Annotated in this window: 53 protein-coding genes and 2 tRNA genes (1 of these 55 only partly in view); 26 read left to right on the plus strand and 29 right to left on the minus strand. The window is 56.5% G+C overall.

Annotation, left to right across the window (positions count from 1 at the left end):
• The first annotated feature begins 119 nt into the window (after positions 1-119).
• Both ydiJ and FCN80_RS13230 read left to right on the plus strand, forming a co-directional pair.
• Positions 120-3185 carry a D-2-hydroxyglutarate dehydrogenase YdiJ gene (ydiJ, locus tag FCN80_RS13225; protein ID WP_136990633.1) on the plus strand — a complete coding sequence of 1022 codons (3066 nt, stop codon included), beginning with the start codon at positions 120-122 and terminating at the stop codon, positions 3183-3185.
• Positions 3182-3604 (plus strand): hotdog fold thioesterase, encoded by a 423-nt coding sequence (locus tag FCN80_RS13230; protein WP_136990634.1) that lies wholly within the window; start codon positions 3182-3184, stop codon positions 3602-3604. Before ydiJ ends, FCN80_RS13230 begins: the two co-directional genes overlap by 4 nt.
• A 125-nt stretch (positions 3605-3729) precedes the next feature.
• Here the strand turns inward: FCN80_RS13230 and FCN80_RS13235 are convergent, their stop codons facing one another.
• Positions 3730-4923, minus strand: a complete 1194-nt coding sequence (locus FCN80_RS13235; RefSeq protein WP_136990635.1) for an MFS transporter — start codon at positions 4921-4923, stop codon at positions 3730-3732.
• Between the two features lie 649 nt (positions 4924-5572).
• On the opposite strand from FCN80_RS13235, the gene sufA reads away from it, so the two are divergent.
• The 7 genes from sufA (at position 5573) to FCN80_RS13270 (ending at position 12351) form a co-directional block, all read left to right on the plus strand.
• On the plus strand, positions 5573-5944 hold the full coding sequence (gene sufA / locus FCN80_RS13240; protein ID WP_136990636.1) for a Fe-S cluster assembly scaffold SufA: 372 nt from the start codon (positions 5573-5575) through the stop codon (positions 5942-5944).
• Between the two features lie 13 nt (positions 5945-5957).
• Positions 5958-7466, plus strand: coding sequence for a Fe-S cluster assembly protein SufB (gene sufB / locus FCN80_RS13245; protein WP_136990637.1), 1509 nt, complete (start codon positions 5958-5960; stop codon positions 7464-7466).
• Between the two features lie 59 nt (positions 7467-7525).
• Entirely contained in the window at positions 7526-8272 is a 747-nt protein-coding gene (sufC, locus tag FCN80_RS13250; RefSeq protein ID WP_136990638.1) for a Fe-S cluster assembly ATPase SufC, read from the plus strand.
• Positions 8247-9545, plus strand: coding sequence for a Fe-S cluster assembly protein SufD (gene sufD, locus FCN80_RS13255; protein ID WP_136990639.1), 1299 nt, complete (start codon positions 8247-8249; stop codon positions 9543-9545). The genes sufC and sufD overlap by 26 nt, the downstream gene beginning before the upstream one ends.
• Positions 9529-10752 (plus strand): cysteine desulfurase SufS, encoded by a 1224-nt coding sequence (gene sufS, locus FCN80_RS13260; RefSeq protein WP_136990640.1) that lies wholly within the window; start codon positions 9529-9531, stop codon positions 10750-10752. Before sufD ends, sufS begins: the two co-directional genes overlap by 17 nt.
• Positions 10753-10779: 27 nt before the next feature.
• Entirely contained in the window at positions 10780-11193 is a 414-nt protein-coding gene (gene sufE, locus FCN80_RS13265; protein ID WP_136990641.1) for a cysteine desulfuration protein SufE, read from the plus strand.
• Positions 11194-11400: 207 nt separating this feature from the next.
• Positions 11401-12351 (plus strand): L,D-transpeptidase family protein, encoded by a 951-nt coding sequence (locus tag FCN80_RS13270; protein ID WP_136990642.1) that lies wholly within the window; start codon positions 11401-11403, stop codon positions 12349-12351.
• A gap of 165 nt (positions 12352-12516) precedes the next feature.
• On the opposite strand, the gene FCN80_RS13275 is transcribed toward FCN80_RS13270, so the two are convergent.
• From FCN80_RS13275 to FCN80_RS13295, 5 genes are all read right to left on the minus strand, one after another.
• Positions 12517-12753, minus strand: a complete 237-nt coding sequence (locus FCN80_RS13275) for a major outer membrane lipoprotein (RefSeq protein WP_136990643.1) — start codon at positions 12751-12753, stop codon at positions 12517-12519.
• A gap of 442 nt (positions 12754-13195) precedes the next feature.
• Entirely contained in the window at positions 13196-14608 is a 1413-nt protein-coding gene (gene pykF, locus FCN80_RS13280; RefSeq protein ID WP_136990644.1) for a pyruvate kinase PykF, read from the minus strand.
• A 570-nt stretch (positions 14609-15178) separates the two neighbouring features.
• Positions 15179-15255, minus strand: a tRNA-Val gene (locus FCN80_RS13285).
• An 8-nt stretch (positions 15256-15263) separates the two neighbouring features.
• Positions 15264-15340: transfer RNA gene (locus FCN80_RS13290), tRNA-Val, on the minus strand.
• A gap of 207 nt (positions 15341-15547) precedes the next feature.
• Positions 15548-16921 (minus strand): MATE family efflux transporter, encoded by a 1374-nt coding sequence (locus FCN80_RS13295; RefSeq protein WP_136990645.1) that lies wholly within the window; start codon positions 16919-16921, stop codon positions 15548-15550.
• Positions 16922-17024: 103 nt separating this feature from the next.
• Here FCN80_RS13295 and FCN80_RS13300 point away from each other — a divergent pair, with 103 nt between their 5' ends.
• Positions 17025-17786, plus strand: coding sequence for a riboflavin synthase subunit alpha (locus FCN80_RS13300; RefSeq protein ID WP_230492656.1), 762 nt, complete (start codon positions 17025-17027; stop codon positions 17784-17786).
• Between the two features lie 102 nt (positions 17787-17888).
• Here FCN80_RS13300 and cfa read toward each other — a convergent pair whose 3' ends face one another.
• Positions 17889-19040, minus strand: coding sequence for a cyclopropane fatty acyl phospholipid synthase (gene cfa / locus FCN80_RS13305; RefSeq protein ID WP_136990646.1), 1152 nt, complete (start codon positions 19038-19040; stop codon positions 17889-17891).
• A gap of 422 nt (positions 19041-19462) precedes the next feature.
• A complete protein-coding gene (gene purR, locus FCN80_RS13310) occupies positions 19463-20476 on the minus strand; it encodes an HTH-type transcriptional repressor PurR (protein ID WP_136990647.1) in 1014 nt (337 codons plus the stop codon).
• Positions 20477-20707: 231 nt separating this feature from the next.
• On the opposite strand from purR, the gene cydH reads away from it, so the two are divergent.
• Positions 20708-20797: a cytochrome bd-I oxidase subunit CydH gene (cydH, locus tag FCN80_RS27430; protein ID WP_136990648.1), complete on the plus strand. Its 90-nt coding sequence runs from the start codon at positions 20708-20710 to the stop codon at positions 20795-20797.
• 101 nt (positions 20798-20898) lie between these two features.
• On the opposite strand, the gene FCN80_RS13320 is transcribed toward cydH, so the two are convergent.
• Positions 20899-21846, minus strand: a complete 948-nt coding sequence (locus FCN80_RS13320) for a C40 family peptidase (RefSeq protein WP_136990649.1) — start codon at positions 21844-21846, stop codon at positions 20899-20901.
• A gap of 436 nt (positions 21847-22282) precedes the next feature.
• Here FCN80_RS13320 and FCN80_RS13325 point away from each other — a divergent pair, with 436 nt between their 5' ends.
• Complete coding sequence (locus FCN80_RS13325) at positions 22283-22630, plus strand: Grx4 family monothiol glutaredoxin (protein WP_136990650.1); 348 nt, start codon at positions 22283-22285, stop codon at positions 22628-22630.
• Positions 22631-22691: 61 nt separating this feature from the next.
• Here FCN80_RS13325 and rnt read toward each other — a convergent pair whose 3' ends face one another.
• Positions 22692-23342 (minus strand): ribonuclease T, encoded by a 651-nt coding sequence (rnt, locus tag FCN80_RS13330; RefSeq protein WP_136990651.1) that lies wholly within the window; start codon positions 23340-23342, stop codon positions 22692-22694.
• A 124-nt stretch (positions 23343-23466) separates the two neighbouring features.
• Positions 23467-23874: a lactoylglutathione lyase gene (gloA, locus tag FCN80_RS13335; RefSeq protein ID WP_136990652.1), complete on the minus strand. Its 408-nt coding sequence runs from the start codon at positions 23872-23874 to the stop codon at positions 23467-23469.
• Positions 23875-24070: 196 nt separating this feature from the next.
• On the opposite strand from gloA, the gene FCN80_RS13340 reads away from it, so the two are divergent.
• Positions 24071-24316, plus strand: a complete 246-nt coding sequence (locus tag FCN80_RS13340) for a DUF1289 domain-containing protein (RefSeq protein WP_136990653.1) — start codon at positions 24071-24073, stop codon at positions 24314-24316.
• Between the two features lie 899 nt (positions 24317-25215).
• The gene (gene slyA / locus FCN80_RS13345) at positions 25216-25650 is read left to right on the plus strand and encodes a transcriptional regulator SlyA (RefSeq protein WP_136990654.1); all 435 of its coding nucleotides are present in this window, start codon (positions 25216-25218) and stop codon (positions 25648-25650) included.
• A gap of 338 nt (positions 25651-25988) precedes the next feature.
• On the opposite strand, the gene FCN80_RS13350 is transcribed toward slyA, so the two are convergent.
• The gene (locus FCN80_RS13350; protein ID WP_136990655.1) at positions 25989-26456 is read right to left on the minus strand and encodes an outer membrane lipoprotein; all 468 of its coding nucleotides are present in this window, start codon (positions 26454-26456) and stop codon (positions 25989-25991) included.
• A 322-nt stretch (positions 26457-26778) separates the two neighbouring features.
• Here FCN80_RS13350 and anmK point away from each other — a divergent pair, with 322 nt between their 5' ends.
• The 5 genes from anmK (at position 26779) to pdxY (ending at position 31289) form a co-directional block, all read left to right on the plus strand.
• Entirely contained in the window at positions 26779-27900 is a 1122-nt protein-coding gene (gene anmK, locus FCN80_RS13355) for an anhydro-N-acetylmuramic acid kinase (RefSeq protein WP_136990656.1), read from the plus strand.
• A 70-nt stretch (positions 27901-27970) separates the two neighbouring features.
• The gene (locus tag FCN80_RS13360) at positions 27971-28312 is read left to right on the plus strand and encodes an MliC family protein (RefSeq protein ID WP_230492657.1); all 342 of its coding nucleotides are present in this window, start codon (positions 27971-27973) and stop codon (positions 28310-28312) included.
• Positions 28313-28370: 58 nt separating this feature from the next.
• Positions 28371-29021: a pyridoxamine 5'-phosphate oxidase gene (pdxH, locus tag FCN80_RS13365; RefSeq protein ID WP_136990657.1), complete on the plus strand. Its 651-nt coding sequence runs from the start codon at positions 28371-28373 to the stop codon at positions 29019-29021.
• Between the two features lie 54 nt (positions 29022-29075).
• Positions 29076-30350 (plus strand): tyrosine--tRNA ligase, encoded by a 1275-nt coding sequence (gene tyrS, locus FCN80_RS13370; RefSeq protein ID WP_136990658.1) that lies wholly within the window; start codon positions 29076-29078, stop codon positions 30348-30350.
• A 75-nt stretch (positions 30351-30425) separates the two neighbouring features.
• Positions 30426-31289, plus strand: a complete 864-nt coding sequence (gene pdxY / locus FCN80_RS13375; RefSeq protein WP_136990659.1) for a pyridoxal kinase PdxY — start codon at positions 30426-30428, stop codon at positions 31287-31289.
• 77 nt (positions 31290-31366) lie between these two features.
• On the opposite strand, the gene gstA is transcribed toward pdxY, so the two are convergent.
• The 12 genes from gstA to FCN80_RS13435 all read right to left on the minus strand — a co-directional run bounded on the left by gstA (position 31367) and on the right by FCN80_RS13435 (position 42357).
• Positions 31367-31990: a glutathione transferase GstA gene (gstA, locus tag FCN80_RS13380; protein ID WP_136990660.1), complete on the minus strand. Its 624-nt coding sequence runs from the start codon at positions 31988-31990 to the stop codon at positions 31367-31369.
• 163 nt (positions 31991-32153) lie between these two features.
• Positions 32154-32786 (minus strand): endonuclease III, encoded by a 633-nt coding sequence (gene nth / locus FCN80_RS13385; protein WP_136990661.1) that lies wholly within the window; start codon positions 32784-32786, stop codon positions 32154-32156.
• Positions 32783-33484, minus strand: coding sequence for an electron transport complex subunit E (locus tag FCN80_RS13390; RefSeq protein WP_136990662.1), 702 nt, complete (start codon positions 33482-33484; stop codon positions 32783-32785). The genes nth and FCN80_RS13390 overlap by 4 nt, the downstream gene beginning before the upstream one ends.
• On the minus strand, positions 33477-34130 hold the full coding sequence (gene rsxG, locus FCN80_RS13395) for an electron transport complex subunit RsxG (protein WP_230492658.1): 654 nt from the start codon (positions 34128-34130) through the stop codon (positions 33477-33479). Before rsxG ends, FCN80_RS13390 begins: the two co-directional genes overlap by 8 nt.
• The gene (gene rsxD, locus FCN80_RS13400) at positions 34123-35175 is read right to left on the minus strand and encodes an electron transport complex subunit RsxD (RefSeq protein ID WP_136990663.1); all 1053 of its coding nucleotides are present in this window, start codon (positions 35173-35175) and stop codon (positions 34123-34125) included. The genes rsxG and rsxD overlap by 8 nt, the downstream gene beginning before the upstream one ends.
• Positions 35176-36930, minus strand: coding sequence for an electron transport complex subunit RsxC (gene rsxC / locus FCN80_RS13405; RefSeq protein WP_136990664.1), 1755 nt, complete (start codon positions 36928-36930; stop codon positions 35176-35178).
• A complete protein-coding gene (gene rsxB / locus FCN80_RS13410; RefSeq protein ID WP_136990665.1) occupies positions 36923-37498 on the minus strand; it encodes an electron transport complex subunit RsxB in 576 nt (191 codons plus the stop codon). Before rsxB ends, rsxC begins: the two co-directional genes overlap by 8 nt.
• A gap of 109 nt (positions 37499-37607) precedes the next feature.
• Entirely contained in the window at positions 37608-38189 is a 582-nt protein-coding gene (gene rsxA, locus FCN80_RS13415) for an electron transport complex subunit RsxA (RefSeq protein WP_136990666.1), read from the minus strand.
• A gap of 110 nt (positions 38190-38299) precedes the next feature.
• Positions 38300-38758 (minus strand): DUF2569 domain-containing protein, encoded by a 459-nt coding sequence (locus tag FCN80_RS13420; RefSeq protein WP_230492659.1) that lies wholly within the window; start codon positions 38756-38758, stop codon positions 38300-38302.
• Entirely contained in the window at positions 38740-38955 is a 216-nt protein-coding gene (ydgT, locus tag FCN80_RS13425; protein ID WP_136990667.1) for a transcription modulator YdgT, read from the minus strand. Before ydgT ends, FCN80_RS13420 begins: the two co-directional genes overlap by 19 nt.
• A gap of 141 nt (positions 38956-39096) precedes the next feature.
• Complete coding sequence (gene araA, locus FCN80_RS13430; protein ID WP_136990668.1) at positions 39097-40602, minus strand: L-arabinose isomerase; 1506 nt, start codon at positions 40600-40602, stop codon at positions 39097-39099.
• Between the two features lie 72 nt (positions 40603-40674).
• Positions 40675-42357, minus strand: a complete 1683-nt coding sequence (locus tag FCN80_RS13435) for a ribulokinase (protein WP_136990669.1) — start codon at positions 42355-42357, stop codon at positions 40675-40677.
• A gap of 372 nt (positions 42358-42729) precedes the next feature.
• Here FCN80_RS13435 and FCN80_RS13440 point away from each other — a divergent pair, with 372 nt between their 5' ends.
• The 6 genes from FCN80_RS13440 (at position 42730) to FCN80_RS13465 (ending at position 49662) form a co-directional block, all read left to right on the plus strand.
• Positions 42730-43713 carry an arabinose ABC transporter substrate-binding protein gene (locus FCN80_RS13440; RefSeq protein ID WP_136990670.1) on the plus strand — a complete coding sequence of 328 codons (984 nt, stop codon included), beginning with the start codon at positions 42730-42732 and terminating at the stop codon, positions 43711-43713.
• A gap of 158 nt (positions 43714-43871) precedes the next feature.
• A complete protein-coding gene (araG, locus tag FCN80_RS13445; RefSeq protein ID WP_136990671.1) occupies positions 43872-45401 on the plus strand; it encodes an L-arabinose ABC transporter ATP-binding protein AraG in 1530 nt (509 codons plus the stop codon).
• Between the two features lie 17 nt (positions 45402-45418).
• Positions 45419-46402 (plus strand): L-arabinose ABC transporter permease AraH, encoded by a 984-nt coding sequence (gene araH, locus FCN80_RS13450; protein ID WP_136990672.1) that lies wholly within the window; start codon positions 45419-45421, stop codon positions 46400-46402.
• Between the two features lie 99 nt (positions 46403-46501).
• On the plus strand, positions 46502-47437 hold the full coding sequence (gene araC, locus FCN80_RS13455; RefSeq protein WP_136990673.1) for an arabinose operon transcriptional regulator AraC: 936 nt from the start codon (positions 46502-46504) through the stop codon (positions 47435-47437).
• A gap of 90 nt (positions 47438-47527) precedes the next feature.
• Complete coding sequence (locus FCN80_RS13460) at positions 47528-48574, plus strand: oxidoreductase (RefSeq protein ID WP_136990674.1); 1047 nt, start codon at positions 47528-47530, stop codon at positions 48572-48574.
• A gap of 68 nt (positions 48575-48642) precedes the next feature.
• Complete coding sequence (locus FCN80_RS13465; RefSeq protein ID WP_136990675.1) at positions 48643-49662, plus strand: bile acid:sodium symporter family protein; 1020 nt, start codon at positions 48643-48645, stop codon at positions 49660-49662.
• A gap of 89 nt (positions 49663-49751) precedes the next feature.
• On the opposite strand, the gene add is transcribed toward FCN80_RS13465, so the two are convergent.
• From add to manA, 3 genes are all read right to left on the minus strand, one after another.
• A complete protein-coding gene (add, locus tag FCN80_RS13470) occupies positions 49752-50756 on the minus strand; it encodes an adenosine deaminase (protein WP_136990676.1) in 1005 nt (334 codons plus the stop codon).
• Between the two features lie 84 nt (positions 50757-50840).
• Complete coding sequence (locus FCN80_RS13475; protein WP_136990677.1) at positions 50841-52346, minus strand: YdgA family protein; 1506 nt, start codon at positions 52344-52346, stop codon at positions 50841-50843.
• Between the two features lie 167 nt (positions 52347-52513).
• Positions 52514-53689, minus strand: a complete 1176-nt coding sequence (gene manA, locus FCN80_RS13480) for a mannose-6-phosphate isomerase (protein ID WP_136990678.1) — start codon at positions 53687-53689, stop codon at positions 52514-52516.
• Between the two features lie 154 nt (positions 53690-53843).
• Here manA and fumC point away from each other — a divergent pair, with 154 nt between their 5' ends.
• Entirely contained in the window at positions 53844-55244 is a 1401-nt protein-coding gene (fumC, locus tag FCN80_RS13485; RefSeq protein WP_136990679.1) for a class II fumarate hydratase, read from the plus strand.
• A gap of 68 nt (positions 55245-55312) precedes the next feature.
• Here the strand turns inward: fumC and tus are convergent, their stop codons facing one another.
• Both tus and FCN80_RS13495 read right to left on the minus strand, forming a co-directional pair.
• Positions 55313-56242: a DNA replication terminus site-binding protein gene (gene tus, locus FCN80_RS13490; RefSeq protein ID WP_136990680.1), complete on the minus strand. Its 930-nt coding sequence runs from the start codon at positions 56240-56242 to the stop codon at positions 55313-55315.
• A gap of 253 nt (positions 56243-56495) precedes the next feature.
• A protein-coding gene (locus FCN80_RS13495; protein ID WP_230492661.1) for an MFS transporter crosses the window boundary here: on the minus strand, positions 56496-57671 show its 3' portion. The gene runs 96 nt beyond the window's last position; 1176 of the gene's 1272 nt are visible here — the last part of the coding sequence; its start codon lies off the right edge, out of view; the stop codon is at positions 56496-56498.

Raw genomic sequence — 57671 nt, forward strand, 5'->3', positions numbered from 1 at the left:
AATTTGAGTTGCTTCGTGGCGGCAAAAAGCCAACCCAAGCGAGCGCATTGCGCGAACACGGCACTGGGGGCAACCTGAAGTATACGAGTATCACCATTGAAAAAGCAGGCTTGTCGTCAATGATCCCACAGATTGCAAAGGCACCGGGACTTGCCCAACCGGTTATTGATTTTATTCATGAACTGACATTCAACGGCTTTACCGGCGACAGCGCCACGACTTATGCGGACAGGCTGACCATGGCCACCGACAACAGCGTCTATCAATTATTACCCGACGCAGTGTTGTTCCCCCGCTCCACCGAAGACGTCAGGCTGATAGCCGGGCTGGCGGCGAATCCCCGCTTCGCCGGGCTGACATTCACTCCGCGCGGCGGCGGCACTGGCACCAATGGTCAATCTCTCAATACCGGTATTGTGGTGGATATGTCCCGGCATATGAACCGGATTTTGGACGTGAATATCGAGCAGGGCTGGGTCAGCGTGGAGGCCGGCGTCATCAAGGACCAGCTTAATCTTTTTCTTAAGCCGCTCGGCTACTTCTTCGCTCCCGAACTCTCCACCAGTAACCGCGCAACCCTTGGCGGCATGGTCAACACCGACGCATCCGGCCAGGGATCGCTGGTCTATGGCAAAACATCCGATCATGTGCTGGCGCTACGCGCGGTACTCATGGGCGGCGAATTGCTGGAGACGCGGGCCATGCCGACGGCCGAGGCGGAGCGTCTGAGCCGCGCGGAAGACGCCGCCGGCGCTATCTATCGCACGGTGCTGGAGCGCTGCCGACTGCAACGCGACCTTATTTTGCAAAAATTTCCGTCGCTGAACCGTTTTCTGACCGGTTACGATCTCCGGCATGTGTTTAGCGACGATATGCAGACCTTCGATCTGGGCCGCATCCTTACCGGTTCGGAGGGCACGCTGGCCTTTATCACGGAAATCCGGCTGGATATTACGCCGTTGCCCAAGGTGCGGCGGCTGGTCAATATCAAATACGATTCGTTCGACTCCGCGCTGCGCAACGCGCCCTTTATGCTGGAGGCGCATGCGTTGTCGGTGGAAACCGTCGATTCCAAGGTATTGAACCTGGCAAGGGAAGATATTATTTGGCATTCAGTGAAGGACCAAATTCGGGATGTGCCCGGTCACGATGTGCAGGGACTGAATATCGTCGAATTCGCCGGCGACGACCCGTCGCTTATCGAGACGCGTCTGGCGAAACTATGCCAACGGCTGGATGCGCTGATGGAGGCACGGCAGGACGGGGTTATCGGTTATCAGATCTGCGATCTGTTATCGGATATCGAACGCATTTATGCGATGCGTAAAAAAGCGGTCGGCCTGCTTGGCAACAGTAAAGGCGCCGCCAAGCCGATTCCCTTCGCCGAGGACACCTGCGTCCCGCCCGCGCATCTGGCCGACTATATCGCCGAGTTCCGCCAACTGCTCGATAGTCATCAACTGCAATACGGTATGTTCGGCCATGTGGACGCCGGCGTGCTTCACGTGCGTCCGGCGCTGGATATGTGTGATCCGGCGCAGGAAATACTCATGAAGCGGCTTTCCGATCACATTGTCGCGCTGACCGCCAAGTATGGCGGCCTGTTGTGGGGGGAACACGGCAAAGGGTTCCGGGCCGAATACAGCCCGGCGTTTTTCGGCGACACCCTTTACGAGGAGTTGCGGCGGATTAAAGCGGCGTTCGACCCTGATAATCGGCTCAATCCCGGCAAAATCTGCGCTCCGCTGGACAGTGGGGATGCCATGAAAACCGTGGACGGCGTGAAACGGGGCGCCTTTGACCGGCAAATTCCCGTGACGGTCCGCAATTCGTTTCGCGGCGCGCTGGAATGTAACGGCAACGGCCTGTGTTTTAATTTCGACACGCGAAGCCCTATGTGCCCGTCAATGAAAATCACCGGCAACCGGATTCACTCGCCAAAAGGCCGGGCCACATTGGTGCGCGAATGGCTACGGTTATTGGCCCAGCAGGGCGTCGACCCCTTGGCGTTGGAAAAAAATCTGCCAAGCGGCATCGCCAGCCTGAGCGAATTGATGGCCAGAATTCGTAATACGCGCCGCGCCGCGCGCGGGGAATATGATTTTTCCCATGAGGTCAAAGCGGCCATGTCCGGCTGTCTGGCCTGCAAAGCCTGTTCAACGCAATGTCCGATAAAAATCGACGTGCCGGGATTCCGTTCGCGGTTTCTCGCGCTTTACCACAGCCGCTATCTGCGCCCGATGCGGGATCATCTGGTGGCCGGCGTGGAAAGCTATGCGCCTTTGATGGCGCGAGCGCCAACGGTGTTCAATTTTTTTCTCAAACAGCCCTGGCTTAATACGGTGGGCCGTAAATATATTGGCATGGTGGATCTGCCGTTGCTTTCCGCGCCATCGCTGCGCAGCCAATTGGCTGGGCATCGCTGTGTCGAGACCAGTCTTGAACGACTGGAAGCCATGCCCGATGCGCAACGTCGCAACCATGTGCTGGTGGTGCAGGATCCGTTTACCAGCTATTACGATGCCGGCGTGGTGGCGGATTTTGTCCGACTGGTGGAAAAACTGGGCTATCAGCCGGTTTTATTGCCCTTTTCACCCAATGGCAAAGCGCAGCATATCAAAGGCTTTATGCAGCGTTTCGCCAAAACCGCCGCTAAAACCGCTGATTTCCTCAACCGGACCGCCCGTCTCGGACTGCCGATGGTCGGCGTCGATCCGGCGCTGGTGCTATGTTACCGGGACGAGTATCGTGAAGTGCTGGGGGCGCGACGCGGCGATTTTCAGGTCATGCTGGTGCATGAATGGCTGGCCGGTTTGCCGGACGCCGCTGAGAAAACCCCGCCGGCGTCGGCAACGGGGGATAATACCTGGTATTTGTTCGGCCATTGCACCGAATCGACCGAATTGCCCGCCAGCGGCCAGCAATGGTCGGCGATTTTCGCCCGCTACGGCGCCAAGCTTGAGACCGTCAGCGTCGGTTGCTGCGGTATGGCCGGGACTTATGGCCATGAAAGCGCCAACCTGGAAAATTCCCTCGGTATTTATGCCTTATCGTGGCAAAAACCGCTGCAACAGTTGCCGCGGGAACGCTGCCTGACCACCGGCTACTCATGCCGAAGCCAAGTCAAGCGAATCGAGGGCGAAACCCTCCGCCACCCCTTGCAGGCGCTATTGGAGATGTTATGAGCATTTGGAAACGTTCCATGACATTGGCGGAACTCAACCGTACCAGCAAGGATACCCTGGCCGACCATCTGGGCATCGTCTATACCCGCCTTAGCGAAGACGAACTGGAGGGAACCCTGCCGGTGGACGGACGCACCCGTCAACCCTTTGGTCTGCTGCATGGCGGCGCGTCCGCGGTGCTGGCGGAATCGCTGGGATCGCTGGCGGGCTACCTCTGTACCGAAGGGGATGCCCATATTGTGGGACTGGAGATTAATGCCAGCCATATCCGGGCGGTGAGGGAGGGCAGGGTTCGCGGCGTCTGCCGGGCGGTGCACGTGGGGCGCACCCATCAGGTCTGGGATATCCGGCTGTATGACGATCAAGACAGGCTCAGTTGCCTCGCCCGGCTGACCACCGCCGTGCTGCAACCGCGTTGACGCCCCCCGCCGCAAAGCGCGGGGCTGGGCAGTATTCCGGAACCGGGCTGTATAACGGCGTTAGGCGTGTTTCCCTCCCGGGGCAAACGGTCAAATTTCCTTGCGGCCGTGCGGGACTGGGGTCGCTAACCGGCGGCGCGTAATTTCAGCCGGAGGGTAAGCAGTGCGGACAGCGCGGCCATGAGCGCCGCACATAAATAGATATATGACATGCCCAGATGGGACATGATAAAACCGGCGGCCGGGCCGGCCAGGCTCAGGCCGAGATCGAGAAAGGCGGAATAGGTGCCGAGCGCGGTGCCTTGGTTCTGAGGCGGCACCTGTCTGACCGCCTCGACGCCGAGCGCAGGGAATACCAGCGAAAACCCCGCTCCGGTCAACAGCGCTCCCATGTCCGCCACCAGCGCCGAGGGGGCCTGCCAAATCAGCAATAACCCCAGCATTTCGCCCACAAACGATACCAGCGAGACGTTCAGGCCGCCATGGCGGTTGATGGTATCCCCTGACGCCAGACGGACGCCGACAAAGGCGCAACTCATTAGCGTCAGTGAAAACGCGGCGCCCTGCCACTGACGCTCGGCGAAATAGAGCGTGATGAAACTGACTATCACCCCGAAGCCGACGGTGCCTAACCCCAGTCCCAGGCCGTATTGCCATACTCTGCCCACCACCTGATAAAAAGCCAGGCGCTTACCGGCCGCGACGGTGACCGCCGGCTTGCGTAAAGCGACCAGCCAGGCGGCCAGGGCCGCTGCCGCGATAAAGACGCCTACCGCGCCTAAGCCGCCGACGTCATTTAAAAACACGCCCAGCGGGGCGCCGATGCCGATGGCGCCATAAGTGGCCACGCCGTTCCAGGAGATCACCCGGGCGGTATGCAATTGGCCCACGCGGCCAATTCCCCACAATGTGGCGCCGGTACTGGCGAAACTTTCACCCACGCCCAGCACCAGTCGCCCGGCGAACAGCACGAAAAGGCCGGTCCAGGGCGCGGCGGACAGTCCACCGGCGACAACATACAGCAGACCGCTCAGGCCGCAACACAGTAATCCGAGCAGGACCACCCGTTTCGGGCCCCACATATCGGCAAACCGTCCGGCATGGGGGCGGCTCAACAGGGTGGCGATATATTGTATGCTGATGGCAAGGCCGGCTATCACGGTATTGAACCCGAGCTGATTATGGGTAAAGCCGGGAATCACCGCCAAGGGCAAGCCGATGGACAGATAACAGATAAAAGTAAAAAAAACGATGGGTATGATGCGCCGGTTCAGCTGCCGCGGGGGCAGGGCCGGTAATGGCGAGGCTTGAGAAGGCATAAACGTAAAACACCTGGAAAATCCCGATTTCGAACGTTTAGGATAACCCGGATTCATGCACCGCGCTGGAAAAAAATGCGGTGGGACCGTAATTTGCGCCAGTAGCCCCTGGTTGAGGGGCAGAGTCCGTCATGGAAAATAATTTTGTATTATAATTAGTAGGCAAGGCGTCAAAAAGCGGCAATGTAGCGTTTAACGCGTAACGACGGAACGGGCGACGGGGAAGATGCGGTTTTATTGTGTAAATACTTATGGTAATCATTCTCAATCAAGTAATTTAATTCACTGGGGTCAGCGGTTTACCCGAAGCGCAGTAGACAAATAGCGGCGGTACATAAGGGTTAATGTTTGCCTGTTATAAAAATAGTTATTTTCGATGGATATTTTCCCGCTGGCGGCCCCGGAATTCTGATAATTATTTTGTGGTTTTTATTTTAATTAAACTACTTTAAAATCAATACAGTAAATATTGAAAAAATAGGTCCTGTGCCGGAGCTTAAGGCAAATACGCCGCGCATCCGCCATCCTGTCCGGCGTTTCGCGACGGTTACCGCTATTTCCCTGTAAAGGGCAAGGTTGCAGTGATATTCCATATCACTAACATAGAGTTCAGGTTATCTCGACTTGTTATCTTGAGAGGTAAAATTTTATGCAAACGGACACCGTGGAGACATTTTCCCTGGAAGACAATGTCTGGCAGGGATTGACCCTCAGCGAGGCGGCCGCCAGGCAGATTCGCCGCCTGACGGAGCAAAATGACGGCATGATGGGCCTGCGGCTCGGCGTTAAGCAATCGGGCTGCGCCGGTTTTGGCTATGTGGTGGAAATGGCGAGGGAACAAGATCGCGGCGATTTGGTCTTTCAGCGCGACGGCGCCAGATTGTATGTCCCGTTACAGGCGATGCCGTTTATCGACGGCACGGAAGTGGATTTCATTCAAGAAGGCCTGAATCACGTCTTCAAATTCAACAACCCCAAAGCTCAGCATGCCTGCGGATGCGGCGAGAGCTTTGGCCTTTGAGCGATGAACCATTATGGCACGAAGCAATATTGAGACTCTAGAGCCTATCAATGCGGCGCCCCAGCCCTGGGTCAGGGATGAGCGCTATAAAGAAGGCTTCTTTACCCAACTGGTTACCGACGAGCTGGCCCATGGCATCAGCGAAGACGTGGTGCGGGCGATTTCGGCAAAACGCAATGAACCGGAATGGATGCTGGAGTTTCGCCTGGATGCCTTCCGCGCCTGGCAAAATATGGAAGAGCCGCATTGGCTAAAAGCGCATTACGATAAACTGGATTACAACGCCTACAGTTACTATTCCGCGCCCTCTTGCGGCAGTTGCGACGATCAGTGCGGATCGCAGCCCGGGGCGGTGCAGCAGCCTGGCGCCCAAGCGTCCGAGGGATATCTGACCACCGAGGTGGAGGCCGCTTTCAATCAACTGGGCGTGCCGGTGCGCGAGGGTAGCGAGGTGGCGGTGGACGCCATTTTCGATTCGGTGTCGGTGTCCACCACCTATCGCGACAAATTGGCCAAAGAAGGCATCATCTTCTGCTCGTTCGGCGAGGCCGTGCAGCGGCATCCCGAACTGGTGCGCAAGTATCTGGGCAGCGTGGTGCCGCCGAATGATAATTTTTTTGCGGCGCTGAATTCCGCAGTCGCCTCGGACGGGACGTTTGTGTATATCCCGAAAGGGGTGCGCTGCCCGATGGAGCTGTCGACCTATTTCCGCATCAATGCGGCAAAGACCGGCCAGTTCGAGCGTACCATCCTTGTCGCCGATGAAGACAGCTACGTCAGTTATATAGAGGGTTGCTCGGCGCCCGTGCGCGACAGCTATCAACTGCACGCCGCGGTGGTGGAGGTCATCATCCACAAAAACGCCGAAGTCAAATATTCCACCGTGCAAAACTGGTTCCCCGGTAACGAAACCGAGGGCGGCATTCTTAATTTCGTCACCAAACGGGCCTTGTGCGAAGGTGAAAACGCCAAGATGTCCTGGACACAGTCGGAAACCGGTTCGGCCATTACCTGGAAATACCCCAGCTGTATTTTGCGCGGCGACAATTCGGTGGGCGAGTTTTTCTCGGTGGCGCTGACCAACGGTAAACAACAGGCGGACACCGGCACCAAGATGATCCACATTGGTAAAAACACCCGGTCAACCATCATCTCCAAAGGGATTTCCGCAGGCAAAAGCGAGAATACCTATCGGGGGCAGGTAAAAATCATGCCGACCGCGACCAATGCCCGCAACTACACCCAGTGCGATTCAATGCTGATCGGCAGCGAATGCGGCGCGCATACCTTCCCGTATGTAGAGGTCCGCAACAGCACCGCCCAGCTCGAACATGAGGCCACCACATCGCGCATCGGCGAGGATCAACTGTTTTACTGCCGCCAGCGGGGAATTAGCGAAGACGATGCCATCTCCATGATCGTCAATGGTTTCTGTAAAGACGTGTTCTCGGAATTACCGCTGGAGTTCGCGGTTGAAGCGCAAAAACTTCTGGCCATCAGTCTCGAACATAGCGTGGGTTAAGCCGCCAGCCATTGCCTGGCCGCTTTGCGGGGGGCTCGGACGGGGTTAAAGGAAAAATAATGTTAACAGTAAGCAATTTAAGCGTCAGTGTGGAAGACAAAGCCATTCTCAAGGGATTGAGCCTGGAGATCAAACCCGGCGAGGTGCATGCCATTATGGGGCCCAACGGCTCAGGCAAAAGCACCTTTTCGGCCACTTTGGCCGGACGGGAGGATTATCAGGTCACTGGCGGGGAAATCCTGTTCAAGGGCAAGGACTTATTGGCCCTCGACCCGGAAGCGCGGGCCGGGGAGGGCGTGTTCATGGCCTTTCAATACCCGGTGGAAATTCCCGGCGTCAGTAATCAATTCTTTTTGCAAACCGCGGTGAATGCGGTACGTAAATACCGCGGCCAGGAGCCGCTGGACCGTTTTGATTTCGCCGATTTCATCGATGAGAAAATCGAGCTGTTGAAAATGCCCGCCGACCTGCTGACCCGCTCGGTGAACGTCGGATTCTCCGGCGGTGAAAAAAAACGTAACGATATTCTGCAAATGGCGGCGCTGGAGCCCGATTTGTGCATTCTTGATGAAACCGACTCCGGCCTGGATATCGATGCCCTGAAAATCGTGGCGCACGGCGTCAACACCCTGCGTAATCCGCAGCGCTCGTTTATTATCGTAACCCACTACCAGCGGATCCTGGATTACATCAAGCCGGATCACGTCCATGTGCTCTATCAGGGACGTATTGTCAAAACCGGCGATTTCGCTTTGGTTAAACAGCTGGAGGACCAAGGCTATGGCTGGCTTACCGAACAAGAATAATGCCCGGGCGCTGCAGCAGTGGCATCATTTATTCGAAAGCCGGAACATCAGCCGCTCGGCGCAGGCCCATGTCCATTGGCAAAATGTGCAACGGTTGGGATTGCCGACCCGTCGACATGAGCATTGGCGTTATACCCCTCTCGAGGGGCTGTTGTCCCATGATTTTTCCCTGGCGGACGCTCCCGACCTGAGCCCCATGGAGTGCGACCGGCTCAGCCTGCCTCTGGATGCGGTGCGACTGGTGTTTGTGGATGGGCGCTTCAATGAGCGGCTCAGCTCGGTTGAACAGGGCGCCTGGCAGGTCGAGGTGGAGCGGGGCGCCGATCGCTCAGTGTTGCCTGAGGCCATCCAACCGGACATCTTTTTGCACCTGACCGAAAGCCTGAGTCTGGAAACCGCATTGATTCGGCTGCCGGCCGGTAAAACAGCGGAAAAACCGCTTTATCTGCTGCATATCAGCAGCGGCAGCCAAAGCAACGACGAGCTCAACACCGTACCATACCGGCATCATCTGTCAGTGGAAAACGGCGCCAGCGGCGAGGTCATCGAACATTTCGCCAGCCTGGACGGCCGCGGGCATTTCACCGGCGCGCGGCTAACCATGGCGGTGGGAGACAACGCCCGTCTCGCCCACATCAAGCTGGCGTTCGAGAATCGGGCGAGTTATCACTTCGCCCATAATGATATCGCCATCGGGCGCGATGCCTATGTGCGCAGCAATAGCTTCCTGCTGGGTGACGGGCTGACCCGTCACCAGACCAGCGCCCAATTGAATGGCGAAGGGGCTGATCTGGCCATCAACAGCTTGTTGTTGCCGGCGGGTAACAACGTCACCGATACCCGTACCTATCTTGAGCACAACAAAGGCTATTGCCTAAGCCGCCAGTTGCATAAAATCATCGCCCGCGATCGCGGCAAGGGCGTGTTCAATGGGCTTATCAAGGTGGCCAAGCATGCCATCAAAACCGATGGACAAATGACCAACAACAATCTGTTGCTCGACAGGCTATCGGAGGTGGACACCAAACCCCAGCTGGAAATCTACGCCGATGATGTAAAGTGCAGTCATGGCGCCACGGTGGGACGAATCGACGAGGAACAGATGTTCTATTTGCGCTCCCGCGGCATCCCGCGCGACGACGCGCAGCGGATGATCATCCACGCCTTTGCGGCGGAAATCACCGAGGCGGTGGACAATCAAGGGGTGCGGGACTTCATCCTGGCGCATATTGCCGAGGCTTTCCGGGGAGGAATGCATGTCATATCCCATTGAACGAATCCGCGCGGATTTTCCCCTTCTCGCGCAAGAGGTCAACGGGCAGCCGCTCGTCTACCTGGACAGCGCCGCCAGCGCCCAAAAACCCCATGTCGTCATTGACGCCGAGGGGGATTTTTATCGCCATGGCTATGCGGCGGTACATCGGGGTATACATACCCTCAGCGCCGACGCCACCGCCAGAATGGAAGGGGTTCGCGCCCAGGCGGCGAAATTCATTCACGCCGCCTCCGAGGAGGAAATCATCTTCGTCAAAGGCACCACCGAAGGCATCAATCTGGTGGCCAACAGCTATGGACGGCATTTCCTGCGCCCGGGCGATAATCTGATCCTCACCGAAATGGAGCATCATTCCAATATTGTCCCCTGGCAAATTATCGCCGAGGAAAAACGGCTGGAAATCCGATTTTTGCCGTTGCTGCCTGACGGTACGCTGGATGAGGAAAAACTGCCGTCCCTGATAGACGGGCGGACCCGGCTGCTGGCCATCACCCAGGTATCCAATGTGCTGGGCACCGTCAATCCCCTGGAACGGCTGATTGCCCGCGCCCGCGCCGAGACCGATTTGGTGGTGTTGGTGGACGGCGCCCAGGGCATAATGCACCAGGGTGTCGACGTTCAGGCGTTGAATTGCGACTTTTACACCTTTTCCGGCCATAAGATTTACGGGCCGTCCGGCATCGGTATCCTGTATGGCAAAAAAGCCTTGCTGGATCGCATGCCGCCTTGGGAAGGCGGCGGTTCCATGATCCGTGAAGTCAGCTTGCGCGAGGGGACGACGTTTCTGGACGCGCCATGGCGTTTCGAGGCCGGCTCGCCCAATACTGCCGGGATGATGGGGCTTGGGGCGGCGTTGAGCTATGTCGACGAACTGGGCCTTGAGAACATCCATCACTACGAACAGCAACTGATGCATTATGCTCTGGATGTCTTGCGCCAGGTGCCGGACATCATCGTCTATGGACCCGAGGAACGGGCGGGCGGCATTGCGTTCAATCTGGGACGCCACCATGCCTATGATGTGGGCAGTTTTTTGGACCAGTACGGCATCGCCATCCGCACCGGGCATCACTGCGCGATGCCGTTGATGGCTTACTACCAGGTACCCAGCATGTGCCGCGCGTCGCTGGCGCTGTATACCACCCGGGATGATATCGACCGGCTGGCCTCGGGATTGGCTCGTATCCGGCGGCTGCTGGGATAAACCGCGTCCGGGGAGGACAAGAATTTTATGGCGAATTTGCCCGACAAAGAAAAACTGTTGCGTAACTTTTCCCGTTGCAGCAACTGGGAAGAAAAATACCTATATATTATCGAGCTGGGCGGCAAACTCGAGCCGATGCCGCCGGGTACCCGGATTGCCGGCAATCTTATCCCCGGCTGCCAAAGTCAGGTATGGATCGCCATGGCCAAGGATCCGACGGGAACCGTGCATTTCCATGGCGACAGCGATTCGGCCATCGTCAAGGGGCTAATCGCCACCGTGTTTGTGCTTTATCAGGGCATGACGCCGCAGGATATCGTCGGACTGGATGTGCGGCCGTTTTTCAGCCAGTTGGCGCTGAGCCAGCATTTGACGCCGTCCCGTTCTCAGGGACTGGAGGCCATGGTGCGCGGCATCAGAAACAAGGCCGCCGCGCTGTAATCCCCGCGCCCGCGCCGGCTTAAGCACCCGGACGGGTTTCAACGGCCGCATCGCGGCCGTTCCCGCTCTTGGCGTGATCGCCCCTGCACGCGACCGGGTATCGGCAAATTCCGATTGCCGTCCACCATGGGTGTTTGCTATTGATGAACCCAACGCCGCCGCAACGCGACGGCGGATCATCTTGACGACCCAGAGTGGGGATAGCATATGCAAGGCACATTTCGGACAATCGGCCTGGTACTGGCCGCCTGCGTTCTGGCGGGTTTCAGCCGACTCGCCGCCGCGACCGTTTACCCCCTGCCGCCGCCCGACAGCCGACTTATCGGAGAAAACGTCACCACAACGGTGGATAGCGCGGGCGGTTCCCTAGAGTCCATTGCCGCCCGCTATCAAATCGGCCTGCTGGCCATGTTGGAGGCCAATCCCGGCACCGATCCCTGGTTACCGAAAGCCGGCCGCGAATTGACCATTCCGACGCAAATGCTTCTGCCGGACGCGCCACGCAAAGGCATCGTGATTAACCTGGCCGAATTGCGGTTGTATTACTACCCGCCGGGGGAGGAGAGCGTGATAGTCTATCCCATCGGCATCGGTCAGTTAGGCCGGAACACGCCGGTCATGGTGACGCAAATCATTCAGAAAATCACCCATCCCACCTGGACGCCCACGCCCAATATCCGCCGGCATTATCGTGAAGAACAGGGGATTATCCTGCCGGCGGTCGTGCCGGCGGGGCCGGATAATCCCATGGGCTTGTTCGCCTTGAGGCTGGCGGCCGGCAACGGCGCTTATCTCATTCACGGCACCAACGCCAATTTCGGCATTGGCATGCGGGTCAGTTCCGGCTGTATCCGGTTGCGTCCCGACGATATCCAGACGTTATTCGAACACGTGCCGGCAGGCACGCGGGTGCAGGTGGTCAACGAACCGGTAAAAGTGGCGCAGGAGCCGGATGGCAAACGCTATATTGAAGTGCATCAACCGCTGTCCCGCACGGCCAAAGACGATCCGCAAACCCTACCCATTCCCTTGACGGCGAAGATCAAAAAATTTCTCGCTGATCATGGTACGGACCGGCAGATGGCCATTGAGGCCATTGCCCGCCGTTCCGGCATGCCGGTATTGGTTTCCCTGGGTGAACCGGCCGACAGGTTTTAAAACCCCGCCAGGACGCTCGGTAAAGGCCGTCATGACATTCCGGGCGCGGGAAGAGGAATTCACACTACGGGACAGGGGAAAAGCGCTGTGGGGTGGGGGAGGCCCATTGGCGCCAGGCAAAAAAAATGGCGCACAACGTGCGCCATTTTCTAAACAAGGTGACTCTTACTTGCGATAAGAGTGAGCTTGGTTGTCTAAACGTTGGTTAGCACGGGCAGCGTCATCTTTGGCAGCCTGTACGTCAGAACGGATAGCGTTCACATCATTGCTCAGCTGGTCAACTTTGGTGTTCAGGGTCTGAACATCGGAGGACAGTTGATCGATTTTAGCGTTGCTCGAACAGCCAGCAAGCAGAGTGGAACCCAAAATTACCGCGCCCAGTACCAGTTTAGTACGATTCATTATTAATACCCTCTAGATTGAGTTAATCTCCATGTAGCATTACAAGTATTACACAAAGTATTTTCGAATGAGAATAAATTTTAGCGATAAAACGATTAATTTCGATCGACCGCTCAAAGAAACATCTTGTTTTACAGGGAGGTTAAAAAAAACCACTGAAACAACCGCGTTCCATAAGATAACTCTGATTAAAAGGCAGGGTCCTGTCCGGCTTATTTTGTCTCGGCCGGGTTGATTTTATTGTCGCGACTTATCTCTTTGCCAACAATTAACGGCGAAAGACGGCTACGGACCGGTGCGGGGATAAGCGCGGTCGGCGGTGGCGCCGGCACGAGACGCGAAACGGCCTGACGAAACGAGGTTATGGAACGGGATGGCGATACAGTATGGCGGTGGCTTGGCGGGCAAAAAAAACGCCCCGGCGATGCGGGGCGGGCTGTCTTTAGAGCTGGTGTACCGATGCGGTATTGGTGGTGCCGCTTGGCACCAGCGCGCCGGATACCATCACGATGATATCGCCTTTTTGCGCCAGGCCGCTTTCCAGCGCCAGGGTTTTGCCTATCCGGTAAAAATCATCGGTGGAGGCAATCTTATCCACCAACTGGGTGGTGACCCCTTTGCTTAGCAGCAACTGACGGGCGGTGATGGGATTGGTGGTCAGCGCCAGGATTTCCGCCTTGGGGAAATACTTACGTACCGCTTTGGCCGATTTGCCGCCCTCCGTCGCCACCACAATCAGCGGCGCTTCCAGTTTTTCAGCGGTTTCCACCGCGCCACGGCACACCGCTTCGGTAATGCGCAGCTTACGGCTATCATTCACGCTGTCAATCCGGCTGCCCATTACCCGATCAGTGCGTTCGCAGATGGTTGCCATGATGCTGACGGCTTCCAACGGATACTTGCCTTTGGCGCTTTCGCCGGACAACATTACCGCATCGGTGCCGTCAATAATGGCGTTGGCCACATCGCCGGCTTCCGCCCGGGTCGGGCGCGGGTTCTTGATCATGGAATCCAGCATCTGGGTGGCGGTAATCACGACTTTGCGGGCGCGGTTACATTTTTCAATCATCATCTTCTGGGCGAAGATCACTTCTTCCACCGGGATCTCCACGCCCAAATCGCCGCGCGCCACCATGATGCCATCGGAGGCATCCAGAATTTCATCAAAATTGTTCAGGCCTTCCTGATTTTCAATCTTGGAGATGATCTGAATATGTTCGCCGCCGTGTTGCTTTAGATGCTCGCGAATTTCCAGGACATCGGAGCGCTTGCGAATGAAAGACGCGGCGATGAAATCCACGCCTTGTTCGCAACCAAAGATCAGGTCGCGTTTATCCTTCTCGGCCAGCGCCGGCAGGGCGATGGACACGCCGGGCAGGTTTACGCCTTTGTTTTCGCCAAGATCGCCGTTGTTGAGCACCCGGCAGGTCACGGTCGTCTCGGTTTTCTCGGTGACCACCATGCCAATCAGGCCATCATCCACCAGGATGGTGTTGCCGACCGACAGATCATTGGCGAAGCCGGCATAGGTGACGGCGACGCGTTCTTTATTACCCACTACGCTCTGATCAGTGGTGAAGGTAAAGGTTTGACCGGCGGTCAAGGAAGCGTCGTTGCCGTTTTCCAGCTTCATGGTACGGATTTCGGGTCCTTTGGTATCCAGCAGGATAGCGGCTTTCTGGCCGGTGGCCTCCAGGATGGCGCGCAGGTTTTTGATCCGGTTGCCGTGTTCCTCATAATCGCCGTGAGAGAAGTTAAGGCGCATGACATTCATGCCTGCATCAAGCAGCTTGGCCAGCATCTCTTTAGGTTCGGATTTCGGGCCTATTGTACAAACGATTTTCGTCTTTTTCATAACTTTGGTATCTGCAAGTTGTGTTGGATGAGGATCTGGTGTGTCGCCGGGTTGTGCCGGCGAACGAAATTCGTGGCTCGCGGAGCCGGTTCCCTATGTTCAAGGATAGGTGACAAAAGTGAGAAAAGGATGAAAAAAACATAAACCTTTCACCTGATGAAACGGAAAGGGGCCGATGTTTAATTTTGTTGTCGTTAACCTTCGGCTGTTCAGATGAAACCATTCAAATGAAATAACGTTTTGTATTATAGTTATTGAAGCGGCGGACACAAGAAAAAAACAGCGCAAATAATGCTTTAGCCATGAAAAATATCTATTTGTGTACAATTGGCAAATTTTTGGTGTCATCTGTTGCGCGCTTGCACAAAGTCATTAACGTCGCTACGCGCTGTATGTCGCGTGGCCCCTTGGCTGGACGCGTTTGTTTGCCGCCGTGAGGCAACACAACCTGTCGCGGCGAATGGCCCACGGATTAATGCGATTTGACAGAATAGTCTATCGCAGGTCGGGGAAGAAATTTCATTAATTTTTCTTGACGGAAAAAAGGGGGAGGCAAGACAATAAAACAGGTGGTGCGTCCGAATGGACTCGAACCATCGACCCCCACCATGTCAAGGTGGTGCTCTAACCAACTGAGCTACGGACGCACAAGAGATGGTGCGTTCTAATGGACTCGAACCATCGACCCCCACCATGTCAAGGTGGTGCTCTAACCAACTGAGCTAAGAACGCTTACCGAAAAACGCCGCCAGCGCGGCAGCGGGACGAATATTAGCGGGCAACCTCAGCGCTTGCAAGGGGAAAAACCGTTTTTTCCCCTTGCAAGCCGTTAATTGATGACGTAATGCGCAGCCTGTCGAATTTTTATTCCGGCACCGCTGGGTTCCTTGCTGTCGGCATCCCGGGGAATCAATGTGGGTACCCCTTGCCAAGGGGGCATCAGCGCGCCGCGCGATGAAGAATTATCATCGGCGGTTGTCGCTGCAATCGCACGATGCGCACGGTCATCATGACGGCGGCCGACGTCAGACCGATGATAAAACCGAACCAAAACCCGCTGGGGCCCATGGCGGGCCGTAGAACATCCGTCAGCGCCAGCAGATAGCCAAAGGGCAACCCCAGTAGCCAGTAGGCGGTGAATGTGATGAAAAAAATGGCGCGGGTATCTTTGTAACCCCGCAAAATACCGTTGCCTATAACCTGGATGGCGTCGGATATTTGATAAAGCGCCGCCAGCGCCATGAGATGCGAGGCCATCACCACCACGGCGAGATCGCTGTTATACAGGGTGGCGATGCGGACGCGGAAGGTAAAGGTGGCTATCGCGGTCAGGCAGGCCAATGTCACGCCCAGCCCCAAACTGGACCAGGCGGACACCCGGGCATCATCCACCCGGTTTTCACCCAGGCTGAACCCGATGCGGATGGTGGCCGCCACGCCGATGGAAAGCGGCAGCACAAACATCAGCGCGCTGAAGTTCAGCGCGATCTGGTGCCCGGCCACCGCCACCGTCCCCAGCGGCGAAACCAGCAGCGCGACCACGGCGAATAGGGTCACCTCGAAAAACAGCGCCAGCGCCACCGGCAGTCCCAGACGCCATAACCGGCCCAGCGTGGGCCAGTCGGGTCTAATGAGGCCAAACGGCAGACGCACATCATCGAAAACGTCGGCATGGCGGATATACGTCCACATTGCGGCGAACATCAACCAGTATACCGAGGCGGTGGCGATGCCGCAGCCGACGCCGCCCAGCGCCGGCATGCTGAATTTGCCATAGATAAACACATAGTTGATGGGAATGTTGGCCAGCAGGCCGAGGAAGCCTATGACCATGCCCGGCTTGGTTTTGGACAATCCCTCGCATTGGCAGCGCAGTGCCTGAAAAAACAGATAACCCGGCGCGCCCAGCATCAGAAAGCGCAGATAGGCGACGGCTTTTTGCGCTAATACCGGATCGATATTCCGCATATGGCCGATAATTAACGGACAGTGATACAACAGCGTCATAATCAGCGCCGCGATGACCGACGCCAGCCACAATGCCTGCCGCACGTGAAAACCGACCCGATTGCGCCGGCCTGAGCCGTTCAGTTGGGCGACAACCGGCGTCAGAGCCAGGATCAGTCCGTGGCCGAACAGAATGGCCGGCAGCCAGATGGAGGTGCCGATGGCGACCGCGGCCATGTCGGTGGCGCTCACCGAACCAGACATGACGGTATCGATTACGCCCATGGCCGTTTGGGCAACCTGGGCCAGAATGACCGGTATGGCCAACGACAGTAATAACCGCGCTTCCTTGAGATACTTCTGCAAACAGTGCACCTTCGAAATGGGGTGGAACGGGAATCGGCCGTTAACCAGATGATTAGCGGTGGATAATGTGGCGATAGTGTAATGGTTTAAGCACGTTATACCAATGCCGTCGCTCGGCTTTTCGGGGCAAGCCGGCGGCATTGGCATCGCCGGTGTTTTGGGGCAAACTGTCAGGCATCATTTTCCACTGCCGAAAAACGAGGTCGTCGACATGTTCACCGGTATTGTGCAAGGTACCGCTGCGATAGTGGCCATTGAGGAAAAGAGCCATTTTCGCACGCATTTTGTCAAAATTCTGCCCCATCTGCTGGCGGGGCTGGAGCCCGGCGCGTCAGTCGCCCATAACGGATGCTGCCTCACCGTCAGCGCCGTGCAGGGCGATGTGGCGAGTTTCGATTTGATGAAAGAAACGCTGCGTATTACCAACCTGGGCGCATTACAGGTCGGCGACGAGGTCAATCTTGAGCGGGCCGCCACGTTCAACAGCGAAATAGGCGGGCATCCGATGTCCGGCCATATTCTGTGCCGGGCCGCCATCGCCAAAATCGTCGCCTCGGAAAACAACCGCCAAATCTGGTTCAAAATGCCGGACAAAGCGCTGATGAAATATATCCTCTATAAAGGCTTTATCGGCATTGACGGCATTAGCCTGACGGTGGGCGAGGTGGTTGGACAAAAATTCTGCGTACATCTGATTCCCGAGACCCTGGCGCGCACCACCCTGGGCAAAAAGCGGCTGGGGCAAGAGGTGAACATCGAAATCGATGCGCAAACCCAGGCGGTGGTGGACACGGTGGAGCGGGTCCTGGCCGCGCGGGAAACGGCGCAGTTGACCCAGGACGTTCAAGGGGTTGAGGCGCAGTAACGGGACCGGCCGCCCCGCAGGCGAAGTTCCAGCCGCAATTTAAGGCGAAGGGAACCGCGCGTCACCGAGGCGGCGTGCAGATGAATTTGGCGGGGGCTTCCGTCAACGGGGCACCCGCATCCCGCCATCTACGCCTTGCGGGCTGAGCAACACTTGCCACAACTGGATATTGCGGGCGCGAAAAGCGCCGGCGCAGGCATTCAGATAGTAGCAGAACATACGGTAAAACCGTTCGGAGTATTTACCCGACAGCGCCGGCCAAGCGGCCAGAAAGCGTTCGTACCAGGCCATCAAGGTCTTGTCGTAATCCGTCCCGAAATTATGCCAGTCTTCCATGACGAAATGGGGCTCGCTGGCCTTGGCGATGTGCTGCACCGAGGGCAGACAGCCGTTGGGGAAAATATACTTGTTAATCCAGGGATCGACATTCATATCGGTATGGTTGGAGCCGATGGTGTGCAGAAGGAACAGACCATCGCGTTTCACGTTGCGGCCGATAACGTCAAAGTAGGTGGCGTAATTTTTGGGGCCGACATGCTCGAACATGCCTACCGATACCACCCGATCGAATTGCTCGTGCAAATCCCGGTAGTCTTGCAGGGATATCGTGACATCCAGCCCGTCGCAGCGCTGTTGCGCCAGTTTCTGCTGTTCAGCGGAAATGGTGACGCCGCGAACCGAGACGCCGTAATGCTTCGCCGCATAGGCGGCCAGCCCGCCCCAGCCGCAGCCAACGTCCAGCAGGGTCATCCCCGGGCGCAACTGTAATTTCTCGCAAATCATTTTCAACTTGTCTTGCTGGGCTTGCTCAAGGGTGGCGGCTTGTTTCCAATAGCCGCAGGAATACTGCATATAGGGGTCCAGCATCAGACCGAATAAGTCATTGCCGAGATCGTAATGTTCTTTTCCAACAATCCAGGCCCGTTTCCGTGATTGCAAGTTGAAAAGTCGGGCGGCGATAACTCTTACTATATCCTTGAAACTATGGGGGATTTTCTGCTCAAGGCCAGCGCGTAGCACTTTTTGAAAGAAGATATCCAGCCGTTCGCATTCCCACCAGCCGTCCATGTAACTCTCGCCTAAGCCCAGCGAACCGCTTTGTATCACTCGTTTGAATAGATCAGGGTTTTTCACCCGGATATCGAACGGTCTTGCACCGTTGATTTTGATGTCTGCCTCAGCCAGTAGATCATGAACGATCCGGTACCACGCATTATCATGAAAGCTCAGGTCTTCAACACAAGAGGAACTCATAGCTTCTCCATCACCAATCTTCTGTCATACCCCGTCAGGAAGTTAACTTTTCAGTGACCTGCGGGCTTTTTATAAGCATCCACGGCGGCCGTGGTGTCTGAAGTACCACAATAAACAGAGGAGTGTTAAGTCATTCAAAGAACTGATTGCAAGCCGGGTGTTTTGCACATGGGTCAATGTCGGGAAAAGGCCCTGACACTCTTTCAAGCAATATTATTAGACAACTCGTTATAATTGTTAACGATATTGAGTATAAGCCCCGATGCTAGATTAGACAATAGCTAAGAGGATAATGAATTTAATAGGTAACTTAATGATTTCTTACAGAAACAATAACGTTCATGATACGGATGGACGATGACAATATATTATTTCGTACCGCACATTCCGTATAGAAAAGACGGATGAAAGAGAGAACGCAATCAGCGAAATGGACCATCGGCCACCGAACGCCGTTCTATGAGGATGGGATGTACCTCGATGGCCCGGGCGGTCTCCCGTTTGCTGGTGATACGGTCGAGCAGCAATGTCAAGGCCGCTTCGCCAAGCTCTTCCTTGGGCTGGTGGATGGTGGTTAACGCCGGGGTAAAGAAACGTGAATTCCGTACGTTATCATAGCCAATGAGCGAAATATCCTCCGGCACGCGCAATCCCAGCTCATCAATGGCGCACAGCGCGCCCATGGCCATCACATCGCCGCCGCAGAATACCGCCGTGGGACGTTCGGCGCGGGATAAAATTTGCCGCATGGCCTGGTAGCCGGATTCGGGTTCGAAATCCCCCTGGACTATCCATTGTTGTGACGCCGTGACGCCGGCTTCCGCCAGCGCGTGCAGATAGCCGCGATGGCGCCCGCCGCCAGTATTGCGCGACAACTGGCCGGGAATGGCGCCGATGGCCCGGTGGCCGCGGTCAAGGAGATAACGGGTGGCCATATAGCCGCCTTGAAAGGCATTATCGATAATGGTATCGGTAAAGTCCCGCCGCGCCTCCCCCCAGTCCATCACGACCATGGGAATCTGCCGGTAATCCCCCAGCATCTCCAGCAGAGGCTCCGGGTATTCGGCGCACATGACCAGCAGCCCATCGACGCGTTTTTGCGCCAGCATCGCCAGATAAGCACGTTGTTTAACGAGATCGTTATGGGAATTGCAAAGCACCAGGGTATAACCCCGCGCGAAACAGTGCTGCTCGATGGCCTCAATGATCTCGGCAAAATAGGGCGCTTCGCTGGTGCTGGCCAGCAGTCCGATGGATTTGGTACGATTGATTTTTAAGCTGCGCGCTACGGCGCTCGGGGAATAATGCAGCCGGTCGATGGCGTCCAGGACGGCGAGGCGGGTATCTTCCGCCACGAAACGGGTTTTATTGATGACATGCGATACGGTAGTGGTGGATACGCCGGCGCGTTTCGCCACGTCTTTTATGGTTGCCATGTCTCTAAAACTCCTGATTGCGCCAAAGCGCCTTGCCTAACGCGAAAATCGCGACATAATGTTAGCGAGCCGCTGATTTCCAATACCCCGCATTGACGTGAAAGCGTTATGCCGCGCAACGCCGATGCGTACAGCCCACCAACGGCATTGCAGGTTGGCGGATTCAAAGGCGGCATCATACGGGGAAACTCGGGTTGCGTCTATTGTCGGATACCACACTAAGGACTTACGATGAGCAGCGATTTCAAAATATCTCTTGTGACCACGATCTGCGCCCTATTGTTGATCATGGCTTTCAGTTTCACGGCCGTCATGAACTAAGGGTCCGTGCGGCCTGAGCCCGCGGCCGGCCATGCCGCCCACGGGGATTGTCGGCGAACACATACAAAAGGGGCCGGAGGCTCTTTTTGTATGTTATGGCGCTAGCGTACTGTTTGGGGCGTTACCACTCTTCGCGCGCCGACGTAATGATCCTGCCAGTAATCTTCATTCAGATAGCTTATCCGGATATCACGGCCCGTCCTCGGCGATTCGATAAACCGGCCATTGCCGATATAAACGCCCACATGGTCGGCCGCGCCGCGGTTGGTTATATGGAAAAACACCAAATCCCCGCTTTCCAAATCGTTCTTTTTCACCGGCGCCGCATCGCGCAGGTGGTACATTTCATTAGCGGTCCGCGGCATTTTTATGCGCACGACATCTTTGTAGGCGTAATAAATAAGGCCGCTGCAATCAAAACCGGTGCTGGGGGACATGCCGCCCCAGCGATAAGGCTTGCCCATTTGCGACAGCAGCTTGTTCATGGCGGTCAGCTTGGCGCGTTGATAACGTCTTTTATGACTTTCGCTCATTTTAATGGGTTGGTCGGCCACCAGGTCCGCCTTGGCCTTGCCCTTTATGCGATGCCTGCCGTAGCCCTTCTTATAACCTTTCGACGGTGGGGTGACTTTGGCGATTTTTCGGGCGGCAAGCGGCGAATGATGTTTTTTCTCGCCGACGGCGACGACCGCTGACGTTTTAACGGGATGCTTGCGGCGGGTTGTCTCGCTTTTGGCGTTTTTTTCAGCCCTGGCGCTTTTATCGGCTCTTTGTGTTTTTGGTCTTTCAACTGTGGCAGCAACATGGCGGGGGGGGGTATGAGACGCCGTGTGTCGCGGATGGTGGATGGCGGTTTTGGGCTCCGATGCTTCAGCCTTGTTCTTGCCGGTTATCTTAACCGGTTTTCGTTTGCGCCGGTCTCCGGTTTTGGCCGTACTGGCCTGAGATTTACGTTGGTCGGCATTGACACCGGCGTTTGGCGCCGCATGCGCCAGATTGAAAAACAATTGGGTAAACAGCAATGCAAAAAGCGTAAACAATAAACGCATGATGAAAGCTATCCTCCGTAGCCCATAATAGGGGGGTTGCCAAAGCCTCAAAGGAATTTAAGCTATTTACTCTGCCAATGCACCAGGAATTCGCATGAGATTGTGTATAAACGTGAATAAACGCGCATTTGATGCACGCTTTCGCCGGCAAAGACGGAAATTTCAACAATAATGCAACGACATGGCGTTTCCCGTGCCATGGGGGGCACTTGGCCTGAGGTATTCCGCAGTAAACGCTATACTCCTTATACTTCACATCGCCCTTTTGTTGTGGCGGCGTGCGTTTTATCCCCTATGCTGCGCTGGCTGGGTGCCGGGGGATTATGCCAAGGCAAAAAATGTTTATCTCTTTTCACCGTTATCGATAGAATGATACTTCCGGGCAAATTCCCGTCCGGAACAGCTATGGCCGTACGAGGCTTGAGGAAGCGAGACAATGACGACAGTTGAAAAAATTCAGCAACAAATCGCTGAAAATCCCATCCTGCTTTATATGAAAGGTTCTCCGAAGCTGCCGGGTTGCGGTTTTTCCGCGCAGGCGGTCCAGGCGTTGTCCGCCTGCGGCGAGCGTTTCGCTTATGTGGATGTGCTACAGAACCCCGATATCCGCGCCGAACTGCCGAAATACGCTAATTGGCCCACCTTTCCCCAGTTATGGGTGGATGGCGAGCTGATAGGCGGCTGCGATATCATCCTGGAAATGTATCAGCATGGGGAATTGCAGCCGCTTATAAAAGAGACCGCGCTGAAATACGGTTCTCAGGAAAAACAGTCTTCTCATTGATCCCATGTCCCCGGCGAGTGAACCGTCCGGTCCACTCGCCGGGGAAAAGGATAGGCCGACGTCAGGCGCCGCTTTCCAACGGCGGCACAGGCCAGCCACCCAGCCTTTTCCAGCGGTTGACCAATTCACAAAACAGTTCTGCGGTACGCTGGGTATCGTACAGCGCTGAGTGCGCCTCGCGGCTGTCGAACGGAATACCGCCGGCGACACAGGCCTTGGCCAGCACGGTTTGGCCAAGGGCCAGTCCGCTAAGCGCGGCGGTGTCGAAGGTGGCGAATGGATGAAAGGGGTTGCGTTTCATCGCGGCCCGTTGCGCGGCGGCCATCAAAAAACCGTGATCAAAACCGGCATTGTGCGCCACGATTATCGCCCGGTTGCACCCCTGATCCTTAACCCCTTTACGAACCATCTTGAAAATTTCATGCAACGCTTCATATTCGCTGACGGCCCCGCGCAGCGGGTTGGTAGGATCGATACCGTTGAAGGCCAGCGCCTCCGGCTGCAAGATGGCCCCTGGAAATGGCTCAATATGGAAATGCAGCGTTTGGTCCGGCCCCAGCCAGCCTTGCGCGTCCATCTTCAAGGTGACGGCGGCGATTTCGAGCAGAGCGTCGGTGACGGCGTTAAAACCTGCGGATTCTACATCGATGACAACGGGATAAAAGCCGCGGAAACGGCCGCGAAGGGAATTTACATCGTCTAATTCAGCCATGCCTGTTCTTACTTTTCAAAAATACAGCCGCTATTATGGCAAATTCAGCCATGGGTTGCATGGGGGAATCCGTTAGGGGCCGGCGAAAACCTCTTTTGGCCGCCGCCGGTGGTAAACGGTAAAATCAGCGTCCCAAACCTTGACCGGCCTGATGCTGCTCGATCAATTCAATTTTGTAGCCGTCGGGATCCTCGATAAAAGCAATGATGGTTGCGCCCCCTTTGACCGGGCCCGCTTCCCGTGTGACACGGCCGCCGGCTTGGCGAATGCGCTCGCAGGTGGCTGCGACGTTGTCCACCCCCAGCGCGATATGCCCATAGGCCGTGCCAAGCTCATAGTGGTCCACGCCCCAATTGTAAGTCAATTCTATAACCGCCCCCGCGGTTTCCTCTGTGTAGCCTACAAACGCCAACGTGTATTTGTATTCAGGATTTTCACTGGTCCGCAACAGACGCATTCCCAATATGGTCGTGTAAAAATCAATGGAACGCTGTAGATCGCCGACCCTCAGCATGGTGTGTAGCAAGCGCATAGAATTCCTCGGTGACAAACGACGGCGGTGCCTTTACCGCCGGAAAAGACGATTTTAAGTCTATACCCATCCTTCGGCAAGTTCAGCTTTGTCGGCTCGGCTCGGCCTGGTCCGGGCAACGGCCGGGGTTGGCGTATGAAAAGGCCTTGCCAGATGGGTCAAATCCGTCTTCAATGAATAAGAATGAGGAGGTCCCGTGCCGGAACAGCTTGAGTTTTTCGCCATACCCAGCCCTTGCCGCGGCGTCTGCCAATCGGATGCGCGCGGGTATTGTCTTGGCTGTTTCCGCTCACGGCAGGAACGTTTCGAGTGGGGCAACATGGACGACAGCCAGAAACAGGACGTTTTGCGGCTTTGCCGCCAGCGTTTCCTGCGCATGCGACGCGGCGGCAATAAAACCGCGCCGGCGGACGATGCGCCCAATCAGCCCAATTTACTCTAACGCAGGCGCCGGTTCCCTAACATTTACACCCTAAATACTTCGCGTTGCATCGCGGCGGCAAGTGATCGACAAATTCGTCTGCTGTCTCGTCAGCGGGCCTAGCCGATAAAAGGCAAATTGCGGTAATTGCCGTATGTGGCGTCGCGATTTTGATGCTTCCGTTCTTCGGTTGCCGCCGCAAATGCGATGAGGGTATCCGGGAAATAGTAAGCTGTATTAATAATTATTAATTCAAAAGCTAATTACTAGTAAGTTATATATTGCAACTACATTATAAGTCACAATACATGAAATATTGATATTTGTTATGTCTTCATTTAACTTAAATTAACAATAAATCACGCTGAATGACAATAATAGTGATACAGTTATGATTAATCCGCTTGGCATACGATGTTATCCGTGAGGTTAAAGATGAGGCGGCAAGGGGAAGACCGGGGATTAAATACTCTCAATATTTTATGACGCATCGCGGCGGCAAACGAGCGAAAACTTCGCCGGGAACCAATGGAATCGCCAGCGGCGGGCCTTTGTAGAGAGACGGGATGTCTCTCATTGACCCCCGGAGCAAAGCCAACGTTGTGGCTGGGGTGGATGAATGACGCCGATTAACAGGCAACCTGAAGTTGGCGAGTATAGGGCGTCTATTGCCCCACGCCTTATACCAGGCGGAAGGATTATGTGTAAGCAGATCCAATACATCGGCGGCCAAAGCAGGCGGGAATACATATGCGTTTAGGTAATGTCCCTTTAATCAAAGGAATAACATGCATATCACATCGATCTCAACTTAACTGTCACCTAATTCATATATATATTTGTATTTTGCCATTCCACCCATTAGAATGGATGGGAATCCAGGGAACAAGCTTAATCGGCTTAATTATAAGGAGAGAGAATTGGAATCGCCATTAGGATCTGATTTGGCGCGACTTGTCCGTGTTTGGCGCGCATTGATTGACCATCGTTTAAAACCTCTTGAGCTGACGCAAACGCATTGGATCACGTTGCATAATATTTGCCAGTTGCCGCCAGAACAGTCGCAAATACAATTGGCCAAGGCCATCGGGATCGAGCAGCCTTCTTTGGTCCGAACGCTTGATCAACTCGAAGAGAAGAAACTCATCACTCGGCATACTTGTGCTAACGACAGGCGGGCGAAGCGCATTAAACTGACGGAGGCCGCCGAACCCATCATTAAAGAAGTCAACCATGTCATAAATAGTACCCGGGATGAAATACTCACAGGTATCTCAGAACAGGAAATTCATTTTTTGAGTAATATGATTGCCAGGTTGGAGAAAAATATCCTGGAACTTTATAATAAATCCTGATTTGTTTAGATTTTTAGTACATGGCTTTCATAAAAAACCGGCATACATTGCCGGTTCCTTATATTTACTCTCAAAACGTCGAGTCGCATCGCGTCGGCGCGCGAGCGACGAATCCGTCGGGACCGGATGAGGACCACCGGCGGCGAGGCTTGGATGAGGGGAGGTCGCCTCCCATTGTCCCAGGCATCTAGGCGGCTTTGTGACTTAAGTGAACCAGGATGGCCCCCGACGGGGCGGCGCAGAGGGCGGCGTGTTCAAACACGCCGGAATCAAAACGCCAATAATGCCGGCCCCGGCAAGACCGGTACCGGCGGGCGTAAAGGTCGCGCGGCGGCAGGTTAGCGGGGCGAGACAGTGACGGAGCGGCCGTTACTGGCGATGGCGACGCGTTCGCCAACGCTAAACCGGGTCGGCCCTTGTTTTTGCACGACCATAATGGTGTTGCCGTCGTCCTTGCGGATCTCCAGTTCAACCCCCTGAGTGCGGTTCATGGCGCTGCCAATATTCTGGCCGGCCACGCCGCCCGCCACCACGCCCGCCGCCGTGGCGAGAGTCCGTCCAGTACCGGCGCCGACAGTATTGCCCAGCAGACCGCCAAGAACCGCGCCGCCCAAGGTGCCGATAACGTTTGCATCTTCACCGCCCTGAATTTGCACCGGCCGCACGCTAACCAGTGTGCCGTAGGCCACGCTCTGGACCTCTTTGGCTTCCGAGGCGGAGTAGACATCGCCGGAAAGGTCGTTATTACTGGCGCAACCCGCCAAAATCAATCCCGTCAAGGCGACAGCGAACAAACGTTTTTTCATTCAAAAGCTCCTAATGTATGCCGTTCGTCAAGGCAAGCCAAGACAGAACAGAAGCACTTTCGCCACGCGGGTTTCCCCATCCGGAACGCGGCTTCGTTAGTATACCGTGGTTGATAATATTGCAAAAAACATAAACTGCGAATAAACAGACGTCAATTTGTGATTTCTACAATGATTTTAACACTAACATTTAACTCCCTTGATAATGAAATTGTATCAGGATTCGTGCGAATTGACGGCCATGGATCGCATTCAGTGAAAATCGTGACGGTAATCCGGTATGATAACCGGATTGTCACTTTGCGAGGAGCCGGTCAGCTCGATGAGAACAGGTCGCTATGTGGGTGTGATGTCAGGCACCAGCCTTGATGGCGTGGATGTGGTGCTTGCCGCCATCGACGAATACACCGTGGCGCAGCAGGCCAGCCACACCCACCCGATACCGCTGGCGCTCAAACAGCAAGTTCTGGCTATGAATCAAGGGCAATCCGTGACCTTGTCCCAGTTCGGTGAATTGGACACCCGGCTGGGCATTTTGTTCGGCGAAGCGGTAAGCAAGATGTTGTCCGATTACCATATCAATCCGCGCGACATTACCGCCATCGGCTGTCATGGACAGACGGTATGGCATCAGCCCGGCGGGGAAAATGCCTGTACATTGCAAATAGGCGATAACAACCGGGTCGCGGCGCTGACCGGCATCACCACCGTGGGGGATTTTCGTCGTCGCGATCTGGCCTTTGGCGGGCAGGGCGCCCCGCTGGTGCCCGGTTTCCATCATGCGCTACTGGGGCACCCGGCGGAACGTCGCATGGTGCTGAATATTGGCGGCATCGCCAATCTGACCTTACTGTTGCCGGGTCTTCCCATCCGCGGCTACGACACCGGACCGGGCAATATGCTGATGGATGCCTGGATCTGGCGCCATCAAGGCAAACCTTATGATCGCGATGGTGAATGGGCGCGTAGCGGGACCGTTCATCAGGGGTTGCTGCGCCGGTTGCTGGTGGACCCCTATTTCGCGCTGCCGGCGCCGAAAAGCACGGGGCGGGAATATTTCAACATGGCCTGGCTTAAGCATCATCTCGACATGTTTGGGAGCCTGTCGCCCGCCGATGTGCAGGCGACGCTGGCTGAATTGACCGCGCAAAGCATCGCTCAGCAGATTCTGCTATCGGGCGGTTGCGAGCACGTGCTGGTTTGTGGCGGCGGGGCGCGCAATGTCCTTGTGATGTCCAGGCTATCGGCGCTTTTGCCGGGAATTGAGGTGAGTCCTACTGACAAGTACGGCGTGAGAGGCGATGATATGGAAGCGCTGGCCTTCGCTTGGCTGGCGTTCCGGACACTGTCCGGCTTGCCGGGTAATCTGCCCTCGGTGACCGGCGCCAGCCGGGAAACCATTCTTGGCGCGATCTATCCCGCCGACGCCCTGTTTCCGAGATGAGGCCGCCGCGCCGCGGTTTTGTCGGGCAGGCCAAACGTCAAGGCACAAAAACCTGATAAAGGGAGCGACAATGACGGTGAAGCATATTAAAGGATTGCTGGTGGTTGGGGTTATGGCGGCGGTCCTCGGGGGTTGCTCTTCCTGGCGCGGACATGGGGGCGATAACGTGCGGGTGCTGCATTATCGCTGCGGCACAATGCCGTTGACCGTGCGCCAGGAAATTCATCCCGCCCGGGTGCGTCTGATTCTGGACGGTCAAGCGTTGACGCTGACGCAGACGGTTTCCGCCTCCGGCGTCCGTTACAGCGATGGCCGGTATGTCTTCTGGTCAAAAGGTCCCCAGGCATTTATTGAACGGGACAACCGCGTCATCATTGACGATTGCCGCCTGGCGAGCGGATACGGTAAATGATTGAGATTTTTAACCATGCGGCGCACAATAACGCCACAAATTCATACCCCAGAACATCATGACTGAACAAAAAATCGACATTGCCGGCTTGCGCCGCGAATATACCCGCGGCGGATTGCGGCGTGCGGATTTGACCGCCGAACCGCTGGATTTATTCGAATTATGGCTGAGGCAGGCCTGCGAAGCGCAATTGGCCGATCCCACCGCGATGTGCGTGGCCACCGTGGACGAATCGGGGCAACCCTATCAACGCATGGTGCTGCTCAAGCACTACGATAGCCGCGGAATGGTATTTTACACGAACCTTGGCAGCCGCAAGGCCGGACATCTCGCCCACAATAACCGTGTAAGTCTGCATTTCCCATGGCATACCCTGGAGAGGCAGGTAATGGTGTTGGGACGGGCGGAGCGTCTCTCGGTGGCGGACGTGTTGAAATATTTCCACAGCCGGCCCAAGGACAGCCAAATCGGCGCCTGGGTCTCCCGCCAATCCAGTCGCATTTCCACACGCGGGGTCCTGGAGAGTAAATTCTTCGAGCTAAAGCAGAAGTTTATGCAAGGCGAGGTGCCGCTGCCCAGCTTTTGGGGCGGTTACCGGGTCACAATTGACGCCATGGAATTCTGGCAGGGAGGCGAACACCGCCTACATGACCGGTTTATTTATCAACGGGTTGCCGATGGCTGGTCTATCGATCGGCTGGCGCCTTAAGCGTCCCTGACGCATTTAATCAACAGATACGTTTACAGTTACGGAGTTTTTTTAATGGCAAGCAGCAACCTGATACAACAATTGCATGAGCGGGGCCTGATAGCCCAGGTAACGGATGAGGCCGCGCTAAGCGAGCGGCTGGCTCAGGGACCGCTCTCGTTGTATTGCGGTTTCGACCCGACTGCCGACAGCTTGCATCTGGGCCATCTGGTTCCGCTGCTGTGTCTCAAACGCTTCCAGATGGCAGGGCACCGCCCGGTTGCGCTGGTGGGCGGCGCCACCGGTCTTATCGGCGACCCGAGTTTCAAGGCCACCGAACGCAAACTCAACACCGAGGAAACGGTTCAGGAGTGGGTGGATAAAATCCGCCGGCAGGTGTCGCCGTTTCTGGATTTCGACTGTGGCGAGAATAGCGCGGTGGCGGCCAATAATTACGATTGGTTCGGCACGATGAACGTGCTGACGTTTTTGCGCGATATCGGTAAGCATTTTTCCGTTAACCAAATGATCAATAAAGAAGCGGTTAAACAGCGCCTGAATCGCGACGACGTGGGGATTTCTTTTACCGAATTCGCTTATAACCTTCTCCAGGGCTATGATTTCGCTTGTCTGAGCAAGCAATATGGCGTCGAGTTACAAATCGGCGGTTCCGATCAATGGGGAAATATCACCTCCGGTATTGATTTAACCCGGCGATTGCAGCAAAAGACCGTTTACGGCATGACGGTGCCCCTTATTACCAAAGCGGACGGCACCAAGTTTGGCAAAACCGAAGGCGGCGCGGTATGGCTGGATCCGAAAAAAACCAGTCCGTATAAATTCTACCAGTTCTGGATCAATACGGCGGATGCCGATGTTTACCGTTTTCTGAAATTCTTCACGTTTTTGTCTCTTGACGAAATCAATGCCCTGGAGGAAGAGGACAAAAACAGCGGTGCCGCGCCGCGGGCGCAATATGTGTTGGCGGAGCAGGTGACGCGGTTGGTTCATGGAGAAGCGGGCCTGTCGGCGGCGGTGCGCATCACCCAAAGCCTGTTTTCCGGCGCGTTGCAATCCCTGACCGCCGCCGATTTCGAGCAATTGGCGCAAGACGGCATGCCGGTGGTCGCCCTGTCTAACGGGGCGGATTTACAGCAGGCGCTGGTGGATGCCGAACTGGTCCCGTCCCGGGGCCAGGCCAGAACGCTGATATCCTCCAATGCCGTGACGGTCAACGGTGAAAAACAATCAGTGGCGGAGTACGTCTTCAGCGATGCCGATCGTCTCTTCGACCGTTACACGCTGTTGCGCCGCGGCAAGAAAAATTACTGCCTCATCTGCTGGAAGTAAATCGTGGTCGCAGAGGGCCCGCGCTCTCTGCCATGTTGTCGCGGCCGCCGGGTCGAGGACGTTAGGGCACTATTGATGAAAAATATTTTATCGATTCAGTCGCATGTGGTTTTTGGTCATGCGGGCAACAGCGCAGCGGTATTTCCCATGCGTCGTATGGGCGTGAATGTTTGGCCGCTGAATTCCGTGCAGTTTTCCAATCATACCCAGTACGGTCATTGGACGGGCGCCGTTATGCCGGCCGAGCATTTGTCGGACATCGTGCGGGGCATCGCCGAGATCGGCCAGTTGGCGCATTGCGACGCGGTATTGAGCGGGTATATCGGCTCAGCGGAGCAGGGGGAACAGATACTTTCCATCGTTCGGCAAGTCAAGCGGGCCAATCCGGCGGCCTGCTATTTTCTCGATCCGGTAATGGGCCATCCGGGAAAGGGGTGTTTCGTGGCGCCGGGCGTGGCGGATTTTCATTGCCGGCAGGGCATATCCCATGCGGATATTATCGCGCCCAATCTGTTGGAGCTGGAACAATTGAGCGGCCGCACGGTGACTTCGGTGACGCAAGCGGTCGCCGCCGCCCGTGAACTGTGCCGGCGCGGACCGAAACTGGTGCTGGTCAAGTTCCTCAGCTATGCAGGCTATAGCGAAGACAGTTTCGAAATGCTGTTGGTCACTGCGGAGAAAGCCTGGCATATCAGTCGGCCGCTGGTGGATTTCGGCGAGCGTCAACCCGTGGGCGTCGGTGATTTGACCAGTGGTTTGCTGCTGGTGGATTTGCTTCAGGGACGGGGGCCGGTAGCGGCGCTGGAGCACGTTACCGCCGCGGTCTATGAGGTCATGATCGCCACCAAGGAAATGCAGGAGTACGAATTACAGGTGGTGGCCGCGCAGGACGCCATCGTTACGCCGACCCATGTTTTTTCCGCCACGGAAATCCGATAGGACGGGATTAATCATCCGCATTGCCAGCGCAATGGAAGGCGTCACGCCAGCCGCATCGCCTTCCGGGCGGCTGGCGGTTACATGGCCTGAGCCTGCGCTTCCTGGTGTTCCGCCGCCAGCGCCGCCGCCACGGCGGGCCGGTCGTGAATATGACGGTAAAAACGCGCCACCATGGGCGAGGTCCCCAGGTCGAATCCCAGCCGTTCCGTCCATGTCAGCATGGTGAAAAGATAGGCGTCGGCCACGCTGAAGCGGTTTCCCAGCAGGTAGTCCTGACCGGCCAATTCCCTATCCAGATAAAGCAGTTTAACTTCCATCTGTTGACGCAGCTGTATCTGGTAATCCTGTGGGATCTGGTTGTCGAACAGCGAATTCAGTCCTTGGTGCAGCTCGCTGGCGACATAATTCAGCCATTCCAGCGCCTGATAACGGGACAACGTGCCTGGCGCCGGGATGAGGTGCCGGTCGGGGACCCGATCGCCGAGGTATTGAACGATGGCCACCACCTCGGTGAGCAGGGTGCCGTCGTCCAGTAACAATGCCGGTACCTTGCCCTTGGGATTGATGGTCAGAAAATCTTCGCCGTGCTCGGTCAGTTTGGTGAAGAAACTCACTTTTTCGATGCTAAAGTCCAGCCCCGATTCGCGCAGGATGATATGAACCGCGAGGGAACTGGCGCCGGGCATATAATACAGTTTCATAGATCACTCCTACCGGAGGGGACCGGATGAGATGCTCTTGAGCGATTCGCCTGTGAACAGCATACGACCAAGCCCGCCGGCGGCATAGCGAAATGACAAGCGATGGCACTTTCCGCCGATAAAGACATTTATGCCGCCGCCTTTGGCCCGCGTCGCCGCGCGCTCATTCCTCTTTGGCGTTAAATTCGCACAAGTCTTCAATCAAGCACGATCCGCAGCGCGGTTTGCGCGCTATACAGGTATAGCGGCCGTGCAGGATGAGCCAATGATGGCAATCCACCTTATACGCCGCCGGAACGACCCGCAAAAGTGTTTTCTCCACCGCCACGACATCTTTGCCCGGTGCAAAACGGGTCCGGTTGCAGACCCGGAAAATGTGGGTATCGACGGCGATGGTCGGCCAGCCAAAGGCGGTATTGAGCACCACATTGGCGGTCTTGCGTCCCACCCCCGGCAGGGCTTCCAGCGCTTCGCGATCTTCGGGCACCTGGCCGTTATGCCGCTCCAGCAAGCGTTGGCAGGTTTTAATGATATTTTCCGCTTTGCTGTTAAACAGCCCGATGGATTTGATATAGCCTTTTACACCCTCCACCCCCAGTTCCAGTAAGCCTTGCGGCGTATTGGCGACGGGAAACAACTGCGCCGTGGCCTTATTCACGCTGACATCCGTCGCCTGGGCGGATAGCAATACGGCAATCAGCAATTCAAAGGGCGACTGGTAACGCAGTTCCGTCGTGGGGTGGGGGTTGTTCTCTCGCAGGCGGTTTAAAATCGCCAGACGTTTGCCCTGATTCATGTTTCTGTTTGTCCTTGCCGGAGAGACGTGGCGGCCAGCAGGGTTTGCGCCTGCCGCCGCCGGGTTTTGAGCTTATTGTCGATAACCTGCTTGCCCGCCAGCATAAAACCCAGGCCAATAAAGGCGCCGGGCGGTAGGATGGCCAGCAGGAAGGGCGTGTGCAATGGATAGATATCCATACGCAGCGCTTTCGCCCATGGGCCAAGCAGATGGTCGGCGCCGGCGAACAGCGTGCCGTTGCCCAAGAGTTCGCGCAGGCCGCCCAACAGCGTCAGCGCCGCCGCGCCGCCCAGACCGGTGGCGAGTCCATCGAGGGCCGACAGGGCCACCCGGTGTTGGGAGGCATAGGCTTCCGCCCGGCCAATGATGATGCAGTTGGTCACAATCAACGGAATAAAAATACCGAGGGATTGATAGAGGCCATAGGCGAAAGCATTGAGCAGCATCTGTACCGATGACACCACCGAGGCGATGATCATCACGTAAATCGGGATGCGGATTTCCGTTGGCACAAACCGGCGCAAGGCGGAAACCGCGCTATTGGAGCAGAGCAGCACAAGGGTGGTGGCCAAACCCAGACCCAAGGCGTTGGTCGCGGTGTTACTCACCGCCAATAGGGGACAGAGTCCGAGCAATTGCACCAGGGCCGAATTGTTGCTCCACAATCCCTGACGTAGTAAACGCGTGGCTTCACTCATCGTTGTTTCTCCCGCAAGGGGGTAAAGTGGCAAGCTTATCCGGCAGCGTTTCCAGGTAAAGCGCCGTCCGTTTGACGGCGTTGACCACCGCACGGGGCGTGATGGTCGCGCCGGTGAACTGGTCAAAGCCGCCGCCGTCTTTTTTTACCGCCCAGAAAGGATCTTCGGTGGAATGCACGACTTTCCCGCTGAAATAGGTTATCCAATCTGACACCCGGCGATCGATTTTGTCCCCGAGTCCCGGCGTTTCATGATGTTCGGTCACCCTGACCCCCATGACATTACCCGCAAAATCCGCCCCGACCAAAAGCCGGATAGCGCCGTTGTAGCCGTCGGGAGCCGTGGATTCGATCGCCGCCGCCACGGTTTTCCCCCCCTTGCTGGCCAGGTAAACCCGATGAAGATCGTTATCGCCCAACGCGCTGTCGGAGACCAGAAAACATGAATTTAACATATTGTTATCATGCATGCCGGGGGGGATAACCTGATCAAGCAATTGCTGCTGCTGTTTCAATGCCTGCCTATCGATAACCGGACGGGTCAGGCTATGGACAACCGCGGTCAGGCCGGTTGCCGCCGCGGCGAACAACGCCAGCGTGATACCGTGTCGACGCATCATATCCCGCATATCGCGTCCCTTAGTCATGACCATAGGCCCGTGGCTGGGTGTAGTGGTCGATAAGCGGTACACAGAGATTGGCGAGCAGTACCGCGAAAGCCATCCCTTCCGGATAGCCGCCGAAGGTTCTGATAAGCCAGCATAATCCTCCAATCAGGGCGCCATATATCAGGCGGCCGCGCGACGTAGTGGCGGCGGTTACCGGATCGGTGGCGATGAAAAAAGCGCCGAGCATGGTCGAACCCGAGAAAAGCTCGGTGGCCGGCGGCAATTCGGACAAGGGCGCCCACCACCATGCCAGCGTCGCGCAAAGTATCAGACCGGCCAGGCAGCCGGCGGGAATTCGCCAGTCGATGACCTTGCGCCACAGCATGAAAACCCCGCCCGCGAGAAAGGCGATATTGACCCATTGCCAGGCGAAACCGGCCAGCCAGCCATCGTACACGGGTTGTCGTAAAATCGTCGCGGCATCCTGGCCCAGACGCGAATGGGTTTTAAAATTATCCAGCGGCGTGGCTTGGGTCAACCCGTCATAACCCTGGCGAAATTGCTGCAAATCAAGGCCGTTGGCGTCATGGCCGGTAAAAATCAGCGCCAGCGACTGCGTCAGCGAAGCCGTATGCGGCAGGAAGGCGCTATCAGGCAACCAGGATGTCATTTGCACCGGAAAGGAAATCAATACGATGACATAGCCGACCATCGCCGGATTGAAGGGATTTTGCCCCAAACCGCCATAAAGCTGCTTGGCTATGCCGATGGCGCTTAGGGTGGCGATGACAGCGATCCACCATGGCGCCAAAGGGGGCAGACTTAATCCCAGCAACACGGCGGTCAGTATGGCGGAAAAATCGGCCAATCGTTCACCAACAGGTTGTTTGCGCAAGGCGACGATCCCGGCTTCGCACAACAGGGCGACCAGGCAGGCCAGCAAGATCTGAATTAACGTGCCCCAGCCGAAAAAATAGCTCAGGGCGAAAAAACCCGGTAAACAGGCAGCTAGCACGTGCAGCATAATCCGACGGGTCGAGTTGCGCTGGCGGGTGAAAGGCGAGCTTGCTATTTTAAATGCCATTTAATCCTCTTCAGAACGGGCGGCAGCCGCTTTGCGAGCCTTAACGCGGGCGATGGCGGCGGCCACCGCGGCATGGCGAACGTCTTGGGCCGAAGGGGCGGCGCCCTCACCGGCGGATTCGCCGGCCGCTTTGCGGGCTTTAACGCGGGCGATGGCGGCGGCCACCGCGGCATGGCGATCATCGCGGTCCGAATCGGTTGTGGCCGGGAGGGGCGTTAAATCAGTGACGTTGTCACTATGGATTTCACCAGGAGGGGCGCCGGCCGCTCCCCGGTTGGCAACCGGGTTTTCCTGTTCAGGTTGCGCCAGCCGGGCTGCCGCCAGACGATGGCGCTCCTCGCGGCCGGTCTTCTCCCGCTCCCGGCGCGCCAGTTTGGCCTCATGTCTGGCTTTGGCCGATGAGGCTTTTTGCGCTTCGCGATCCTGGGCGGCGATTTCCGCCTTCGTGCGGCGGTAATAATGCACCAGTGGAATGTCGCTGGGGCAGACATAAGCGCAGGCGCCGCACTCGATACAGTCGAACAGATGGTATTGCCGGGCTTTGTCATTCTCCTGCCCGCGGCTGAACCAATACAATTGTTGTGGCAGCAAATTCGCCGGGCAGGCATCCGCGCAGCGCCCGCAGCGGATACAGGACTGCTCGGGCCGTTCTTCCCCCAATTCCCCCCGGGAAGGGACCAGAATACAGTTGGTGATTTTGACCACCGGGGCCGCGGTGGTCGGCAGGGCAAAGCCCATCAGCGGTCCGCCCATAATGACATATTGTCCCGGTTCAGGGGTAAATCCGGCCGTCATAAGCAGATGACCGACCGGGGTGCCGAGTCGCGCCCAGACATTACCCGGCCGGCGCAGTGCCCCGCCAGTCAGGGTCACCACCCGCTCGGTTAGCGCTTCGCCCTCGATCACCGCGCGTTTAATGGCGAACAGCGTGCCGACATTGAGCATCAGCACGCCGATATCCGGTGAATGCCGTCCGCTCGGCACTTCGCGACCGGTAAGGATCCGCGTTAACTGTCTTGCTCCGCCGGAAGGATATTTGGTGGGAATCACCCGCAATCGATAGTCGGAACGCGGTCTCAATGCCTGGCGCAGCGCATCCGCGGCTTCCGGTTTGTTATCCTCGATGCCGATCAGGACTTGACGGGGGGCAATGATATGCACGGCGATATCGATGCCGGTAACGAGTTCCTCAGCCCGTTCCCGCATCAGCCGGTCGTCGGCGGTAATGTAGGGCTCGCACTCGGCGGCATTGACGATCAGCGTGTCGATAGCGCCGACGGTCATTTTGGCGGCGGTGGGGAAGCCCGCGCCGCCCAGCCCGGCGATACCGGATTGCTGGATGCGCTCCAACAGTTCTTCCGGCGGGCGCCGTGAAAAATCCGCCAGCGATGGAGCGTGATGCCAGCGATCCTCGCCGTCCGGCCGCAAAATAATGCTCGGTGCCGCCAGGGCGGAAGGATGGGCGGTGACACGGTTTTCAATGGAAGCAATGACGCCGGAGGTCGGGGCATGCACCGGCAATGCCCGGCCCCGGCCGAAGCTTAAGGGTTGCCCGCGCAACACGTGATCGCCGGCGGCCACGCGCAATTCCCCTTCCGGTCCCAGATGTTGTCTGAGGGGTATAATTAGCTCCTCTGGGAGGGGGATGGCGCGCAAAGGGGCGCGGCTGGAGATGTCCTTCATGTCCGGCGGAGTGATGCCGCCGTCGAAATCCCAAAGCCGGTCCCCGCTGCGACGGGGGAGCAAACTAAACATGCGGACCGGCCTCTTGTTGCCGCACCGGTATCAACGCCAGATTCCAGCGCCAGGTGGCCGGGGATTCCGCCACCGGCCGCATTTCAATACAATCCGTCGGGCAGGGCGCGATGCACAAATCGCAGCCGGTACAAAGATCGGCCATCACGGTATGCGTCGCGCGCGCGGTACCGATAATGGCGTCCACCGGGCAAACTTGCAGACATTTGGTGCAACCGATGCAGTTGCGTTCGTCGATCCAGGCGACAGTGGCCGGCGGCGCCGCCACGGCTGTTTCCGCCAGCGGCTGCGGCGCCGTATTGAGCAACGCGGCGATGTTGAGCATGACCCGCTCGCCCCCTGGCGCGCATTTATTGATTTTTTCTCCTTGAAATGCCACGGCTTCCGCATAGGGGCGGCAACCGGGGTAGCCGCACTGGGCGCATTGGCTTTGCGGCAGCAACGCGTCAATGTGTTCCGCGACCGGATCCGTTTGCACCCGGAATCGGCGGGCGGCAAATCCGAGCAGAACGCCGCAGATAAGCGCCAGCGCGCTGAGCGACCCGATGGCGTAGTAGAGACTTGTCATACTTCACGTTGCCTCTTTGTGGGCTGATGGCGGGCCCTCTTCGTTCCCAACGAAGGTGTCGCCCGTTTGCCGCCGCAAAGCAACCCGATGTGGTCAGCGCGCAGAGTCATCAGTATTTTACCAGGCCGGTAAAGCCCATAAAGGCCAATGACATCAGACCGGCGGTGATCAGCGCGATTGCCGATCCTTTGAACGGCGTCGGCACATCGGCCAGGGCCAGCCGCTCGCGCAATGCGGCGAAAAGCACCATGACCAGGGAAAATCCCGCTGCCGCGCTGAAACCGTATACGGCGGATTGCAGGAAGTGATGCCCGAGGCCGACATTGAGCAAAGCCACGCCAAGCACCGCGCAGTTGGTGGTAATGAGCGGCAGGAAAATGCCCAGCAGGCGATACAGGGCGGGGCTGGTCTTACGGACCGCCAGTTCGGTAAACTGCACGACCACGGCGATAATAAAAATAAAGGCGAGCGTGCGCAGGTAAGTCAGCCCCAGCGGAAGCAGAATATAGGTTTCGATAAGCCAAGAGCATACCGACGCCAGGGTCAGGACGAATGTCGTCGCCAACCCCATGCCAATGGCGGTTTCCAGTTTTTTGGATACCCCCATGAACGGACACAAGCCGAGAAACTTGACCAGCACGAAATTATTTACCAGCACGGTACCGATAAACAATAACAGATAACTCTTCATTGCCATACCTGTCTACCCAAACGCACAGGGTATTATCCGGTATCGACCGTTAATGCACAACGGCCTATTGAGGCGGCAAGGCTCACCGTGAGGGAAACAACGGCGGGTTATCACGGACGGGTAAAGGTTTGCCGGACGCGCAGCGAACGTTTGATATAAGGCACGCCCAGCGCCGCCGCCAGCAGGGGCCACATCAGGGTGCGCAAGGCCAGCGCGTCGGTAACGGGTGAGAAAGCAAAGGTTTTCAAACCCAGCAATACGCCCGCCAAAAGCCACAGAATGAACATTTTGGGAAACCGTCGCGAATGGGTCACCAATAAGCGCAGCACCCAAAAGCTAAACAGCCACATGGCCAGGGCGGTCGCCAGCGAGGAGAACCATTGTACGCCGAACATCGGCAACTGTAGCGCCTGGCGAAACGCCTGCCAGTGCTGAATCAACGTGAGCAGATGAATACCGATCATCAGACTGGCGCTGAGTAACGCCATTACCACATAGACGGCCGGCAACCATAGCCAGCCGCCAATCTTTGCGGACGACGCGCCGGTAATCAAATCACATACCGCCAAACGGATTTCGGAATGCGCCCCATATCGAACAACCGGCCGCCGGAAGCCAGCTCAGCCCGTCGGTGATCCGCCGCGCGATACATACTGATGATCTCCCGGGTATCGACCAAAGAATAATTTAAATGATCGAACAGTTTTTCCAGGCTTTCGGTTGTGTTCACCTTGCGAAATTTTAAGAGATATTCTTGCGGTGTCATGATGGCGTTTGATTAAGGGATTAAATATAAGCAAAGTAGTATATGCAGCGCGGCCTCAGTGTCCATACATTCCACGATAAAAAAGCAAAAAACGTTATGCCGGAGGGCGGGCGTATTGCCCGCCTCCCCGAAGATTAACGCTTATTTACCGCCAAGTTTGTAATAGAGATCGTTCCACCGCAAGGCTTGTTTGAATTCGGGGATACGGGTTTCGTTGTCGATAACCATGAGCTCAATATTATTCAGCTCGGCGTAAAGACGCATGTGTTCCAGATTAAGTGCCTGGCTGAAGACGGTATGGTGCGCGCCGCCCGCCAAAATCCAAGCTTGCGCCGCCACTTCCAGCGAAGGCTGCGCTTGCCAGATCGCGCGGGCCACGGGCAACTTCGGCAAGGGCCGCGGTTGTTCAATGGCGTCCACCACATTCACCAGCATCCGGAACCGGTCGCCCATATCGATAACCGACGCATTGACCGCCGGTCCGGCCGGCGTGGAGAACAACAGCCGCGCCGGGTCGGCTTTGCCGCCGATACCAAGGAATTGCACATCCAGCAACGGTTTTTCCTCGCGGGCGATAGTCGGGCAGACTTCCAGCATATGCGAGCCCAGCGCCAGGTTATTCTCGGGCTGGAAATTATAGGTGTAGTCTTCCATAAACGACGTACCGCCCGGCAATCCCGCGGCCATCACTTTGAAAATACGGAGCAGGGCGGCGGTCTTCCAATCCCCCTCGCCGGCAAATCCGTAACCTTGCTGCATAAGACGCTGCACGGCCAGCCCCGGTAACTGTTTCAGCCCGGTGAGGTTTTCGAAGTTAGTGGTAAACGCCCGGCAGCCTGCCTGTTCCAGAAAACGTTTCAATCCCAACTCTATCTGGGCGGCGTCCAGCAAATTCTGGCGCTTCTCGCCGTTGAGCTTGATTTTATCGGTGAGAATGTAGCGGGCTTCGTATTCCTCTATCAAAGCGTTGATATCGCCGGTGGAAACCGCGTCCACCACCCCGACCAAATCTCCCAGACCATAGGCGGCCACCGAATAGCCGAACTGGATTTGCGCGCCGACCTTATCCCCCTCTGTGACCGCCACTTCGCGCATGTTGTCGCCGAAACGCGCCACAATCAGTTGCTGGCTTTCTTTGCGGGCGACGGCGGCGCGCATCCAGGCGGCGATGGCGGCATGCGCCTGTTTGTCCTGCCAATGGCCGACCACCACCTGATGATTCAAGCGCATCCGCGCGCCGATAAACCCGAATTCGCGGCCGCCATGGGCGGTCTGGTTCAGGTTCATAAAATCCATATCCATCGTGTCCCAGGGGATCTGGGCATTAAACTGGGTGTGGAACTGCAACAGCGGTTTATGCAATATGCTCAGACCGCCAATCCACATTTTGGCCGGCGAAAAGGTATGCAGCCAGGTCAGCAGCCCGATGCAACGGGTCTCATGGTTGGCTTCCCGGCAGAGGGCCTGTATTTCGTCGGGCGTGGTGACCAGTGGTTTGAGGACCAGCTTGACGGGCAATCCGGCCTTTTCATTGAGATCCCGGACCACGGTGCCGGCATGATCGGCGACCTGCCGCAAAGTTTCCGGGCCATAGAGGTGTTGACTGCCGATGACAAACCAGACTTCTTGTTGCGGAAAAATTTCCATAAAGACTCCTGTGCGTCTCCATTAAAGGAAAATAACGGGTCGCCGTTATTCCGACGGCCCGGTTTTGATATGTCACTGTCCGGCGGTTGCCGCGGCGTAGGCGGGTTCCGCCAACCGAGCCCATTCCAGGTAGCGTTCATAGAGCATTTGATAGGCCGCCACATTGGCGGAATCGGGCTGTAGCACGCGCTCTATCCGGCTGGCCATGCGACCTTGGGCTGTTGCGATGTCCGGATGCGTGCCGGCGGCCACCGCGCCGAAAATCGCCGCGCCCAGCGCGCAGCATTGATCGGATGACACCACTTGCAGAGGGCGGTTCATCACATCGGCCAGTACCTGCATGATGATTGGGGATTTACGGGCGATACCGCCCAGCGCCAGCACATTGTCCACCGGAATGCCCTGATCGATAAAACATTCCATAATGGCGCGCGCGCCAAAGGCGGTGGCTGCGATTAGCCCGCCGAACAGCGCCGGCGCGTTGGTGCCGAGATTAAGACCGGAGATGACGCCCTTTAGCCGTTGATTGGCGTAAGGCGTTCGGCGGCCGTTGAACCAGTCGAGTACCACCGGCAAATATTCCAGCGACGGTTTATCGGCCCAGGATTGCGCGAGATCGGATAACAACCGGTCGCCGATTTCCGCCATGGCCGGCGCAAGGGAAGGATCGCGCCGCGCGGCCTCGCGCAGCGGCCAGCCCAGCAGTTTGCCGTACCAGGCGTACATATCGCCGAACGCCGATTGGCCGGCTTCCATACCAATGAAGCCCGGTAGCACGCTGCCATCCACCTGGCCGCAGATGCCGGCGATGGGGCGATCGCCCACACGGTGTTCGTCAGCAATCAAGATATCGCAGGTGGACGTGCCAATGACTTTCACCAGGGTATAGGGTGTTGCGCCGGCCCCTACCGCGCCGATATGGCAATCGAAGGCGCCGCCGGCCACCGTTGTCGTTTCCGGTAGCCCGAGTTTTGCCGCCCATTCGCTAGTGATAAGACCCACCGGCGCATCAGCGGTGTAGGTTTCGCTAAACAACGGATATTGTAGCCGTTCACACAAGCGTGGATCGAGCGCGGCGAAAAAGGCTTTGGGTGGTACGCCGCCCCATTGCGGGTGCCAAAGGGATTTATGCCCGGCCGAACACCGCCCCCGGCGGATATCTTCCGGCCGCTGGGTTCCCGATAGCACCGCCGGTACCCAGTCGCACAGCTCAATCCAGGAAACCGCCGCCTGCCGGACCGCCGGATCCTGCCGGGTGATGTGCAGAATTTTGGCCCAGAACCATTCCGATGAGTAAACGCCGCCGATGTATTTGCTGTAATCGGGAAACTCCCCGCTGCGGCAAAGCCGGTTGATGGCCTCGGCTTCTTCGATAGCGGTATGATCCTTCCACAGGATAAACATGGCATTGGGGTTATCGGCGAATTCCGGTCGCAGCGCCAGGACCCGGCCTTCCTCATCAATGGGCGCGGGCGTCGAACCGGTTGAATCGACGCCGATGGCGACGATGCTGGCGCGCTGGGCTGGCGTGAGATCCTTGACCACGGCGCGAATGGCCAGTTCCATGGATTCCAGATAATCCGCCGGATGATGGCGGAACTGATTGAGGGAGGGCTGGCAATACCGGCCCTCGCGCCAGCGTGGATACCAGACGACTTCCGTGGCCAGCTCCTTACCGCTCTGGCAGCCGACGGCCAGTGCGCGCACCGAATCGCTGCCGAAATCCAGTCCGAGGCTGATGGCCTCTCCCGTCATGATGTTCTCTCCTGTAAGCGCGTAAAGATATTGTGAATAACCATAAGGTTGTTTCATCGCGGCGGTGAGGAAAGGCCGGCTGGAAGTATGCACAAATCTGCCACCGTTAGTCGATTTGTGATGGTGCTCATAAACTGTGAACAGATGGATTTTGCTGTATCTATGCACGAACCTGCTGTTATTGAGAACTGTGATAACGCTCTACATTTTGACAAACCGTTAACGCTAAAATTACTTCGGTCTTAAGGGTCTGGTCGGTTAAACGGCGTTTTGGCGCCACTTTTCTGTACCATTCGACATATCTTACCGACTGATAACGCTTACACGCTTCAGCTTTTCGGAGCAAGGCGATAATAAATAGTGGAGAGTTCCATGCATAAATTTACTCAGGTACTGGCGGCTATTGCAGTGACCGCGGTTATGTCTCATTCGGCTATGGCGGCCAACTTGAAATTGGGCTTTTTAGTGAAACAGCCTGAGGAGCCCTGGTTCCAGACCGAATGGCGTTTTGCCGATAAGGCCGGTAAGGATCTCGGCTTTGACGTCATTAAAATTGCGGTTCCCGATGGCGAGAAAACCCTGAATGCCATCGACAGTTTGGCCGCCAGCGGCGCTAAAGGTTTTGTCATCTGTACTCCCGACCCCAAGCTTGGGCCGGCCATCATAGCGAAGGCGAAAAGCTATGATATGAAAGTGATCGCGGTCGACGATCAGTTTGTGGACGCCAAGGGCAAGCCCATGACCAATGTGCCGATCGTGATGATGGCCGCAACCCAGTTGGGTCAGCGCGCCGGTCACGAAGAATGGAAAGAAATGAACAAACGCGGCTGGAAAGTGGCCGATACCGGCGTGATGGTCATTACCGACAATGAGCTTGATACCGCGCGCCGTCGCACCTCCGGCGCCATGGATGCCTTGAAAACCGACGGCATGCCGGCCGCGCAAATCTACCAGGTTCCCACCAAGACCAACGATATCCCGGGGGCCTTCGACGCCGGTAACTCCTTGTTGGTCCAACATCCCAACGTGAAACATTGGCTGGTGGTGGGCATGAACGATAATACCGTATTGGGCGGCGTACGCGCCACGGAAGGCCAGGGCTTCAAAGCCCCCAATGTCATTGGTATCGGCATCAACGGCGTGGATGCGGTCAATGAATTGTCCAAGGCCGAACCCACCGGTTTCTATGGCTCACTGTTGCCAAGCCCGGATATCCACGGCTACAAAACCGCCCAGATGCTCTATAACTGGGTCACCAAGGGCGTGGAACCGCCGAAATTCACCGAAGTCACTGACGTGGTCTTGATTACCCGCGATAACTTCAAAGCCGAACTGAAGAAAAAAGGCCTGATGTAAACTTTGCGGGCGTGTTCACCGGGACGGCGCGTCCGTCCCGTAATACATGACGATGTCATTCATCAAGAGGATATATCCGTGTCAGTTCAAACCCCTGAAAGCAGCCGTTGCGGGATTGTCGGCTCGCTGTCCGGATCTGTTAACGCGAGGATGTGTTCATGACAACCCTGACGCCTTATTTGTCATTTCACGGTATCGGCAAGACTTTCCCCGGCGTTAAGGCGCTGGATAATATCAGTTTCGATTGCTACCCAGGCCAGATCCATGCATTGATGGGAGAAAATGGCGCTGGCAAATCCACATTGCTGAAAATTCTCAGCGGCAATTATCTGCCGACCCAAGGTGAAATCCTGGTTAAAGGACAACCGGTTCAATTCGCCAATACGACCGCGGCGCTTGACGCCGGGGTGGCGATTATTTATCAGGAATTGCATCTGGTGCCGGAAATGACGGTGGCGGAAAATATTTATTTAGGGCAACTTCCCCAAAAACACGGAGTTGTTAATCGCAGCATCTTGCACTTTGAAGCACAGCAGCAACTGGAGCATCTCGGCCTGGATATTCCGCCGGATACGCCGTTGAAATATTTGTCCATTGCGCAGTGGCAGATGGTGGAAATCGCCAAGGCGCTGACCCGCAATGCCAAGATCATCGCATTCGATGAACCGACCAGCTCATTGTCGGCGCGGGAGATCGATAATCTTTTCCGCGTCATTCGCGAATTGCGGTCGGAAGGGCGGGTCATTCTTTATGTTTCCCATCGCATGGAAGAGATATTTACGCTGGCCGATGCGATTACTGTTTTCAAAGACGGCAAATATGTCCGCACGTTCGACGATATGTCCGCCGTTAATCATGAAACGCTGGTGCAAGCCATGGTGGGGCGCGAGTTGGGCGATATTTACGATTACTCGCCGCGGCCCCATGGCGAGATCCGGCTGCAACTTGAAAATGTCCTGGCGCCGGGCGTCAAAACGCCGGTTACCCTTTCGGTGCGGGCCGGTGAAATCGTCGGCTTATTCGGCCTGGTCGGGGCCGGTCGCAGCGAATTGATGAAAGGGTTGTTCGGCGGTACGCGGATTACTTCCGGCCGGGTGTTGCTTGATGGCAGTCCCATTGATATCCATTCGCCTATCGATGCGATTAGCGCCGGGCTGACGCTGTGTCCGGAGGATCGCAAGGCCGATGGCCTTATCCCGGTGCATTCAGTGCGCGACAATATCAATATCAGCGCCAGACGCAACGCGTTGATAGCCGGTTTTCTTATCAATGACCAATGGGAGCGGCAGAACGCGCTGGAGCATATCCGCGCGCTGAATATTAAAACCCCAAGCGCCGAACAGGTGATCATGAATCTGTCCGGCGGCAACCAGCAAAAGGCCATTCTCGGCCGCTGGCTGTCGGAAGAAATGAAAGTGATTATGCTGGACGAACCGACCCGGGGGATCGATGTCGGCGCCAAGCATGAAATTTATCACGTGATTTACGAATTGGCCAAACGAGGCATAGCCGTGCTGTTCGCATCCAGCGATTTGCCGGAGGTGCTGGGGCTGGCCGACCGGATAGTCGTTATGCGTGAAGGCGCGCTGTCCGGCGAGCTCTCCCATGATGAGGCCAGCGAGCAAAAAGCCCTGAGCCTGGCTATGCCTATCACCACCGAGACCCGGCCCGCGCAAGCGATGGCTTGATTGTGAAGGAGTTTATTATGTCAACGGTTACCGCTTCTACCGCCCAAAGCAAGAAAGCCATCAATTTGTCGAGAATCTGGGACAATTTCGGCATGCTGGTGGTATTTGCCTTGTTATTTATCGCCAGTTCTCTGTTTGTACCGAATTTCGCCACCTTCATTAACATGAAAGGCCTGGGCCTGGCGATTTCCATGTCGGGAATCGTCTCCTGCGGCATGCTGTTCTGTCTGGCTTCCGGCGATTTCGACTTGTCCATTGCATCGGTAATAGCCTGTGCCGGCGTCACGACCGCCGTGGTGATCAATCTGACCAACAGTTTGTTCATCGGCGTGGCCGCCGGTTTGCTCTTAGGCATAGCCGTGGGTTTCATTAACGGCTTCGTCGTGGCCTGGATGAAAATCAACGCGCTGATCACCACGCTTGCCACAATGCAGATTGTTCGCGGTCTGGCGTACATCTTCTCGGATGGCCGGGCCGTGGGCATTGTCGACGAACGGTTCTTTATTTTGGGCAATGTCAACTGGTTCGGCATACCGGCGCCCATCTGGATTATGGCGCTATGTATGGCGGTTTTCGGCTTTTTGCTCAAACGTACCACTTTTGGCCGCAACACCCTGGCCATCGGCGGCAACGAAGAAGCCGCCCGCCTGGCCGGCGTGCCGGTGGTACGGGTGAAAATACTCATTTTCACCTTGTCAGGCCTGGTGTCGGCCTTGGCGGGGATTATTCTTGCCTCGCGTATGACCAGCGGCCAGCCGATGACCTCCATCGGTTTTGAAATGACCGTCATCTCAGCTTGCGTTTTGGGCGGGGTATCCCTTAAGGGCGGTATCGGCAAAATGTCCTATGTGGTGGCGGGGGTGCTTATCCTCGGTACCGTGGAAAACGCCATGAACCTGCTTAATATTTCGCCTTTCTCGCAGTATGTGGTACGTGGTCTGATCCTGCTGGCGGCGGTGATCTTCGACCGCTACAAACAAAAGGCCAAACGCACGGTATAAACGCTTAAGGACGATGCCGCGGCGCTTACGCCCCTGGGGCGACCGCCGCGGACATCGCAGTCCAGGAGAATTGCCGTCATTCATCCGTCCGGAGGCGATATGTACCATAGAATACCGCAAGAGACCCAATCGAACCCCTTATTGCCCGGGTACATGTTTAATGCCTATCTGGTGGCCGGACTGACGCCTATCATTGCCGGTGGCCCGCTGGATTTTTTCATCGACAGGCCGGAAGGCATGAAAGGCTATATCCTGAATCTGACGATCAAAGGCCAGGGCAAGGTTTTCGAGGGCGATCGATCGTTTGTCTGCAATCCCGGCGATCTGGTGCTGTTTCCCCCAAAATCGGTCCATTATTACGGCCGTTCCCCCGATAGCGAGTGCTGGTATCATCGCTGGGTATACTTCCGTCCCCGCGCCTATTGGGCCGATTGGCTGGAATGGCACAGCCGGGTCAATCTCATCGGTCGTCTTTCGCTGGGCAACGATAGTCTGCTGAACGAATTCGATCGACTGTTGGCCAATATTGAGCAAACGCAGCGCTCCGGCCGACGTTTCGCCGAAGAACTCGGCATGAATTTGCTTGAACGCCTTTTATTGCGCGCGATGGAAGAAGACCCGCAAAGCCCCAGTAAAATTCTCGATCCCCGCATAATCGAAGCCTGTCAATACATTACCGGCAATCTTTCCGGCGAGTTGCGCATTGACGAGGTGGCGCGCCATGTTTGCCTGTCGCCCTCCCGGCTGGCCCATTTATTCCGTGAGCAGGTGGGTATCAATATTTTGCGCTGGCGCGAAGATCAGCGGGTTATCCGGGCTAAACTGCTATTGCAAACCACGCAGGAATCCATTGCGGCCATCGGTCGGATGGTGGGGTATGACGATCAGTTGTATTTTTCCCGGGTATTTCGCAAACGGGTGGGCGTCAGCCCCAGCGATTTTCGCCGCCGCAGCAGCGAGTTGCATTACCCCGGCCGCAGTATCCAGGCCGCCAATAATTGGCAACTGCAAAGCGAAAACGCTATCGGCGGATGATCATTGTTGATATGGTTGGTTCGATAATGTGTGTTTTGCCGCCCGCCGATCAATGGGCGGCCCATCGATACGGACAAAAATGAGGTTACGATGGCTAAAACCCTTGGAATCGGACTGATTGGCTATGGCTTCGCCGCCAAAACATTCCATGCTCCCTTGATTACCCACACCGAAGGACTCACCCTGGCCGCCGTTTCTTCCAGTGATGCCCGCAAGGTGCTCGCCGATTTGCCGACGGTGGCGGTCTCATCGCAACCGGCGGCGGTCATCGCCGATCCGGCTGTGGACATCGTGGTCATTCCGACGCCCAACGCAACGCATTTCTCTTTGGCCAAACACGCGTTGCAGGCCGGCAAGCATGTGGTGGTGGATAAACCGTTTACAGTGACGTTGTCACAGGCTTATGAATTGCAAGCGTTGGCTGATAACAGCAAATTAGTGCTGTCGGTCTTTCACAACCGTCGCTGGGACAGCGATTTTCTCACCGTTCGTCAACTGGTCCAGGATGGCGTGCTGGGCGACGTGATGTATTTCGAGTCCCATTACGACCGGTTCCGCCTCGAGGTCAGGGCGCGCTGGCGTGAACAGCCCGGCGCCGGCAGCGGCGTCTGGTATGATTTGGGACCGCATCTTCTCGACCAGGCGTTGATGCTGTTCGGCACGCCGGTGGCCATTGATGTCGATCTGGCGCGGCTACGCCCCGGCGCGCAAACCGACGATTATTTCCATGCCATACTGATTTACCCGCAGCGCCGCGTTGTGCTGCACGGCTCCATGTCGGCCGCCGCCGAGACCCCGCGGTTCACGCTGCATGGCACCAAGGGAAGTTTTGTTAAGTTTGGTCTGGATCCCCAGGAGGAACAACTGAAAAACGGCCTGCGCCCCTCATCGCCCGATTGGGGTCGGGACGCACGAGACGGCACACTGACCCTGGCCGAAGGCGGGAAAATGACCGAACAGTCCGTCCGGACACAACCAGGCAACTATCCCGCCTATTATACCGCATTACGCGACGCCATACTGGGCGAGGGGGCCAATCCGGTATCCCCTGCCGCCGCCATTCGTGTTATGGAGCTGATTGAACTGGGCATATCCTCGGCGGAACAGAAAAAAACATTAGCGGTGAAGAACGGTTAATGTCATGGTGATGTTTTCAGGGGCGATGGAGTGATCGCCCCGGTCCAGTTGTGTGTAAGGGTCGTTTCATGTCTTGGTTCCAACGATTGCGTATTGATAAGTTTTTGCTGGTCCTGATTTCCGTCGTTATTCTCGCTTCTCTTTTTCCTTGCCGCGGTCTGTTTAAGACTTTTTTTGAATACCTGACCACCGCCGCCATTGCGCTTTTGTTTTTTATGCACGGCGCAAAGCTTTCCCGCGAGGCCATTGTGGGGGGGATGAGCCATTGGCGGCTCCATGTGGTGGTGTTCATCAGCACATTCGCGCTGTTTCCGCTGCTGGGCGTCGCCATGAAGGTTTTTGTGCCGTCGTTGCTGTCCGTTCCGGTTTATCTCGGGTTTCTTTACCTTTGTGCGTTGCCGGCGACGGTGCAGTCGGCCATCGCATTCACCTCGGTGGCCGGCGGCAACGTCGCGGCGGCCATTTGCAGCGCCTCGGCATCCAGTATCCTGGGGGTTTTCCTGTCGCCGATTCTGGTGGGGTTGCTGATGCAGACCCAGGAAGGCGGCGGCGCCGGCAATACATTGCACGCCATCGAATCGATCGTGATGCAGTTAATGGTGCCCTTTGTGGCGGGCCATTTATCCCGTCCGCTGATAGGCGGATGGGTGAACCGTCATAAAAAGTTGATCAATATTACTGACCGGTCATCAATACTTCTGGTGGTTTATACCGCTTTCAGCGAGGCCGTGGTGGGGGGCATCTGGCATCGGATTACCTATCTGTCGTTGATATCGATCCTGGTGTATTCCCTAATTCTGCTGGCCATCGTGTTGGTTATCAACACCTGGGCGGCGCGCTGGCTGGGCTTTGATACCGCCGATGAAATCACCATCGTCTTTTGCGGCTCAAAGAAAAGCCTGGCCAACGGCATTCCCATGGCCAATGTGCTGTTTCCCGCGGCAACGGTGGGGACGATGGTGCTACCGCTGATGATTTTCCATCAGGTGCAATTGATGATTTGCGCGACGCTGGCGGGGCGATATGCCCGCAAACAGGCTCGGGGGCGCAAGGATCTGCCCGCCGCATCCGCTACGGGAAAACGGTAGGGACGCGTTTGCTGCCGGGGTGGCGGTTATTCCAGCGCGCAAACCTTGACCGGCGGCCCAGGGCGAGCCGCCATCAAGAACGGCTTTCCTCAGGCGCGGCTTTTCGCCGCGGCCATCAGCGTCCGCTTTTCGTTTTCATCCAAGAAGGCTGCTTTAATGCCGTTTTCCTGGACGATGCGGATAAGTTGCGGCGTCAGGCCGGCGGCCGGCGCGGCCACCCGGTATTCATAATCCAGATCGACGCCCTGCACCGCAGGATCGTCGGAATTCATCGTCGCCAGGATGCCGTGTTCCAGGAAGGTTTTCAACGGGTGTTGCGGCAGCGTGGGGACGGTGCTGGTTTGAACATTGGATGTCAGGCAGCTTTCGATGGCAATGGCATGTTGCGCCAGAAAATCCATCAGTTGCGGGTCTTCGATGGCTTTAACCCCGTGGCCGATGCGTTCCGCGCCTAATTCGTCAATGGCTTGCCAGATACTTTCCGGTCCCGCGGCCTCGCCGGCATGAACGGTGATATGCAGGCCGGCGTCGCGGGCGCGGGTGAAGTGGTTCAAAAACAGGCTACCGGGAAATCCCAGTTCATCGCCTGCCAGATCCAAGGCGGTGATGCCGTCGCGCGCCGACAGTATGGCATCCAGTTCCCGTGTGCAGGTATCTTCGCCAAACGTCCGGCTCAGGATGCCTATCAGCCGCGCCACTACCGGATAGTCGGCGCAGCCGGCCCGGACACCGTCAATGACCGCTTCGACCACGCCTGGCAACGGCAAATGGTGCTTCATGCCCATATAATAGGGCGAGAAGCGCAGTTCGGTATAATCCAGGCCGATGGCCGCGGCATCGGCTATATTTTCGTAGGCGATGCGCCGACAGTCGTCCAGCGATCCCAGCACCGCGACACCCCAATCCAGTTTTTGCAGAAAACTGACCAAATCCGGTTCATTGCGCATAACCTGGACATGAGGAAGCAAGTCTTGCAGGTTATCCGCCGGTAATGGTAATCCATACCGTCTGCCCAGCTCGAGAATGGTTTGCGGACGAATATTACCATCCAGATGGCGATGAATATCGGTTAAAGGCAATGATTTATCTATCATAGGGAACACTCTTCTGGATCCCGCGGTCCCCGGCGCAAGTCCCTTGGGGCCGCGAAATAGCCTTATGCGAAACAGATGGCCGCATTATGGCTGCGGCGCCGCCGGCGGCGTGGTATCGGGCGCGCGCTCCATACCGAACAATCCCAGGAAATCCGCCAGGGACATCTTCTGGCCGTTTAAATTGACCTGATTGTCGGCATAAAGGAAACTGCTACTGAGGGTGTTGTCGTTTACCGTGGTCAGTTTGAACATCTGACCCATGGCCGCCAGTCCCTGTACCTGCTGTTTGGCCAGTTTCTGGGCATCGTCCTCGTTATAGCCTTGAATTTTGGCAACCTGGGCGGTCAGCTCGGTGGCCATATCCATATCAACGGTCAGCTTGGCGTCCAATTTGTTGACAAACCGCGCCACCAACTGCTCTAGCGTGGCATTGGACTGTTGGGGAAGCTGGGCGGGATCGTTGAGATTCAGCGTCAGGTTAAACGCGCTCTCGCCTTTGGCGTTTTTCCAACTGAGCGGCGAGATGGCCAGGTAAGGATCGCCTTTCAGCGCTACCGGCAGCGTTTGGATCAGCGCCTGGGTAATCTGCTCCTGCTGGGCGTCGGGGTCGACGGCGCCGGTCTGGCGCATGATTTGCTCAACCCTGGCGTGATATTGCTCGCTGAACTGGGCAACCGCGGCGCCATCCAGATTGGAGAACTTGACGGTCAAACGACCGGAGCCGAAATCCCGTCCCTGAACTTTCAGTGTATCCAGGGCATAGGCGACCTGGACGTTCAACTTATCCTTGTCCTCGTCGGCGTGGGTCACTTGCGACAGGCCGCCGGTGCTAATGGCCTCCTTGCCGTCGACGGTATAGGTAATCGACCCCACCTTGAGGGTATTGTCGCCAATGCTATAGCCTTGTTTTCCCTTGTGGGTATTGCTGTTGATACTGATATCTCGCAGCGTCACCTGTTCGCGCTGTTGCGACGGATTGACGCCGGCGGCCACCAGGCTGGCGATACCGCCGTCAATGATGACCTTGTTCATATCATGATCGATGGAAAGATTGACGGTACCGCCGTTCGTTCGAATCTCCATGTCCTCGTCGCGGTAATCCAGGGCGGCCAGGTCAATAACCGAAGCCGTATCGCCGTTGTAGGCTACCCGCGTTACCGCCATTATCGGCGATTTACCCTGACTGGCATTCAGCAACGGCTTAACCGGCGGCGTCTCGGCAAGACGGCTTTGTACCGAGGCCATGCTGGGCAGCAGAATACCGCGCTTGAGCTGGGAGAAAGGGAAGGGGCCGTGATCGACAATTTCTTTGATAATCACTTCTTCACCGGGGGTAAGGGGTTTATTCTCTCCCACCGAACCGTCTGATTGCAGCACCACGTCCAATCGGCTGGAAAACAGACCGCGGTGATAATCCCGCACCGCCAGGTGCAATCCGGCCTCCGGCAAAGTGGAGGATATACGCTCATTAGCCATGGACACAAGGGCCGGCAGCCGCTGCTCGAACTGTTTACCGGTATACCAGGCCGCGCCGGTCCACGCCGCGCCCAGAATCACGATAATGCCGGCTGCGATAACTGTTTTTTTCATTGTCGATTCATCCTTTTTTATAATGTCCTGTTCCAGATTATCCCTGCGCGCTTATCGTCGTCCTCGTCACAGGTCACATTGCCACTGTGTTGGCGCGTTCGTTTGCCCCAGTTACATCGCGCTATCACTAATAGTAGCAACAGATCAGCCCGCAGCGGGAAAAGCGGTTAAAGATCGTTGAAAACCCGGGCCAGCCGGCCGGTACCACTGACATCGACCGGCGAATCGGCTGCGCTGATAAACGCCGATTCGCCAGGTTTTAGCTGCAATTGCTCCCCTTGTTTCGCCACCACGGCCTGTCCTTCAATGCAAAACAAAATGGCGGCGCTATGCTGTGAAAGGGTGTGCGGCGTGGCGGAAAGCGGGTGCAACGAGAAGGCAAAATCCTCTACCGGAATGGGAAAACGCAAGCCGGTCGCCGCGGGTTCGGGCCGGGTCAGCAATGCGTCCTGCGGCTTGGCCACAAACTCTACGTTGGCCAGCAGTTCCGGCACGTCAATATATTTTGGGGTCAGACCGGCGCGCAATACATTGTCGGAATTGGCCATCACCTCCAGCGCGACGCCTTTGAGGTAGGCATGCGGCGTTTTGGCGTAAAGGAACATGGCCTGACCCGGCTCCAGGGTGATGACATTCAGCAGCAGCGGCGAAAACAAGCCGCTGTCCTCGGGGTAGACATCGGCTATCATGCGAATGGTGTCCCAAGGCTCGCCATGCTGATGGTCGAGGGCGTTTTTCAGGATACCCACCGCCAGGGATTTCTGCTCGCCGTCCATGCTCAGCAGAAGACCGAACAATGTCGCCAGATGCGCCGGGTCCGGGTGTTGCAAAAAGGCGGCGATAGCGGGGTGCGCGCCGGCGACCGGTTGCAGCAGGGATACGATGGCGGACAATTCGCGAAAGCCGTTCATGGCCTGGAACGGGGTCAAGGCGAAGACCAGTTCCGGCTTGTGGTTGGGGTCCTTGTAGTTGCGATTGGCGGCATCCAGTGCGATACCCTGGCGATTTTCCCTCGCAAAACCCGCCTCGGCGGCGGCTTTGCTGGGATGGACCTGAATGGACAAGGGTTCATTGGCGCACAGCACCTTGAAGAGAAACGGCAATTCGCCGAAACGGCGGCTCACCGCCGCGCCAAGCATCGCCTCCGGTTGACCGGCGATATATTCGCGCAAGCTGATTTCCTGGTTCCGTTCGTCCGTTATCCGTGAACTGCTTTTGGGATGGGCCCCCATCCAGAGCTCGGCCATCGGCCGGTTGTCCGGATTGGCGATTCCGTACATTTGGGTCAAGGCGTCTTTGCTGCCCCAGGCATAGTATTGAACGGAATTAATCATTTTTTTCATTGTTTGCTGGCCTTTCGGAGTCCTAAATGAATATCGCTAACGGATCGCATAATGGTAAGCTTTTCTGCGGCACTATACTATCAATGCCTGGTCCCGGCTGGTACCCGTTTCCGGGCAGGATATTGATCATTAGGAAGAATACCAGGAGGCATGAATGACAGCTACCCGCGTCGAGAAAGATTCCATGGGCCCTATTGAAGTCCCCGCCGAACATCTATGGGGCGCGCAAACCCAACGCTCCCTCGAGCATTTCCGCATCTCCAGCGAAAAAATGCCGCCGGCCCTTATCGCCGCGCTGGCGCAAACCAAGCGCGCCGCCGCCCAGGTAAACAAGGATTTGGGCCTGCTGCCCGACGAACGGGCCGATGCCATTATTGCCGCAGCGGACGAGGTGCTGGCGGGCAATCATCCGGACGAATTCCCGCTGGCCATCTGGCAAACCGGTTCCGGCACCCAAAGCAACATGAATATGAATGAAGTGCTGGCCAATCGGGCCAGTGAGCTGTTGGGCGGCCGGCGCGGCGGTGAAGGACGGCTGGTGCATCCCAACGACGATGTCAATAAAAGCCAAAGTTCCAATGACGTTTTTCCCACCGCCATGCATGTGGCGGCGGTGGTCGCTTTGCGCATACACCTTATTCCCCATCTGACGGCCTTAAGGGAGCAACTGGCCGCGAAATCCGCGGCTTTCAACAATATTGTCAAAATCGGCCGCACGCATTTGCAGGACGCCACGCCCTTGACGCTGGGCCAGGAGATATCCGGTTGGGTATCCATGCTGGATCATGGTTTAACCCACATCGAGCAGAGTATTCCCCATTTGTGCGAGCTGGCTTTGGGCGGCACCGCGGTCGGCACCGGACTGAACACGCATCCCGAATATGCGGTCAGAGTGGCGGCTGCGTTGGCGCAATTAACCGGTCAGCCCTTCGTCACCGCGCCGAATAAATTTGAAGCCCTGGCGACCTGCGATGCATTGGTGCAAGGCCATGGCGCGTTGAAAGGCCTGGCGGCGTCGTTGATGAAAATCGCCAATGACGTGCGTTGGTTGGCTTCCGGCCCCCGTTGCGGCATCGGGGAAATCCGAATTCCCGAAAACGAACCGGGCAGCTCGATTATGCCGGGCAAAGTGAATCCGACCCAATGCGAGGCCATGACCATGCTTTGTTGCCAGGTGATCGGCAATGATGCGGCCATCAATGTCGGCGGCGCGTCCGGTAATTTTGAACTGAACGTCTATCGGCCAATGATAATCCATAATTTCCTGCAATCCGTGCGCCTGCTGGCGGATGGCATGGACAGCTTTAACCGGCACTGCGCGGTGGGTATCGAACCTAACCGGGAACGTATCGATCAGTTGCTCAATGAATCGCTGATGCTGGTGACGGCGCTTAATACCCATATCGGCTATGACAAAGCGGCGGAAATCGCCAAAAAGGCCCATAAACAGGGCCTGACGTTGAAGGCCTCGGCATTGCAGCTCGGCTATTTGACCGAAGAACAATTCGACCAATGGGTCAGGCCGGAGGATATGGTGGGCAGTCTGAAAGCGTAATCGTGACGGGGCGGCATGGGTGAAAATGCCCGGCCGCCGCTTGGTGATGTCCCCCGTCCCACGCCGGTTTATTCGGCAACATAAAGATGCAATCGTTCTATAATCAGATGTGCCGGTAAAGCGGACGGTTTGTATTTATGCCGCACGCTTTCCTGCCGATAATCGGTCAATTCCCCCACCTGGGGAAGCGGCGCGCCGTCGCGCCGCAAACTGAACACCAGTAACGGTGAAGGGCAGGCATACTGAATCTGCCGCTGCCGTTCCTGGTACCATACCCGGGCGATGGGTTGCACTTTTACCGGCCGTTTAATTTTCAACGGGATATCCGGCGGCAATTTGCCGATGACATCCCATTCCTGCAAAATCTTTTCCCGCCATTGCGTCTTGTCATAGGGCGGTACCGCCCGGCCGGCTTCCAGGCTTTTTTTCAGCATGGACAGGACATCCGCGCGGGTCAGGTTTTTGATGATGTGCTTGTTGGCCCAGCCGAAACGCACGCTCCAGGGGTCGATGATAATCTGTAATCCACGATAGGCGCTCAGTGTTTTCAGCCCGCGCAATTGGTTATGGACAAATTCAAAGCGTTGAGCGGGGGGAAGGGCGGCCTCCACGGTGATAATCCGATTGAACTCCGCTTTCACGCGGTTTATTTCGTTAACCACGGCGCTAATGCGTTCGAGCGAGGCGGGCTCAACGTCGAAACACAGCGCGCCGGGCAGGCGAATCGCCGCTTTGGCGCTGCTATTCTGATTCTGATGGAAAATAAACAGCCGTTGGAAATGATTCAATCCCCGCGCCAGCGCATCGGCGCCGAGGTGCTGAAGGACAGGAATCGTGGTGACCGCGTCATGTTCCCGGCCTTTTTCGGTCTCGGGCAGTTCGAATACCCGGCCTATCAGCAACGGTGTTTGTTCAAGCAGGGCGCGCAACTCGGTAAGGCGAGCTTGCATGGTGGTAAAGCTGTCGTTGAGCCGTGCTATGACATCAAGGTGACGCATGGTTTGGGTTTTCTAGTTACAACATTCTGGTAGTTTAACGAAATCCCCCTTGTTTCGCCAAGGCGTTAACGATTAATATGTCTCGGAAATCAATAAACACAAAAAAAACATTCGCCTTAGTTACAACATACAAATAATTCCTTTCAAAATCACGAACACTTCGGCCACACGCATATCATCATTCAACAGGGAGGAACAGGGCTACACCTTGCGTCCGGCGCTCTCACCGTTATCGAGGGCGCCGGACAACCGGTCAAATCGCTCGCAGTTCAGGAAGTTTGCGTAACCGCTGCGCAATGAACAGGGCCGCTATCAGCATAACCGCCAAAAATAGCACGACGCCGGTCCAGGCAAAACTGTGCCAAAAGAGGCCGCCCAGCGTGCCGGCGGTACTCGAACCGACATAATAACAGAACAGGTAGAGGGAGGAGGCTTGTCCCTTGGCACGCCGCGCTCGACGGCCTATCCAGCCGCTGGCGATAGAATGGGCGGCGAAAAATCCGGCGGTAAACAACATCATCCCGATAAAAATCACAACCAACACATTTACCCAGGTGATCAATAACCCGGCCAGCATAACACCGATGGATGCCATCAATACCGGGCCACGACCATAACGCATGGTTAGCGCGCCGGCCTTGGGCGAGCTGATTGTGCCTGTCAGGTAAGCCAGGGACAGAAGGCCCACAACGGCCTGGCTAAGAAACCAGGGCGCGGCCATTAAGCGATAACCGATATAATTGAAGAGTGTGACAAATACCCCCATAAGCAAAAAACCTTCGGCGAACAATAGCGGCAGGCCGGCATCGCGAAAGTGCAGGCGGAAATTGATCGCCAAGGTATGGGGTTTTAGCGAAGAAGGGCGGAAATGCCGTGAGGATGGCAGAATACGCCAGAACATCAATGCCGCGCATAACGCCATCATGCCGATGGCACCGATGGCGATACGCCAGGAAAAAAAATCGGTCAGCACGCCGCTGAGCAGCCGTCCGCTCATACCGCCAATGGAATTGCCGCTGATATACAACCCCATGGTAAAGGCAACCGCCAACGGATCGATTTCTTCACTCAAATAGGTCATGGCGACGGCGGCGACGCCAGAGAGCGACAAGCCCACCAAAGCCCGGGCGATAAGGATTTCCTGCCACTGGGTCATCACGGCGCTGATAAGCGTAAACACCGCCGCCAGCAATAATGCCACGACCATAACGGATTTACGCCCCACGGCATCGGACAACGGACCGGTAACCAATAGCCCCAGCGCCATCAACCCGGTTGAAACCGATAGGGAGAGACTGCTTTCCGCCGGCGTAATCCCGAAATCGGCCGATAAAACCGGCAAAATGGGCTGCACGCAATAAAGCAACGCAAACGTGGCCAGACCGGCCGAAAAGAGCGCCAGCGTCAAACGGAGATACCGCGGGGTGCC

It is taken from the genome of Martelella alba, from assembly GCF_005217455.1.
Taxonomy (GTDB): Bacteria; Pseudomonadota; Gammaproteobacteria; order Enterobacterales; family Enterobacteriaceae; genus Acerihabitans.

What these genes read in the sequence shown, in the direction of transcription:
- purR (WP_136990647.1), bottom strand. Translation starts at nt 20,476, where the DNA reads ATGGCAACCATAAAAGACGTGGCGAAACGCGCCGGCGTATCCACCACT.
- anmK (WP_136990656.1), top strand. Translation starts at nt 26,779, where the DNA reads ATGAGAACAGGTCGCTATGTGGGTGTGATGTCAGGCACCAGCCTTGAT.
- sufS (WP_136990640.1), top strand. Translation starts at nt 9,529, where the DNA reads ATGTCATATCCCATTGAACGAATCCGCGCGGATTTTCCCCTTCTCGCG.
- sufB (WP_136990637.1), top strand. Translation starts at nt 5,958, where the DNA reads ATGGCACGAAGCAATATTGAGACTCTAGAGCCTATCAATGCGGCGCCC.
- gstA (WP_136990660.1), bottom strand. Translation starts at nt 31,990, where the DNA reads ATGAAACTGTATTATATGCCCGGCGCCAGTTCCCTCGCGGTTCATATC.
- sufE (WP_136990641.1), top strand. Translation starts at nt 10,780, where the DNA reads ATGGCGAATTTGCCCGACAAAGAAAAACTGTTGCGTAACTTTTCCCGT.
- araA (WP_136990668.1), bottom strand. Translation starts at nt 40,602, where the DNA reads ATGGAAATTTTTCCGCAACAAGAAGTCTGGTTTGTCATCGGCAGTCAA.
- tus (WP_136990680.1), bottom strand. Translation starts at nt 56,242, where the DNA reads ATGCGTCACCTTGATGTCATAGCACGGCTCAACGACAGCTTTACCACC.
- araG (WP_136990671.1), top strand. Translation starts at nt 43,872, where the DNA reads ATGACAACCCTGACGCCTTATTTGTCATTTCACGGTATCGGCAAGACT.
- FCN80_RS13465 (WP_136990675.1), top strand. Translation starts at nt 48,643, where the DNA reads ATGTCTTGGTTCCAACGATTGCGTATTGATAAGTTTTTGCTGGTCCTG.
- pykF (WP_136990644.1), bottom strand. Translation starts at nt 14,608, where the DNA reads ATGAAAAAGACGAAAATCGTTTGTACAATAGGCCCGAAATCCGAACCT.
- FCN80_RS13235 (WP_136990635.1), bottom strand. Translation starts at nt 4,923, where the DNA reads ATGCCTTCTCAAGCCTCGCCATTACCGGCCCTGCCCCCGCGGCAGCTG.
- tyrS (WP_136990658.1), top strand. Translation starts at nt 29,076, where the DNA reads ATGGCAAGCAGCAACCTGATACAACAATTGCATGAGCGGGGCCTGATA.
- rsxD (WP_136990663.1), bottom strand. Translation starts at nt 35,175, where the DNA reads ATGGCATTTAAAATAGCAAGCTCGCCTTTCACCCGCCAGCGCAACTCG.
- FCN80_RS13270 (WP_136990642.1), top strand. Translation starts at nt 11,401, where the DNA reads ATGCAAGGCACATTTCGGACAATCGGCCTGGTACTGGCCGCCTGCGTT.
- sufD (WP_136990639.1), top strand. Translation starts at nt 8,247, where the DNA reads ATGGCTGGCTTACCGAACAAGAATAATGCCCGGGCGCTGCAGCAGTGG.
- gloA (WP_136990652.1), bottom strand. Translation starts at nt 23,874, where the DNA reads ATGCGCTTGCTACACACCATGCTGAGGGTCGGCGATCTACAGCGTTCC.
- cfa (WP_136990646.1), bottom strand. Translation starts at nt 19,040, where the DNA reads ATGAGTTCCTCTTGTGTTGAAGACCTGAGCTTTCATGATAATGCGTGG.
- manA (WP_136990678.1), bottom strand. Translation starts at nt 53,689, where the DNA reads ATGAAAAAAATGATTAATTCCGTTCAATACTATGCCTGGGGCAGCAAA.
- FCN80_RS13230 (WP_136990634.1), top strand. Translation starts at nt 3,182, where the DNA reads ATGAGCATTTGGAAACGTTCCATGACATTGGCGGAACTCAACCGTACC.
- FCN80_RS13320 (WP_136990649.1), bottom strand. Translation starts at nt 21,846, where the DNA reads ATGCGTTTATTGTTTACGCTTTTTGCATTGCTGTTTACCCAATTGTTT.
- FCN80_RS13460 (WP_136990674.1), top strand. Translation starts at nt 47,528, where the DNA reads ATGGCTAAAACCCTTGGAATCGGACTGATTGGCTATGGCTTCGCCGCC.
- rsxA (WP_136990666.1), bottom strand. Translation starts at nt 38,189, where the DNA reads ATGAAGAGTTATCTGTTATTGTTTATCGGTACCGTGCTGGTAAATAAT.
- ydgT (WP_136990667.1), bottom strand. Translation starts at nt 38,955, where the DNA reads ATGACACCGCAAGAATATCTCTTAAAATTTCGCAAGGTGAACACAACC.
- pdxY (WP_136990659.1), top strand. Translation starts at nt 30,426, where the DNA reads ATGAAAAATATTTTATCGATTCAGTCGCATGTGGTTTTTGGTCATGCG.
- rsxB (WP_136990665.1), bottom strand. Translation starts at nt 37,498, where the DNA reads ATGACAAGTCTCTACTACGCCATCGGGTCGCTCAGCGCGCTGGCGCTT.
- FCN80_RS13300 (WP_230492656.1), top strand. Translation starts at nt 17,025, where the DNA reads ATGCCGTCGCTCGGCTTTTCGGGGCAAGCCGGCGGCATTGGCATCGCC.
- fumC (WP_136990679.1), top strand. Translation starts at nt 53,844, where the DNA reads ATGACAGCTACCCGCGTCGAGAAAGATTCCATGGGCCCTATTGAAGTC.
- FCN80_RS13390 (WP_136990662.1), bottom strand. Translation starts at nt 33,484, where the DNA reads ATGAGTGAAGCCACGCGTTTACTACGTCAGGGATTGTGGAGCAACAAT.
- FCN80_RS13435 (WP_136990669.1), bottom strand. Translation starts at nt 42,357, where the DNA reads ATGACGGGAGAGGCCATCAGCCTCGGACTGGATTTCGGCAGCGATTCG.
- FCN80_RS13440 (WP_136990670.1), top strand. Translation starts at nt 42,730, where the DNA reads ATGCATAAATTTACTCAGGTACTGGCGGCTATTGCAGTGACCGCGGTT.
- FCN80_RS13325 (WP_136990650.1), top strand. Translation starts at nt 22,283, where the DNA reads ATGACGACAGTTGAAAAAATTCAGCAACAAATCGCTGAAAATCCCATC.
- sufA (WP_136990636.1), top strand. Translation starts at nt 5,573, where the DNA reads ATGCAAACGGACACCGTGGAGACATTTTCCCTGGAAGACAATGTCTGG.
- nth (WP_136990661.1), bottom strand. Translation starts at nt 32,786, where the DNA reads ATGAATCAGGGCAAACGTCTGGCGATTTTAAACCGCCTGCGAGAGAAC.
- add (WP_136990676.1), bottom strand. Translation starts at nt 50,756, where the DNA reads ATGATAGATAAATCATTGCCTTTAACCGATATTCATCGCCATCTGGAT.
- pdxH (WP_136990657.1), top strand. Translation starts at nt 28,371, where the DNA reads ATGACTGAACAAAAAATCGACATTGCCGGCTTGCGCCGCGAATATACC.
- sufC (WP_136990638.1), top strand. Translation starts at nt 7,526, where the DNA reads ATGTTAACAGTAAGCAATTTAAGCGTCAGTGTGGAAGACAAAGCCATT.
- rsxC (WP_136990664.1), bottom strand. Translation starts at nt 36,930, where the DNA reads ATGTTTAGTTTGCTCCCCCGTCGCAGCGGGGACCGGCTTTGGGATTTC.
- rsxG (WP_230492658.1), bottom strand. Translation starts at nt 34,130, where the DNA reads ATGACTAAGGGACGCGATATGCGGGATATGATGCGTCGACACGGTATC.
- cydH (WP_136990648.1), top strand. Translation starts at nt 20,708, where the DNA reads ATGAGCAGCGATTTCAAAATATCTCTTGTGACCACGATCTGCGCCCTA.
- ydiJ (WP_136990633.1), top strand. Translation starts at nt 120, where the DNA reads ATGATCCCACAGATTGCAAAGGCACCGGGACTTGCCCAACCGGTTATT.
- FCN80_RS13350 (WP_136990655.1), bottom strand. Translation starts at nt 26,456, where the DNA reads ATGAAAAAACGTTTGTTCGCTGTCGCCTTGACGGGATTGATTTTGGCG.
- FCN80_RS13275 (WP_136990643.1), bottom strand. Translation starts at nt 12,753, where the DNA reads ATGAATCGTACTAAACTGGTACTGGGCGCGGTAATTTTGGGTTCCACT.
- FCN80_RS13475 (WP_136990677.1), bottom strand. Translation starts at nt 52,346, where the DNA reads ATGAAAAAAACAGTTATCGCAGCCGGCATTATCGTGATTCTGGGCGCG.
- araH (WP_136990672.1), top strand. Translation starts at nt 45,419, where the DNA reads ATGTCAACGGTTACCGCTTCTACCGCCCAAAGCAAGAAAGCCATCAAT.
- araC (WP_136990673.1), top strand. Translation starts at nt 46,502, where the DNA reads ATGTACCATAGAATACCGCAAGAGACCCAATCGAACCCCTTATTGCCC.
- rnt (WP_136990651.1), bottom strand. Translation starts at nt 23,342, where the DNA reads ATGGCTGAATTAGACGATGTAAATTCCCTTCGCGGCCGTTTCCGCGGC.
- FCN80_RS13360 (WP_230492657.1), top strand. Translation starts at nt 27,971, where the DNA reads ATGACGGTGAAGCATATTAAAGGATTGCTGGTGGTTGGGGTTATGGCG.